54 protein-coding genes (2 of these 54 running past the window's edge) are annotated in these 55,844 nt (G+C 69.0%); 22 read left to right on the forward strand and 32 right to left on the reverse strand.

Annotated features, from left to right (window positions below):
* Both C454_RS08960 and C454_RS08965 read right to left on the reverse strand, forming a co-directional pair.
* Positions 1-268, reverse strand: partial view of an aldo/keto reductase gene (locus C454_RS08960; protein WP_004974736.1) — the 5' portion only. The gene continues 617 nt to the left of window position 1, outside the view; the window shows 268 of its 885 coding nt (coding positions 1-268); it begins with the start codon at positions 266-268; its stop codon lies beyond the left edge, outside the window.
* A 66-nt stretch (positions 269-334) separates the two neighbouring features.
* Positions 335-1,726: an FAD-binding oxidoreductase gene (locus C454_RS08965; RefSeq protein ID WP_004974737.1), complete on the reverse strand. Its 1,392-nt coding sequence runs from the start codon at positions 1,724-1,726 to the stop codon at positions 335-337.
* A 564-nt stretch (positions 1,727-2,290) separates the two neighbouring features.
* Here C454_RS08965 and C454_RS08970 point away from each other — a divergent pair.
* The 3 genes from C454_RS08970 to C454_RS08980 all read left to right on the forward strand — a co-directional run bounded on the left by C454_RS08970 (position 2,291) and on the right by C454_RS08980 (position 5,563).
* Entirely contained in the window at positions 2,291-3,196 is a 906-nt protein-coding gene (locus tag C454_RS08970) for a helix-turn-helix transcriptional regulator (protein WP_004974738.1), read from the forward strand.
* Positions 3,197-3,307: 111 nt separating this feature from the next.
* Entirely contained in the window at positions 3,308-4,297 is a 990-nt protein-coding gene (locus C454_RS08975) for a VOC family protein (RefSeq protein ID WP_004974739.1), read from the forward strand.
* A gap of 153 nt (positions 4,298-4,450) precedes the next feature.
* Entirely contained in the window at positions 4,451-5,563 is a 1,113-nt protein-coding gene (locus tag C454_RS08980; RefSeq protein WP_004974740.1) for a pyridoxal-phosphate-dependent aminotransferase family protein, read from the forward strand.
* A 133-nt stretch (positions 5,564-5,696) separates the two neighbouring features.
* Here C454_RS08980 and C454_RS08985 read toward each other — a convergent pair whose 3' ends face one another.
* The gene (locus C454_RS08985) at positions 5,697-7,586 is read right to left on the reverse strand and encodes a sensor histidine kinase (protein WP_004974741.1); all 1,890 of its coding nucleotides are present in this window, start codon (positions 7,584-7,586) and stop codon (positions 5,697-5,699) included.
* Between the two features lie 124 nt (positions 7,587-7,710).
* Here C454_RS08985 and C454_RS08990 point away from each other — a divergent pair, with 124 nt between their 5' ends.
* Positions 7,711-9,069, forward strand: a complete 1,359-nt coding sequence (locus C454_RS08990) for an NRAMP family divalent metal transporter (RefSeq protein ID WP_004974742.1) — start codon at positions 7,711-7,713, stop codon at positions 9,067-9,069.
* 71 nt (positions 9,070-9,140) lie between these two features.
* A complete protein-coding gene (locus C454_RS08995) occupies positions 9,141-10,787 on the forward strand; it encodes a lipopolysaccharide biosynthesis protein (protein WP_004974743.1) in 1,647 nt (548 codons plus the stop codon).
* A gap of 303 nt (positions 10,788-11,090) precedes the next feature.
* Here the strand turns inward: C454_RS08995 and C454_RS09000 are convergent, their stop codons facing one another.
* Together C454_RS09000 and C454_RS09005 are read right to left on the reverse strand one after the other, a co-directional pair.
* Positions 11,091-11,534, reverse strand: a complete 444-nt coding sequence (locus C454_RS09000; protein ID WP_004974747.1) for a hypothetical protein — start codon at positions 11,532-11,534, stop codon at positions 11,091-11,093.
* Between the two features lie 42 nt (positions 11,535-11,576).
* Positions 11,577-12,962: an NAD(P)/FAD-dependent oxidoreductase gene (locus C454_RS09005; protein WP_004974749.1), complete on the reverse strand. Its 1,386-nt coding sequence runs from the start codon at positions 12,960-12,962 to the stop codon at positions 11,577-11,579.
* Positions 12,963-13,295: 333 nt separating this feature from the next.
* Here C454_RS09005 and C454_RS09010 point away from each other — a divergent pair, with 333 nt between their 5' ends.
* The 3 genes from C454_RS09010 (at position 13,296) to C454_RS09020 (ending at position 14,913) form a co-directional block, all read left to right on the forward strand.
* Entirely contained in the window at positions 13,296-13,523 is a 228-nt protein-coding gene (locus C454_RS09010) for a hypothetical protein (RefSeq protein WP_004974750.1), read from the forward strand.
* A 55-nt stretch (positions 13,524-13,578) separates the two neighbouring features.
* Positions 13,579-14,538, forward strand: a complete 960-nt coding sequence (locus tag C454_RS09015) for a D-2-hydroxyacid dehydrogenase (protein WP_004974753.1) — start codon at positions 13,579-13,581, stop codon at positions 14,536-14,538.
* A gap of 114 nt (positions 14,539-14,652) precedes the next feature.
* Positions 14,653-14,913 (forward strand): hypothetical protein, encoded by a 261-nt coding sequence (locus C454_RS09020; protein WP_004974755.1) that lies wholly within the window; start codon positions 14,653-14,655, stop codon positions 14,911-14,913.
* A 42-nt stretch (positions 14,914-14,955) separates the two neighbouring features.
* Here the strand turns inward: C454_RS09020 and ilvD are convergent, their stop codons facing one another.
* The 3 genes from ilvD to C454_RS09035 all read right to left on the reverse strand — a co-directional run bounded on the left by ilvD (position 14,956) and on the right by C454_RS09035 (position 18,280).
* Positions 14,956-16,710 (reverse strand): dihydroxy-acid dehydratase, encoded by a 1,755-nt coding sequence (ilvD, locus tag C454_RS09025; RefSeq protein WP_004974756.1) that lies wholly within the window; start codon positions 16,708-16,710, stop codon positions 14,956-14,958.
* Between the two features lie 96 nt (positions 16,711-16,806).
* Positions 16,807-17,382 carry a MogA/MoaB family molybdenum cofactor biosynthesis protein gene (locus C454_RS09030; RefSeq protein ID WP_004974757.1) on the reverse strand — a complete coding sequence of 192 codons (576 nt, stop codon included), beginning with the start codon at positions 17,380-17,382 and terminating at the stop codon, positions 16,807-16,809.
* Positions 17,383-17,476: 94 nt separating this feature from the next.
* Entirely contained in the window at positions 17,477-18,280 is an 804-nt protein-coding gene (locus tag C454_RS09035; protein WP_049905059.1) for a helix-turn-helix transcriptional regulator, read from the reverse strand.
* A gap of 234 nt (positions 18,281-18,514) precedes the next feature.
* Here C454_RS09035 and C454_RS09040 point away from each other — a divergent pair, with 234 nt between their 5' ends.
* The 6 genes from C454_RS09040 (at position 18,515) to C454_RS09065 (ending at position 23,693) form a co-directional block, all read left to right on the forward strand.
* Positions 18,515-19,555, forward strand: a complete 1,041-nt coding sequence (locus C454_RS09040; RefSeq protein ID WP_004974761.1) for a zinc-binding dehydrogenase — start codon at positions 18,515-18,517, stop codon at positions 19,553-19,555.
* On the forward strand, positions 19,545-19,865 hold the full coding sequence (locus C454_RS09045) for a hypothetical protein (protein ID WP_004974762.1): 321 nt from the start codon (positions 19,545-19,547) through the stop codon (positions 19,863-19,865). The genes C454_RS09040 and C454_RS09045 overlap by 11 nt, the downstream gene beginning before the upstream one ends.
* Positions 19,866-20,077: 212 nt before the next feature.
* On the forward strand, positions 20,078-20,485 hold the full coding sequence (locus C454_RS09050) for a DUF5802 family protein (RefSeq protein WP_004974763.1): 408 nt from the start codon (positions 20,078-20,080) through the stop codon (positions 20,483-20,485).
* 87 nt (positions 20,486-20,572) lie between these two features.
* Complete coding sequence (locus C454_RS09055) at positions 20,573-21,505, forward strand: Vms1/Ankzf1 family peptidyl-tRNA hydrolase (protein WP_004974766.1); 933 nt, start codon at positions 20,573-20,575, stop codon at positions 21,503-21,505.
* Between the two features lie 124 nt (positions 21,506-21,629).
* Positions 21,630-22,655, forward strand: a complete 1,026-nt coding sequence (locus C454_RS09060; RefSeq protein ID WP_004974769.1) for a DUF1611 domain-containing protein — start codon at positions 21,630-21,632, stop codon at positions 22,653-22,655.
* Positions 22,656-23,693, forward strand: a complete 1,038-nt coding sequence (locus tag C454_RS09065; RefSeq protein WP_004974771.1) for a dipeptide epimerase — start codon at positions 22,656-22,658, stop codon at positions 23,691-23,693.
* Between the two features lie 51 nt (positions 23,694-23,744).
* On the opposite strand, the gene C454_RS09070 is transcribed toward C454_RS09065, so the two are convergent.
* Both C454_RS09070 and C454_RS09075 read right to left on the reverse strand, forming a co-directional pair.
* Complete coding sequence (locus C454_RS09070; RefSeq protein WP_004974774.1) at positions 23,745-24,830, reverse strand: hypothetical protein; 1,086 nt, start codon at positions 24,828-24,830, stop codon at positions 23,745-23,747.
* A 153-nt stretch (positions 24,831-24,983) separates the two neighbouring features.
* Positions 24,984-25,808 carry a PspA/IM30 family protein gene (locus C454_RS09075; RefSeq protein ID WP_004974776.1) on the reverse strand — a complete coding sequence of 275 codons (825 nt, stop codon included), beginning with the start codon at positions 25,806-25,808 and terminating at the stop codon, positions 24,984-24,986.
* Positions 25,809-25,862: 54 nt separating this feature from the next.
* Here C454_RS09075 and C454_RS09080 point away from each other — a divergent pair, with 54 nt between their 5' ends.
* The gene (locus C454_RS09080) at positions 25,863-26,501 is read left to right on the forward strand and encodes a dienelactone hydrolase family protein (protein WP_004974778.1); all 639 of its coding nucleotides are present in this window, start codon (positions 25,863-25,865) and stop codon (positions 26,499-26,501) included.
* 108 nt (positions 26,502-26,609) lie between these two features.
* A complete protein-coding gene (locus C454_RS09085; protein ID WP_004974780.1) occupies positions 26,610-27,695 on the forward strand; it encodes a hypothetical protein in 1,086 nt (361 codons plus the stop codon).
* Between the two features lie 54 nt (positions 27,696-27,749).
* Here the strand turns inward: C454_RS09085 and C454_RS09090 are convergent, their stop codons facing one another.
* The 11 genes from C454_RS09090 to C454_RS09140 all read right to left on the reverse strand — a co-directional run bounded on the left by C454_RS09090 (position 27,750) and on the right by C454_RS09140 (position 37,148).
* Positions 27,750-28,079: a transcription factor S gene (locus C454_RS09090; protein WP_004974782.1), complete on the reverse strand. Its 330-nt coding sequence runs from the start codon at positions 28,077-28,079 to the stop codon at positions 27,750-27,752.
* A gap of 87 nt (positions 28,080-28,166) precedes the next feature.
* Positions 28,167-28,712, reverse strand: coding sequence for a hypothetical protein (locus C454_RS09095; RefSeq protein WP_004974786.1), 546 nt, complete (start codon positions 28,710-28,712; stop codon positions 28,167-28,169).
* Between the two features lie 15 nt (positions 28,713-28,727).
* Positions 28,728-29,642, reverse strand: coding sequence for a hypothetical protein (locus C454_RS09100; RefSeq protein WP_004974788.1), 915 nt, complete (start codon positions 29,640-29,642; stop codon positions 28,728-28,730).
* A gap of 76 nt (positions 29,643-29,718) precedes the next feature.
* The gene (locus C454_RS09105) at positions 29,719-30,555 is read right to left on the reverse strand and encodes an RAD55 family ATPase (RefSeq protein ID WP_004974790.1); all 837 of its coding nucleotides are present in this window, start codon (positions 30,553-30,555) and stop codon (positions 29,719-29,721) included.
* Positions 30,556-30,647: 92 nt separating this feature from the next.
* On the reverse strand, positions 30,648-31,610 hold the full coding sequence (locus tag C454_RS09110) for a beta-ribofuranosylaminobenzene 5'-phosphate synthase family protein (protein WP_004974791.1): 963 nt from the start codon (positions 31,608-31,610) through the stop codon (positions 30,648-30,650).
* Positions 31,611-31,821: 211 nt separating this feature from the next.
* A complete protein-coding gene (locus C454_RS09115; RefSeq protein ID WP_049905060.1) occupies positions 31,822-32,448 on the reverse strand; it encodes a DUF4382 domain-containing protein in 627 nt (208 codons plus the stop codon).
* Between the two features lie 255 nt (positions 32,449-32,703).
* Positions 32,704-33,447, reverse strand: coding sequence for a DUF4397 domain-containing protein (locus C454_RS09120; protein ID WP_004974794.1), 744 nt, complete (start codon positions 33,445-33,447; stop codon positions 32,704-32,706).
* A 124-nt stretch (positions 33,448-33,571) separates the two neighbouring features.
* Complete coding sequence (locus tag C454_RS09125) at positions 33,572-33,892, reverse strand: DUF7126 family protein (protein ID WP_004974796.1); 321 nt, start codon at positions 33,890-33,892, stop codon at positions 33,572-33,574.
* Positions 33,889-34,806 carry a glutamine-hydrolyzing GMP synthase gene (guaA, locus tag C454_RS09130; protein ID WP_004974798.1) on the reverse strand — a complete coding sequence of 306 codons (918 nt, stop codon included), beginning with the start codon at positions 34,804-34,806 and terminating at the stop codon, positions 33,889-33,891. The genes C454_RS09125 and guaA overlap by 4 nt, the downstream gene beginning before the upstream one ends.
* The gene (gene pyrG / locus C454_RS09135) at positions 34,806-36,455 is read right to left on the reverse strand and encodes a glutamine hydrolyzing CTP synthase (protein WP_004974799.1); all 1,650 of its coding nucleotides are present in this window, start codon (positions 36,453-36,455) and stop codon (positions 34,806-34,808) included. The genes guaA and pyrG overlap by 1 nt, the downstream gene beginning before the upstream one ends.
* A 135-nt stretch (positions 36,456-36,590) precedes the next feature.
* On the reverse strand, positions 36,591-37,148 hold the full coding sequence (locus tag C454_RS09140) for a maltose acetyltransferase domain-containing protein (RefSeq protein WP_004974800.1): 558 nt from the start codon (positions 37,146-37,148) through the stop codon (positions 36,591-36,593).
* A gap of 88 nt (positions 37,149-37,236) precedes the next feature.
* Here C454_RS09140 and C454_RS09145 point away from each other — a divergent pair, with 88 nt between their 5' ends.
* Positions 37,237-38,037 carry an aldo/keto reductase gene (locus C454_RS09145; RefSeq protein WP_004974802.1) on the forward strand — a complete coding sequence of 267 codons (801 nt, stop codon included), beginning with the start codon at positions 37,237-37,239 and terminating at the stop codon, positions 38,035-38,037.
* A 171-nt stretch (positions 38,038-38,208) separates the two neighbouring features.
* Positions 38,209-38,376, forward strand: coding sequence for a hypothetical protein (locus tag C454_RS20525; RefSeq protein ID WP_155821702.1), 168 nt, complete (start codon positions 38,209-38,211; stop codon positions 38,374-38,376).
* Between the two features lie 60 nt (positions 38,377-38,436).
* Here C454_RS20525 and ppc read toward each other — a convergent pair whose 3' ends face one another.
* The gene (gene ppc / locus C454_RS09150) at positions 38,437-41,130 is read right to left on the reverse strand and encodes a phosphoenolpyruvate carboxylase (RefSeq protein WP_004974804.1); all 2,694 of its coding nucleotides are present in this window, start codon (positions 41,128-41,130) and stop codon (positions 38,437-38,439) included.
* Positions 41,131-41,355: 225 nt separating this feature from the next.
* Between ppc and C454_RS09155 the strand changes: the two genes are divergently transcribed.
* Positions 41,356-42,201, forward strand: coding sequence for a Rieske (2Fe-2S) protein (locus C454_RS09155; RefSeq protein ID WP_004974806.1), 846 nt, complete (start codon positions 41,356-41,358; stop codon positions 42,199-42,201).
* A gap of 241 nt (positions 42,202-42,442) precedes the next feature.
* Here the strand turns inward: C454_RS09155 and samp1 are convergent, their stop codons facing one another.
* From samp1 to C454_RS09170, 3 genes are read right to left on the reverse strand one after another with little or no spacing between them, the layout of a single operon-like run.
* Positions 42,443-42,706, reverse strand: a complete 264-nt coding sequence (gene samp1, locus C454_RS09160; protein WP_004974807.1) for a ubiquitin-like modifier protein SAMP1 — start codon at positions 42,704-42,706, stop codon at positions 42,443-42,445.
* Between the two features lie 23 nt (positions 42,707-42,729).
* A complete protein-coding gene (locus tag C454_RS09165; protein WP_004974808.1) occupies positions 42,730-44,238 on the reverse strand; it encodes a cation:proton antiporter regulatory subunit in 1,509 nt (502 codons plus the stop codon).
* Complete coding sequence (locus C454_RS09170) at positions 44,238-45,449, reverse strand: potassium channel family protein (RefSeq protein WP_004974810.1); 1,212 nt, start codon at positions 45,447-45,449, stop codon at positions 44,238-44,240. The genes C454_RS09165 and C454_RS09170 overlap by 1 nt, the downstream gene beginning before the upstream one ends.
* A 100-nt stretch (positions 45,450-45,549) precedes the next feature.
* Here C454_RS09170 and C454_RS09175 point away from each other — a divergent pair, with 100 nt between their 5' ends.
* Positions 45,550-46,788: an NAD-binding protein gene (locus tag C454_RS09175; protein WP_004974812.1), complete on the forward strand. Its 1,239-nt coding sequence runs from the start codon at positions 45,550-45,552 to the stop codon at positions 46,786-46,788.
* A gap of 32 nt (positions 46,789-46,820) precedes the next feature.
* Here C454_RS09175 and C454_RS09180 read toward each other — a convergent pair whose 3' ends face one another.
* The 5 genes from C454_RS09180 to C454_RS09200 form a co-directional block, all read right to left on the reverse strand.
* On the reverse strand, positions 46,821-48,245 hold the full coding sequence (locus tag C454_RS09180; protein WP_004974814.1) for a universal stress protein: 1,425 nt from the start codon (positions 48,243-48,245) through the stop codon (positions 46,821-46,823).
* 7 nt (positions 48,246-48,252) lie between these two features.
* Positions 48,253-48,981 carry a nucleoside phosphorylase gene (locus tag C454_RS09185; RefSeq protein WP_004974815.1) on the reverse strand — a complete coding sequence of 243 codons (729 nt, stop codon included), beginning with the start codon at positions 48,979-48,981 and terminating at the stop codon, positions 48,253-48,255.
* A 95-nt stretch (positions 48,982-49,076) separates the two neighbouring features.
* Positions 49,077-49,601: a hypothetical protein gene (locus C454_RS09190; RefSeq protein ID WP_004974816.1), complete on the reverse strand. Its 525-nt coding sequence runs from the start codon at positions 49,599-49,601 to the stop codon at positions 49,077-49,079.
* Between the two features lie 88 nt (positions 49,602-49,689).
* Complete coding sequence (locus tag C454_RS09195; protein ID WP_004974817.1) at positions 49,690-50,604, reverse strand: carbohydrate kinase family protein; 915 nt, start codon at positions 50,602-50,604, stop codon at positions 49,690-49,692.
* A 102-nt stretch (positions 50,605-50,706) separates the two neighbouring features.
* Positions 50,707-51,516 (reverse strand): DUF63 family protein, encoded by an 810-nt coding sequence (locus tag C454_RS09200; protein ID WP_004974818.1) that lies wholly within the window; start codon positions 51,514-51,516, stop codon positions 50,707-50,709.
* A 66-nt stretch (positions 51,517-51,582) separates the two neighbouring features.
* Here C454_RS09200 and deoC point away from each other — a divergent pair, with 66 nt between their 5' ends.
* Both deoC and C454_RS09210 read left to right on the forward strand, forming a co-directional pair.
* Positions 51,583-52,221: a deoxyribose-phosphate aldolase gene (deoC, locus tag C454_RS09205; protein ID WP_004974819.1), complete on the forward strand. Its 639-nt coding sequence runs from the start codon at positions 51,583-51,585 to the stop codon at positions 52,219-52,221.
* A 77-nt stretch (positions 52,222-52,298) separates the two neighbouring features.
* A complete protein-coding gene (locus C454_RS09210) occupies positions 52,299-53,273 on the forward strand; it encodes a sodium:calcium antiporter (RefSeq protein ID WP_004974821.1) in 975 nt (324 codons plus the stop codon).
* A gap of 57 nt (positions 53,274-53,330) precedes the next feature.
* Here the strand turns inward: C454_RS09210 and C454_RS09215 are convergent, their stop codons facing one another.
* The gene (locus tag C454_RS09215) at positions 53,331-54,551 is read right to left on the reverse strand and encodes an outer membrane protein assembly factor BamB family protein (protein WP_004974823.1); all 1,221 of its coding nucleotides are present in this window, start codon (positions 54,549-54,551) and stop codon (positions 53,331-53,333) included.
* Positions 54,548-55,844 carry the 3' portion of a PQQ-like beta-propeller repeat protein gene (locus tag C454_RS09220; RefSeq protein ID WP_004974824.1) on the reverse strand. 59 nt of this gene lie beyond the right edge of the window, so only the last 1,297 of its 1,356 coding nucleotides appear in the window; the start codon falls outside the window, past its right edge; it ends in the stop codon at positions 54,548-54,550. Before C454_RS09220 ends, C454_RS09215 begins: the two co-directional genes overlap by 4 nt.

Genomic DNA, 55,844 nt, shown 5'->3' on the forward strand with positions numbered 1-55,844 from the left:
GGTCGAGCTTCCGCTTTGCGCCCTCGTAGCCCCGCTCTTGGGTCTTGCAGCCGAGGAAGATGTCCTCGCGGTGCTGGCGGAGCTTCGGGCCCAGTTTGAGTTCCGCGTCGCCGTAGGTCGGGGCCACGTCGAAGTGGTTGACGCCCTTCGAGAGGACGTGTTCGACCATCTGGTTCGCGCCCTCCTGTTCGAGCCAGTTGAGCGCGATAGCGCCGAACGTCGCGATACTACTCTCGTGGCCGGTGTCGCCGAGTGCGCGGGTTTGCATACGTCGAACGTCACCGTCGACGGACAAAAACGTGCGTCTCCCCCCGGCCGTTTTCCGTGACGCGGGTCACGGGGAGGCCGACGGCGCGACGTTCTGATTCAGCCGGAACAGGTTCGCCGGGTCGTACTCGTCTTTCAGGTCGACGAGGCGCTCGTAGGCGGGACCGAACGTGGTCTGCATCGTCTCGTCTCCGCCTTCGAGGAACCCGGGGAAGTTCAGGTAGACGGTGCCGTCGGAGAACCGCCGCATATCGTCGATGCAGTCGCGGACCCACGCGACGTTCTCCTCGTCGGCGTCGGGGTCCTCCCAGTTGCCCTCCACGCCGAGGAGATACGGCGCGCGCCGACCGGCGAAGGAGCTCTCGTCCGCGCCGACGTCGGCTATCGCGCCGCCGAGGTGCCAGATATCGACGGTCGAAAGCGGCGACGGCGCGGCGGCCGTCCAGTGGTCGAGCCGTTCGAGAACGTCGTCGGAGAGGCCGTCGAGGTAGAGCGACTTCCAGTAGTAGCGCATGCCGTCGGGGTAATCCTCGTCGAGGAGGCGCTGGAGTTCGACGTAGGGCATCACGCCGCTGAAGTCGGCGATTGGGTCGGCGAACTCGCGCAGGGGTGCGAGCGCCGCGGTCCCCTCCTCGGGCGGCCCGGCGTAGCAGCCGAGGATACCGAGTTTGGGAACCGACGCCGCGTCGCCGAACAGTTCCTCGTCGGGAAGCACGCCCGAGAAGGTGAGCGCGCTCACCTCGTCGGGGGCGGACCGCGCGTACTCGCGGAAGTCCCGCAGGCGGTCCGGGATGTCCGCCGCGGGATAGAACACCAGACACATCGCCACGTCCGGGCCGACGGGGTGGAGTTCGAACTCGAAGCCGGTGACGACGCCGAAGTTGCCGCCGCCGCCGCGGAGTCCCCAAAAGAGGTCGGCGTTCTCGTCTCGGCTCGCGGTCACCACCTCGCCGGCGGCGGTGACGAGTTCCACCGACCGGAGGTTGTCGCAACTGAGGCCGTGCTTCCGGCGGAGGTGTCCGAGGCCGCCGCCGAGCGTGAGCCCCGCGACGCCGGTGTCGGAGACGACGCCGCCCGGCGCGGCCAGCCCGAACAGTTGCGTCTCGTGGTCGACGTCGGCCCACCGCGCGCCCCCTCCGACCCACGCGGTTCGCGCGTCGGGGTCGACCCGAACGCTCGTCATCTCCGAGAGGTCGATGACGATGCCGTCGTCGCAGACGGCCGTCCCCGCGACGTTGTGGCCGCCGCCGCGCACCGCGACGACGAGGTCGTTCTCGCGCGCGTAGTTCACCGACCGAACCACGTCGGCGACGCCCGCACAGCGGACGATGAGCGACGGTCGCCTGTCTATCATCCCGTTCCACACCGCGCGAGCCTCGTCGTACTCGGCGTCCTCCGGTCGGAGGACGGGCCCGCGAAGACTCGCCTCGAAGGAGTCGCGTTGCTGGTCGTTAGCCATACCGTGCTATTCGTTCGCACGCCCGTTAGCCTCAACTCCTGAGCGGTGTGTTCCGGCGTGAGTCGGGTTTCACCCCGTGAGACGGTCGGGTCAAACTGCTCTTGGTCTCTACGGAAGCTATTTTCCAATCCCAGAGTGGTTGTACAGTATGAATTGGTCTCGCATTCTTCAGGGATTCGGTGGTCTCAGTCTCTTTCTCGGCTGTATCTCGGTCTGGTACGCATTCCAGCGTCAGATGTGTTCCGGAGGTGGAGAATGCGCTCCGAATATCGTGTATCTCATTCCGGGGGTTCTTGCTGTTCTTCTTGGGGTCTGTTTAGCTGTATTTGCCCATCGACGTAGTCCGGCGAAGAATGCGATTCAAGTCTGATAGACACACCCTCTGTCTGTGTCACGCGGTCCCTATCAGGCGACGAGGACTGCAAAGTCCTTCAACCGAGACGATGTGCCGAGTCGGTGGAACCCAACCGACGGGGAGATAGGTGTCGAAGGAGCGCGCCGATGACTACCGAGCGCCGAGGGATGGAGTTACTACTCCCGCCGACCAATAAGCTAGTGATTGTCATGCACACTCACGGCGACGGGTCCGGCAGCGGTGACGGTTCGCCGCCGGAGCCGTCGGTTCTGGACGCGATTCTCAAAAACGCGCGGAATCGCCGGTATCTCGGCCAACAGTTGTCGACCGCGGGCGGGCGCGTCGAGACGGACGACCTCGTGGACATCGTCCGGCACGGTCCGCTACTGGAAGCGCTCCTCGACGAACCGCTCGACAGGCGAGGTATCGAAGAGCGCCTCGACGTCTCGAAGGCGACCAGCCACCGCTTTACGCGCTGGCTGGACGAACGGGGGCTGGGCGAGCGAATCGACCACCGATTCCGGTTGACCGGCCTCGGAGAAGTCGTCGCCGAGGAGGTCCTCCGATTCGAGGCGAACGTCCGAACCGCCCGGCGGTTGACGCCGCTCCTCGACGCCATCTGCGACGACCACGACGAGTTCGTCGTCGAGCCGTTCGCGGACGCGACGGTGACCGTCGCGGCACCCGAAGACCCGTATCGGCCGGTCGAGCGGTTCGTCGAGCTCGTCCGCGGGTCGGAGACGTTCCGCGGGTTCAACACGACGCACATGGCGCCGCTCGTCCTCGGCGAGTTCCATCGGCACATCTTCGACGAGACGGAGACGGAGATTATCTACCGCCCCGAAATCGTGGCGCGGCTGTTCGAGACGTACCCGGAACGAGCCCAGAACGCCGTCGAGCGCGGCCACCTGCGGCTTCGAACCCGCGGCGACTTCCCCTACGGACTCGCCATCTACGACGACCGGGTCGGCATCGGCGGCTACGACGGGACGACCGGACTCATGGAGGTCTTCGTCGACACCGACGCGCCAATCGCGCGACAGTGGGCCGAGCGCGTCTACGCGTCGGTCAGGGCGGATTCCGAGTCGCTCGATGCGGAGATGTCGGAGGTATAACGGGTACTCCGTCCGGTCGGTCGGGCTCGCGGTCGGCGCGATGACGCCGCCGCGACCCGGTAACACTCGCGTCAGCGGATACTCAAGTCCTTGCGGCCCGTAGGACCGCCCATGGCAGAACCCACGCCCACACCCGGCATTCACCACGTCACCTGCATCGCGGGCGACCCGCAGCAGAACCTCGACTTCTGGGTCGAGACGCTCGGGCTCCGCCTCGCCAAGCGCTCCATCAACCAGGACGACCCCAGCACGTACCACTTCTTCTTCACGGACGCGGAGGGGACCCCCGGCACGAGCATGACGTTCTTCCCGTGGGAGAACCTCTCGCGGGGGAAGGTCGGCACCGGGCAGGTCTCGCGGACCGCGTTCCGCGTGCCCGAGGGCAGTCTCGACTACTGGGAGGACCGATTCGACGAGTACGGCGTCGACTACGACGACCGAGTCGAGCGGTTCGGCGAGACGGTCCTCCCCTTCAGCGACCCCGACGGCCTCCCGGTCGAACTGGTCGAAGTCGAGATTCCCGACGACGACCCGACGGTCCCGTGGACCGAGTTCGTCCCCGAGGAGGCCGCGATTCGCGGCTTCCACTCCGTGACGCTCTGGCTGGGCGACCCCCAGCCCACCGAAGACCTGCTCGAAACGATGGGCTTCGAGCGCGTCGGGACCGAAGAAGCGCAGGGCGACACCCCCGGCGACGAGCGGACGCGGTTCGCCGCGACCGGGAGCGTCGGGAAGTACGTGGACGTGCTGCCGACCATCGAGAGCAGCCGACAGGGCCACGGCACGGTCCACCACGTCGCCTTCCAGACGCCGACCGACGAGGACCAAGAGGCGATGCGCAAGGCCGTCCAGTCGAAGGGCCTGCGCCCGACCGCACAGATCAACCGCCACTGGTTCCGGTCGGTCTACTTCCGCGAGTTCGGCGGCGTGCTGTTCGAACTCGCCACGAGCGGGCCGGGCTACACCGCCGACGAACCCCTCGACGACCTCGGCGGCCGCCTCGTCCTCCCCGGCGAGTTCGAAGGCCGGCGCGAGCAGATAGAGGCCGGGCTGACCGACGTGACGGTCCCGCGGGCCGAGTCCGCCGAGGCCGACGACTGAGCCTCGGAACGACCTCGCCCCGGAGCCGTTTTCCACCCGTCGACGCCGCCCGTTTTGCCCCGTGTTAGCACCCCGTGAGCCACCGCGACGAGTGTCGCAATCACAAGTACCATCATCGCCCGCGACGCAGTGGTCCGTACTTAGGTGGATGACGTGACGGAAAAACGCGAATACACGGACGACTATCAGGACAAGACGCTGTACATCCCCGGTCCGACCGAGGTGCGCGAGGACGTCATCGAGGAGATGTGCCAGCCGATGTTCGGTCACCGGATGGACCGCATGACCGACCTCTATACGACCATCGTCGAGGACACGAAGGAGTTCCTCGGCACGGACAACGACCTGATGATTCTCACGGGGTCGGGCACCGAAATCTGGGAGTCGTCGACGCTCAACCTCGTCGACGAGAACATCCTCGTGCCGACCTGCGGAAGCTTCAGCGAGCGCCACGCGAACGTCGCGGAGCGCCTCGGCAAGAACGTCGACCGCATCGAGTACGAGTGGGGGCAGGCCATCAAGCCCGAGGACATCCGCGAGGCGCTGGAGTCCAGCGACGAGCACTACGACGTGGTCGCCACCGTGATGAACGAGAGTTCGACCGGCGTCCGCAACCCCATCGAGGAGATCGGCGACGTGGTCGCCGAGTACCCCGACACCTACTTCGTCGTCGACGCGGTGTCCGCCCTCGGCGGCGACTACGTCGACATCGACGAGCACAACATCGACGTCATCTTCGCCTCGTCGCAGAAGGCGTTCGCCATGCCGCCGGGACTGGCCATCTGCACCGTCAGCGACGCGGCCTACGAGCGCGAGCTGTCGAAGGACTCCGCGTCGTGGTACGGCGGCTTCCAGCGCGCCCTCGACTACTACGACCGCAAGGGTCAGACCCACTCCACCCCCGCGATTCCCATCATGCTCGCGTACCGCAAGCAGATGAAGTACATGCTCGAAGAGGGCCACGATGGCCGCGACCAGCGCCACCGCGAGATGGCCGAGTACACCCGCGACTGGGCCTACGAGCACTTCGACATGTTCCCCGAGGAGGGCTACGAGTCCCAGACCGTCGCCTGCATCGAGAACACGCAGGGAATCGACGTCGCCGCCACCATCGAGGAGGTCTCCGAGAAGTACGACATGGCCTTCTCGAACGGCTACGGCTCCGCGCTCGGCGAGAAGACGTTCCGCATCGGCCACATGGGCGAACACGACGTGGAGTCGATCAAGGCGCTGACCGACGCCATCGAAGACGTGGCCGGCCTGTAGGGTTCGTAGCGGACCCCGACGCAGGTGCCGCACCCGCAGTTCGACCTCTCCCTCGTCGTCGCCGAGCGGTTCGGGGTGCCGGGGTCGAACCAAAAAGTCGTCTTCACCGAACGCGAGGGAGTCAGATGACGGGCTACGACCGCGTCGGCGACGACCGGTCGGAGTCGGCCTGACCGGCGTCGGCCACCCGGAGTTCGACCGCGAAGACGGCCCCTCTCGGGTCGTTGTCCTCGACCCACACGTCGCCGCCGTACTTCTCGACCAGCGACCGCACGAGGTACAGTCCGAGGCCGGTCCCCCGGCTGTCCAGTCCCTTTTCGTCCTTCGCGAAGACGGTCTCTTTTCGCTCGTCGGGTATCCCCCGGCCGTCGTCGGCGACGCGGACGACGACGTGGTCGCCCCCTTCGGACTCCGAGACGGAGACCTCGATAGTCGGCTCGTCCCGGTCGGTGTGCTGGACGGCGTTCGTGAGGAGGTTCCGGAAGACGGACCCGAGCATGTCGTCGGCCAGCACCGCGACCGCCGGCACCTCGGTTTCGACCGTCACGCTCGCCTCCGGAGCCATCTCTCGGAGCGACGCGAGTTCGGCTTCGAGGACGGGCCGGAGCGAGACCGGTTCGTTTTCGACGCCCCGACTGCGCATCATCTCGGCCATGTCCCGCGCCGTCTTCGTCAGTTCGACCGCGTGGTTGGCGCGCTTCCGGACGATGTCGACGTACTCCATCGCCTCGTCGTCGTCGACGCGCTCCCCGAGCAGTTCCGCGTAGGCGGTCACCAGTTGGAGGTCGTTGCGAACGTCGTGGCGGACGACCTGATTCAGCACCGCGAGCTCGTCGCGCTGCGTTTCGAGAAGGCGGTTCTGTTCGCGGAGCTCCGCCTCGTACCGCTTCCGCTTCGTGGTGTCGCGGGCGACGCTCAAAACCGCCGTCTCCCCGTGATAGCTCACGAGGCTCGAACTGATTTCGACGGGTATCTCCCGGCCGTCTTTCGCCCGGTGGACCGTCTCGAACACCTGCGTGCCGTCCGACGGCATCTGGGAGATGAGCGCCGATGCCTCGTCGTCGCTGAGGCCGGCGTCGATGTCGTGGACCGTCATCGAGAGGAGTTCGTCCCGCGAGTAGCCGAGCAGTTCCACCGCGGTCTCGTTCACCGCGAGGATGTGGCTGTCGATGTCGATGACCCAGACCGTGTCGTTCATCCTGTCGATGAGCTCTTGGTACTCCTCGCGGGCGCGCTTCAGTTTCCGCTCTCGCTCCCGTCGGTCGGTGATGTCCCTCGATACGGCGATGACGCCGACGATTTCGCCAGCCACCTGAAACGGCGCGAAGCGGTAGCTCAGCGTCCGCGACTCGCCGTCCGGCGTGACGAGTTCGGTCTCGCCTTCGAGCGAGTCGACCTCCTCGTCCAAGAGCCGCTGGTACGGGTCGCCCGAACGTTCCTCGCGGACCGTCTCGACGAGCAGGCTCCGCTCGCCTTCGAGTTCGGCGGGCGTCATCCCGTAGAAGTCGGCCAGATAGGCGCTCGCGAGGAGGAATCGACCCTCGCGGTCGTACAGGCACGCGCCCTCCAGCATCTGTTCGAAGACGCGCTCGTAGACGAGCGAGGAGTCGACCGGCCGCCGGTCGGTCGCCGCGACCGCCCGCTCGACCCGGACGGCCAACTCCTCGTAGTCACCCGCCCCCCGAACACGGACGTAATCGGTGACGCCCGCGTCGAGCGCCTCCGTCGCGGTCAACTCGCACGTCTCGTCGGCGACGACGAGAAACGGGAGCTTCGGCTCTCGGCTGCGAACCGCCGCGAGGAACTCGAGCGCGTCTGTCCCCTCCCCGCCGACCGACGAGACGACGCAGTCGAAGCCGACGCCCGAGCCGGCGTCTCGCAGTCGCTCTCCCGCCGCGGCCGCGGTCCGAACCGTCTCGACTTCAAACCGCGTCTCTCGTCCCCGAACGCCCTCGGTGACCGCCGTGGCGACGTCCGGGTCGGCGACGACGAGAAGCGATACCGAACCGTCACCATCGCTCATCACCTAGGTCACTCTCGACCATCGGGTAAAAGGTCGTGTGGCGCTGCGCGTCGTTTCGAGGCGACCACTCGGTTGTAACACCCAGTAGCAACACTTTTGTGACGACCGCCGAGACCACGACGGCATGAACGAACCCAAACTCGACGTATCGGCGGTGATGAGCGGTGACTGGCGGGGATATCTCTCGGAGATGGGGCCGTCGTGGGTCGCGGGCGCGGTCGCGGCGGGGCCGGCGACGATGGCGACCGTGCTCACGGCCGGCGCGACGTTCGGCTACGCGATGCTGTGGGTCGTGGTGCTCTCGGCGGTCCTCGGCGCGTCGGCGCAGTACCTGTCGATGCGACTCGGCCTGCTCACGGAGGACGGTATCATCGCCGTGGTCGAACGCGAACTGGGCGACGGCTGGGCGTGGGTGCTCGTCGCCGACGGGGTGCTGGCCGCGGGGCTGGCCCAACTGGTCATCATGAAGGGCCTCGCGGACGTGAGCGCGACGATAACCGGCGTCGACGCCCGGGTCTGGGGCGTCGCGTGGGCGGTCGTCCTCGCCGCCGGACTCGCCGGGCGGGGCTACCGCTTCGTCGAACTTCTCGCCAAGGGGCTCGTCGCGGCCGTCGTCGTCGCGTTCCTCGCGTCGCTGTTTTTCGTCCCCGTCGACCCGGCGGCCGCGGCCGCCGGGCTCGTGCCACGCATCCCGGCGGGGGTCGACGGCGCGCTCGTCGCCGCCGGCATCCTCGGGGGCGCGGTCCACATCACGCTCATCACGATGCACTCGTACACGATGCGCGCCCGCGGCTGGACGACCCGCGACTACGGGCTGGCGACGTTCGACGTGGGCGCGTCGATGCTCGTCGCCTTCGGCATCTACAGCCTCGCCATCTTCGTCGTCGCGGCGGGCGTCCTCCACACCCCCGAGGTGGCCGCGAGCGACCTCTCGGCGGTGGCGGCCGCGCAGGCGCTCGGCCCGCTGGCGGGCGCGAACGCCAAGTGGCTGTTCCTCCTCGGCCTCTTGGGGGCGGCCGTCTCCACGCTCGGCGGCAACACCGTCGTCCCGCCGTACCTCGTCGCCGACAAACTGGGCTGGGGGACGGACCTCTCCGACGATCGGTACCGCGCGCTCCTCGCGGGCGTGGCGCTGTTCTCCGGCGTCGGCGCGTTCCTCGGCGGCGCGTTCTTCCCGCTTCTCGTGTTGGTGCTGGCGTTCGGGCTCGTCGGCACGCCCTTCGCCATCGCCGTCGTGCTCGTCCTGCTCAACAGCGACGCGGTCGCGGAGCCGAACTCGACGCTCGCGAACCTCGGCGGCGTCGTGCTGCTGGCCATCACGACCGTCCTCGCCGCGAACTTCGTCCGCTCGCGGGCGCTGTCCGACCTCGGTGACCCGCTTTCGGTGTTCGTCGTCGCCTTCGCCGCGGCGATGGGTGCCGCGACGCTCGGACTCCTCGGCAAGTTCGTCCGCGAGACCGTCGGGCGACCGACCGCGGCCTGACCGGCAGGCGCTCACTCGCGGGGGGATCAGGCGACTTATTTTCGACCCCGACAAGCGACAGGGACGCGACAGTGCCCTCCGAAACAGCCGCGGACGATACCCTCGACGGCGTCGTCCCCGACGACGATGTCCCTGACAGCGACATCTCTGACGACGATGTCTCCGATAGCGACGTCCCCGACGACGAACGCGAGGCGCTCTTGACCATCGGCCACGGCGCGGTCGTCGCCTCCGGCGGACAGTCGCTCCAGCGGGCGCTGACGACGGCGACCGAGTACGCGCTCGCACAGGGGTTCGGCCCGGTCGTCTACGGCGTCTACGCGTTCGCGTGGCGAGTCTCCCAGCTCCTGTTCCGTCTCGTGAACTTCGGGTCGGTCCCGACGCTCCAGCGGTACCTCTCCGCGCACGACGACGACCCCGCGCGGCAGGGACGAGTGGTGGGGCTGGCGTATCTGACGACGCTCGTCGTCGGTCTCGGATTCGCCGGCGGGTTGGTCCTCGCGAGCGGGCGGCTCAACGCCGCGACCGTCTCGCACCCCGACTTCCCGCCGACGATACACCTGTTCGCGGCGCTGGTTATCCTCGTCGGCTTGGTGCAGGTCCACGCGGGAATCCTCAGGGCCGTGCAGTCGGCCCGCGGCGAGGCGCTTTTCAACCGCGTCCTCCGCCCGGCGGTCAGGCTCGTGGGGGCCGTCGGCGCGATGGCGCTCGGGTACTCGCTCGTCGGCGTCGCCGGCGCGTTCGTCGTCGGCATGGCCGTGCTCGTCTTGGTGGGCTTTCCGATGGCCGTCTCGGCGAGCGGTATCCGACCCGGTCTTCGCGGCGTTCGCTCCGAGGCCCGGCGGTTCTACAACCACTCCGCGCCCATCGCGCTGAGCAGCCTCGGGAAGGTGTTCCAGAACCGCGTCGACGTGATGCTCGTGGGGTTCCTCCTGACCGCGAAGGCGGCGGGCGTCTACAACGTCGTGCTCGTGTTGGTGACGCTGGCGTGGATTCCGCTCCTCTCGTTCAACATGCTCCTGCCGCCGGTCGCGTCGGCGCTCTACGCCGACGACGAGATGGAGACGCTCAACGCGGTGTACACGGCTGTGACGCGGCTCATCGTCACCTGCGTCGTTCCGATACTGGTCGTGCTCACGGTGTACGGACGGTCGATTCTCTCCGTGTTCGGCCCGAACTTCACGGCGGGCTACGTCCCCCTCGTGGTCTATCTCGGCGGCGTCTTAGTCGGGAGCGCCGTCGGCGCGACGGGGTGGCTGCTCATGATGACCGACCACCAGTACGCCCGGATGGCGCTCGACTGGCTCTTAGCCGTGCTGAACACGCTCCTCACGCTCGCGTTCGTCCGGGCGTTCGGCTTGTCGGGCGCGGCGCTCGGCACGGCCGTCGCCATCGCCGTCCAGAACTCGATTCAGGTCGTCCTCCTTCGCCGCTTCGAGGGGCTGTGGCCCTTCGACGCGACGTTTCTCAAGCCGCTCGGCGCGGGCGTCGCGGCGGCCGGCGTCATGTTCTTCGTCCGCGAGGCGTTGGGCGGGTCCGGTGCGGTCGTCGTCGCCACCGGCGCGACGCTGGGCGCGGCGACCTACGTGGTCGCGCTCGGCGCGCTCGGCGTCAACGACCGCGACCGACTCGTGGTGACGGCGTTGGCCGCCCGCTACCGCCGGGCGATAGCTGCGGCCCTCGGCGAACGAGGGCTCGGCACGTTCGGGAACCGATAGCGGTCGCTCGCGGGGGTTCGGATTCGCCACACTCGCGAGTCGGGCCGGCGACCGACGAGCGTCGAAGAAGTCTCTCGCCGAGACAGGGTGTCGCCCAGAACACTAACGGCCGGTCTCATCCCGAGGCGGCGTGCCGCGTCGACCGGGAAACCCTCGTGCCGGGCGGTCCGTCTTTCGGGCGCGGACGTTCCGAAGTACGCCGGCGTCTGCCGGCCAGTAGCTGTCGCGTACCCGGGTTCGCCGTGCTGTCATCGCTCCCGAAGCGGGAACACTCGGACGGGGACTTGAGGTACGCAGTCGACCCTAGCGCGCCGGGGGTAAAACGAGTTCCGACCGGCGGGCGTCGTCGCCGGCGAAGAAGACTGCCCGAAGTCGGACGACTTGCCCGTCGACGCGGACGTAGTAGAGACGGTCTTCGGACCGGTCGAACGCCGGGAGCGCGTCGAGGTCCGCGCGGAGGGCGTCGTAGTCGCTCAGGCAGTCGGAGATACTCGACTCGCGGGGGTGGCCCTCGGCGGCCGCTTCGACCACCTTCAGCACCCACGGGCTGTTCGCGACCCGTGGGTCGGCGGCGTCGACGACGGTCGCCCCGTCCGGGGCGTTCCCGACCAGTTCCGCCCGGAGGACGATTTCGGCCGACGTACACCCACGAAGCGACGAGCAGCCGGCGAGGCCGCCGGTCAGCCCGACGCCGACCGCCGCGGCTCCGTGACGGAGTAGCTGACGGCGAGAGGGTCGACCGGCCATCGACTGACAGAAATTCGGAGAAACTGATAAGTCTTCCGTCGACTACAGCGCGTACTCGTCTTCGCGCAGTTGGACGTACTTGCCCTTGCGGTACTTCACCTTCGTCCGCTGGTACTGCGTGGCGAGTTTGGCGGCGCTGAACCCCGCGCTGAGCTTCGAGGCGCCGAACGCCTTGTAGCCCTCGTCCTTTTCGAGGAGCTTCCGGGCCGCCTTGAACGTCTTGTCCCACTGGCCGGGGCCGTAGTCGTGGACGATTTCGGCCATGGCGACGTTCCGGAGGATTTCGTCGCCGATGGCGTCCTTCCAGCGGTCGTTGTAGTCGCTCAGGTCGCCCTCGGCGGCGAGTTCGCCGGCGATGGCTCCCGTCCGGACGGCGACGTGGTCGCCGCCCTCGTGGAAGGCCGAAGTCGCGCCCATCGCCCCGCCGGTGACGGCGATGCCGGCCGCCGCGGGCGAGTCGATAGGTCGCGTCGAGGAGATGGCGTACGTCTCGGTTCCCTTCGTCTTCCCGCGGTCCTCGACGAGAGGGAAGTCCTCGTCGATGTCGTACTCGTCGCCGTACTCCTGTTCGAGAAGGCGGCGGACGTACTCGCGGCCCTGCGGGATTCGCTCGTCGTCCTCGCGGAGGAGCTTGTACGCCTCGCGGTCTTCGACCTCGTCGATGTCGAGGCCGATGGGCATCGTGAGGCCGACCCGGCAGACGTTGTTGTCGTTCGGGAAAATCCACGGATACGCCGTGTGGCCGGGCATGTAGCCCCACCAGAACTTGATTGCGCCGTCGACCTCGTCGAACAGTTCCGGCGGGAACTCGCGGTGTTCCTGATAGGCGATGTGGTTCGCCTCGGTCGACGACAGGCGGTCCGTGATGGGGAACGGAAGCAGGTCGTCGAGCACCTTGTTCGTGACCGTCCGCTGGGGGCCGTCGGCGAGCACGACGAAGTCGGCGCCCACGTCCTCGCCGTTGGCGAGGCGGACGACGTGCCGGGGGTCGTCGCCGGCGGCGTCGAGGTCGGTCTCTACATCGCGGACGGAGGCCTTCACGCGGTACTCCGCGCCGACGTCTTCGGCGCGACTGCGGAGCCAGTCGTCGAACTTCGCCCGGTGGAAGGTGTAGCCGAACTCGTCGTACGAGGAGTCGATGCCGGTGCTCCGAAGGGTCAGCGACTCGTTCGGCCCGATGAACTCCGCGCGGTCGAGGATGTCGAGCACGACGTCGTCGGGGAACTCGTCGGGGTGGATTCCCATGATGTCCACCCAGTAGTCGAGGATACCGGCCGCGTCCGTCGAGTCGGGCCCGAGGCCCGGTCGGTCTGCTCGGGGGACGCCCTTCTCGAGGACCAGGGCGGAGGCCCCGGCCGAGGCCGCGGCGTGTGCCGCCGACGTGCCGGCCGGACCGCCGCCGATGATGGCGACATCTACGCGTTCCATACCGCTACAGCACTTCGCTCAGGTATTAAACCCCCTGAACCGACGCGGCGTCCGACGGTTTCGAGCCGCGCGTCCGCGCGCTGCACCGACCGCGCACCAGCAACGCCGCGTTCGCCGCTCGACGCGCCGCCGCTCGGCCCTCTCGACGGGAACGGCCCCCCAGTAGATTCCGTAGCGTGGCTCACCGCTCTTTCAAAATACTATTACAGATAATCTAAGGGTCCGATGAATTTCACCGACGTATGTCGGTTCTGTCAACAGAACTCAGCCGAATACCGAGGTTGATAACCGAGTGCGGGGGTTTATAGCGGAGAGCGCGGTAGCTCCGAGTCAATGACCGCAGACGAGCCGGACGAACCGAGAGAGCCCGTCGTGTTTCGCGACGAGACGGGCGACCTCGTCTTCGTCGACGGCGGCCCCGCCCCACAGGGGTATGCGCCCGTTGCGTGGAGACTCGGTGAAGACGGCTCGCGGTTCGTCGTCGACCCGACAGTCGATGCCGTCGCGGTCACCCGTACGATTTCGAAACGTCGCCCGCGACGGCGCGAGCCCATCGAGTGAGCGTCCACCCGGCCGAATCGGACAGATTCATCACCGACTTCGAGAATCATCGAGCATGTCCGACCCAGACATCGCGGTGCTTCGGCAGAAGATTCACGGCCTGTCTGCCGAGGCGTACGCCGAAACGCTCCGCGAGCGGCTCCCCGACCGCGAGGTCGCCCTCGCGACTACCCCCGCCGAGGAGCGCGACCTCCTCTCCCGCGCGCGAGTCGCGACCGGCTTCGACGCGGACGAAGCGGACCTCGAAGCCGCCGAGAACCTCGACCTGTTCGCCTGCGTGTTCGCCGGCACGGGCCACCTCCCCATCGAGGCGTTCGAGGCCCGCGACGTGGCCGTCACAAACGCCTCCGGCGTCCACGGTCCGAACATCGCCGAACAGGTCCTCGGCAGCCTCCTCTACTTCGCTCGCCGCTTCCACGTCGCTGAGCGCCAGCAGGACGCCGGCGTCTGGCAGTCGTACCAGACGGTCGAACTGCAGGACTCGACGGTCACCGTCGTCGGTCTCGGCGCGCTCGGCGAGGCGATCGTGGACCGACTCGAACCGTTCGGCGTCGAGACCGTCGGCGTGCGCTACTCGCCGGAGAAGGGCGGCCCGACCGACGAGGTCGTCGGCTTCGACGACGAACAGGGCCTCCACGACGCCTTCGCCCGCGGGGACTACGTCGTCATCGCGTGCCCGCTGACCGACGCCACTCGCGGCCTCGTCGACGCCGACGCGTTCGCGTCGATGGCCCCCGACACCGTCCTCGTCAACGTCGGCCGCGGCCCGGTCGTCGACACCGACGCGCTCGTCTCGCAACTCCGGAGCAACGGCATCCGCGGGGCGGCACTCGACGTGACCGACCCCGAACCGCTGCCCTCTGACCACCCGCTCTGGGACTTCGAAAACGTCCTCATCACCCCCCACAACGCCGGCCACACCCCGAAGTACTGGGAACGCATGGCCGACATCATCGCCGAGAACCTCGACAAACTGGACGCCGGCGACGGCGACCTGCGGAACCGCGTGGCCTAATCCGAGTCGACTCAGCGACTCCGCGATCCGCGACCCTACAACCCCACAGTCGACGGCACCGCGACCGGATTCCGCACCGAAACTGTCAATCCAGTAGCTACTGTCGGTTGTGCCGTGCAGTTCTCAGCGTGGCGGTGGAACCGAATTCTCGCCTTTTTCGGCGGCGCGGGACTCCTCGTTTTCGTCCCGTGGTCCGGGCTCTCGCCCGCCCTCCCGGAGTGGACGATAGACGTGCTGCTGTCCGTCCCGTTCGGCCTGTGCGTCTACGGGTTCACCGAACAGCCGCGAAAAGTGATTGCGCTGATTCCGGTCGGAACCGCGCTCGGAATCGGGGTGCTCGCCCTGTACCGGGCGTCCGGCGTGCACCTGTTTTGACGACTGTGGTCGCGTCGCGGGAGACGCCGCGGCGACTCGTCGTTACTCGTCGCGCGTGAGCGCGGGGTTCGTCACCGCGCCGTTCGCGGCGGAACCGAAGTCGCGGGCGTACTTCGCCAGCACGCCGGAGGTGTACGCCGGCGGCTTGGGTTCCCAGTCCTCTTTCCGCGTTTCGAGTTCTTCGTCGGTGAGGTCCACGGAGAGTTCGCGGTTCGGGATGTCGACGGTCACCTCGTCGCCGTCTTCGAGGAGGCCGATGGGGCCGCCCTCGGTCGCCTCGGGGGCGACGTGGCCGACCATCGGGCCGCGCGTCGCGCCGGAGAACCGGCCGTCGGTGAGAAGCGCCACGTCGTCCTCGTGGCCCTGTCCGACGACGGCCGCGGTGACGCCGAGCATCTCGCGCATGCCGGGGCCGCCGCGCGGACCCTCGTTGCGGATGGCGATGACGTCGCCCTCCTCGATGTGGCCCTCCTGCACGTAGCGCATCGCGTCCTCCTCGTTCTCGAAGACGCGGGCGGGGCCGGTGTGGTGGAAGGCGTCGTCGCCGGTCACCTTCAGGACCGCGCCGTCGGGCGCGAGGTTGCCGGTGAGAATCTTGATGGCTCCCTCCTCCTGATACGGCTCGTCGACCGTGTAGAGGAAGTCCGCTTCGAGGCCCTCGTCGTCCGGGAGGTCGAGGTGGTCGAGTTCCTCGGCGATGGTGCGACCGGTGACGGTCATCGCGTCGCCGTGGAACAGGTCGGCCTCGACGAGACGGCGGATGACGACCGGGATGCCCCCGATTTCGTGGAGGTCGTTCATGACGCGCGTGCCGCCGGGCTGGAGGTTGGCGATTTTCGGCGTGCGCCGGGAGATTTCGTCGAACTCCTCGATGTCGAGGTCGACGCCCGCCTCGGCGGCGAGCGCGAGCAGGTGGAGCACGGCGTTGGTCGACCCGCCGGTAGCGACCTGCAGGGTGATGGCGTTCTCGAAGGACTTCTTCGTGAGGATGTCGGAGGGGCGGCGGTCGTTTTCGACGCAGTCGAGGACGACCTCGCCGGCGCGGCGGGCGTTCTCGTAGCGCTCGTCGGACTCGGCAGGTGCGGAAGCCGACCCGAGCGGGGCCAGTCCGAGTGCCTCGGAGATGGAGGCCATCGTGTTGGCCGTGAACATCCCGCCGCAGGAGCCCGCGCCGGGGCAGGCGTGGCGTTCGAGGTCGTCGAGTTCGTCGGCGCTCATGTCACCTTCGGCGTAGGTGCCGACGCCCTCGAAGACGTTCTGGACGGTGACCTCGCGGCCCTCGTGCTGGCCGGGCATGATGGAACCGCCGTAGAGGAAGACGGAGGGGAGGTCCGTCCGGATGGCGGCCATCATCATGCCGGGGAGGTTCTTGTCGCAGCCGGCGACGGTGACGAGCGCGTCCATGCGCTCGCCGAAGGAGACGAGTTCGACGGAGTCGGCGATGACCTCGCGGGAGATGAGCGAGGCCTTCATGCCCTCGGTCCCCATGGAGATGGCGTCGGAGATGGTGACGGTCCCGAACTCGATGGGCATCCCGCCCGCGGCGTCGATGCCCTCGATGGCCGCGTCGGCAACGTCGTCGAGGTGGACGTTACACGGCGTGATGTCGGCGGCGGGGTTCGGCACGCCGACCATCGGCGACGAGAAGTCCTCGTCGTCGAAGCCCATGGCGCGGAACATCGCACGGTGCGGGGCCTTGTCGGGACCCTCCGTGACCTCCGTGCTGCGGAGGTTCGGGTCCTTACCGCTGGAGAACACGTCGTCCGGGTCCTCCTCGCGTGGGGACTGCTGGCTCATACCTCTTCGGAGCGTGTGCGCGAACTTAAATGGCCGCGACTGGGCAGACGTTGCAGTCGGATTCGCCCGACGACCCTCGATTCTGTGGGCGCTTACCTACTCCTCGTCGCGCCGAGCCAGGCCGGTGAGGTGCGGCGCTTCGGGGACGATTATCTCCGCGGTCCCGAGCCGGGCGGCGTTTTCGCTCCCCGGCAGACAGAACGTCGGCATCCCGTCGACGACGCCCGCGGTCGCGCGGGTGCCGACGACCTTGGTGCCGATTTCGTCGTACGAGAGCCGCCGGAACAGCTCGCCGAAGCCGGGGAGCGTCTTCCCGAACAACTGCGCCGTCGCCTCGACGGTCCGGTCGTCGGGCGTGACGCCCGTCCCGCCGGTCGTGACCGTCACGTCGACGTCGCCGCGGTCGGCCATCCGCGAGACCGCGGTCTGTATCGCGTCGTAGTCGTCGTCGACGACCCGCCGGACCGACACCGAGTGACCCGCCTCGCGGAACAGTTCCGCTATCGCGTCGCCCGCGGGGTCGTCGTCCACGTCGCGGGTTGAGGAAATCGTCAGCACCGCCGCTTCGAGGTCGTCGATGTCGTGGTGGTGATGGTCGTGGCCGTGATCGCCGTGGTCGTGGTCGCCGTGGTCGTGGTCTCCCTCGCCGTGATGATGGTCGTGGTCGCTCACGGCCGCGCCTTCGTCGGCGGGCGATAAAGTTCCCGCGTCGGCCCGGCGGTCATCGGCTCGGGCGGCCGGACAGTTCACCGCCGAGCGGTGCGGCTCACTCGCCGTCCGGAACCTCGTCGAGCAAGTCGGGCGCCAGGCGTTCCGCGTTCTCGCGGAGCGTCTCGAACTGTCCTCTGGCCCACTCGACCGCCTCCTCGGTGTCGTTGCGGGCGACCCCGCCGAGTCCGGTGTCGGTGTAGACGACGATGCCCGCCTCGTCTTCCGTCACCCAGAGGCCGAACCGGAACGGGACCTCGGCCCGGTAGAGCGTCACCGACTCGTGTCGGAGCTGGTCGGCGATGACCGCGCGAGAGTCCGGAGCGGCGACGAGCCGGTCGAACAGCTCGTCGGCGATTATCATCTCGACGACCGTCCCGCCGGCCGTCGCCGTCTCGTAGAACGGGCGGAGCTGACCGACGAGGGCGACCGGGGCGACGCCCGAGACTCGCTCCGCGCTCTCGACGCTCGAAAACAGCTCCTGAATCGCGCTGTCCGGGATGTTCGGACTCGACGTGTGCACCGTCGCGCCCGTCAAGAACGCGGGGTCGAGCGGCGCGTCGACCGGGAGCATCGAAAGGAGGTCTCGGGCCGCGTGGACGCCGCGGAGCGAGTCGAGACACTCGTCGTACGCGTCGAGCGCGCGCCGGCCGACGCACGTCAGTCGGTACTGGCCGTCGCCGCGCTCGGCGAGCCCGGCGTCGAGCAGTTCGCGGACGACGCGGTCGACCGTCGAACGCGACGTACCGAGGTCGTCTGCGAGCCCGCGCTTGTCTCGCGGTCGCTCCGCGAGCGCTCGGACGAACGCCGACCGCCTCACGAGCAGACGCGAGAGCTGTGCTGAAGTCCCGTCTCTGGTCACGTGCGTGCCTCTCTTCGGAGCAGGGTCCGACGACTGTCGGCCCGGCTGTTCAGCCCGCTGATCCCGTCGGCGAGCGCGACTGCCAAACCCGACTGTGTTGGGTACCCTGCGTCGTATATATCTTCGCCCCGATAGGTTTTGACACCTGTGGAAATACGCTGAATGTCGAAATAGAGGAAAGACGATTGGCGTAAACCCACACTTTAGTTCCTGCCCTTCCTCGGTGGTGTCGAGATGAAAGCGGTCCAATTCACGGAACACGGCGACCGAGACGTCCTCGAATACGGCGACTTCCCGGACCCGGAGGTCGGCCCCGACGAGGTCCTCGTCGACGTGAAGGCGGCGTCGCTCAACCACCTCGACATCTGGACGCGACGCGGCCTCCCGGGCGTCGAGTTGGAGATGCCGCACATTCCCGGCAGCGACATGGCCGGCGTCGTCACCGAGGTCGGCGAGCGCGTGACCCGCTTCGAGGCGGGCGACCACGTCGCGCTCATCGCGGGCGTCGCCGGCGGCGGCGACGAGTTCTCCCGGAAGGGCGACCCGACGCTCGCGCCGGACTTCCACATCATCGGCGAGCACGTCCGCGGCGTCCACGCCGAGTTCGCGGCGATTCCCGAGGAGAACCTCGTGCCCGTCCCCGAGGACGTGCCGTGGGAGGTCGCCGGCTCCGCATCGCTCGTCTTCCAGACCGCGTGGCGGATGCTCGTCGACCGCGGCGAACTGCGCCCGGGCGAGAAGGTGCTCGTCCTCGGCGCGTCCGGCGGCGTCGGCCACGCGGCCGTCCAAATCGCCGACTACGCGGGCGCGGAAGTGTACGCCACCGCCTCCACCGACGAGAAACTGGAGTACGCGAAAGAGTGCGGCGCGGACCACGTCATCAACTACGAGGAGGAGGACTTCTCGAAGGAGATTCGGAAGCTCACGGACGGCCGCGGCGTCGACATGGTCGTCGACCACATCGGCGAGGCGACCTACAAGCAGTCGCTCAAGAGCCTCGTCAAGGGCGGCCGCGTCGTCACCTGCGGGGCGACCACCGGCCCCGACCCGGGCGCGGGCCTCAACTACATCTTCTGGAACCAGCTCTCGGTCATCGGCTCGACGATGGCGACGCCCGGCGAGGCCGACGAGGTGCTCGACCTCGTCTGGGACGGCACCTTCGAGCCCCGCATCCGCGAGACGCTCCCCATGAGCGAAATCGACCGCGCGCACGAGCTCATCGAGGAGCGACAGGGCTTTGGCAAGGTGGTCGTAATCCCAGATAGTGAGCTCTGACACCACGGCTCGGGACGACGCGACCACCGAGTCCGACACCTACGTCCACCGGCCGGACGGCGTCGCCGTCGGCGGCGGTAGCTCGGAGCCGGAGGCGACCGGCTTCGGCGACCGCGGCTGGGTGCTCGTCGGCGTCGTCGCGCTCTGTTTCCTCGTCATCCCCGGCGCGGTGTACCTCGTGCCGTCGCTCCCGGCGATGGCCGGCCTGCCGTACCTCGCGGCCATGCTGGCCCTGCCGATGCTCCCGGCGCTCGCGCTCGGCCTCGTCGCCGTCTGGTCGATGACCGCGGCGACCCGCGGCGGCGACTGAATCGACCCGTTCGACCCGTCGAAACCGCTCTTTCGGGTGGTCGAGACGCGACGCCCGTTTTCGTTTTCACCCCCGATTCTCTCGCACCCGAGCCGCGCTCTCGGCTGCCGGTGTCGCACCCGGCCGCCGATTCTCAGCGGTGGAATTGCGTGCCGATATAAATGGTTCCGACAAGGCTTATCCCGTTCCGTGGGTGACATTCACACGCACAGATGTTCGAACGGTTCTCCAGCAGTTACTTCCTCGGCCGCTTGTACGTCGAACCGTACGACGGAGCCGAGGCGGCGATTCACCGAACGGAACACGAGCGACTCAACGAGTGCGTCTACACGGACGGCCGCGGCGTCGAGCGAGTCGACTACCCGCTCGTGATGAAACTCGACACGGCCCACTTCCCCGTCGTCGGCGACGACGGCGTGCCCTCGGGAACGCTCGCGCTTCCCCGAGACGCCGTGGACGCGGACGCGCTTCCGGACGACAGACCGGTGCTTCTCGCCGACGCCCCGCGGGCCGCCGAGTTACTCCGGTACGCCGGCTACGACCTCGACGACCTCGCGCCCGGCGGTCCCGGCGGGACCGAGGGCTCCGGCCCGGACCGACCCGACGACAGGCTGGCCTGAGGCCCCGCAGCCGCCGTGGCGAGCGGGTTCCCGCGCCGTCCGCCTCGCGTCCGAACGCTCAAGTGGTCGGCCCGCACGCGTCCGTGTATGCTGGACGAGTTGTTGGGTCGAGCCGAACTCAAAGAGCGCATCGCCGAGTTGGAAGACGAACGCGACGCGCTAGCCGGGCGTCTAGAGGGCGAGTCCGAGCGCCGAACGGAGGCGGCCCGCGCGCGACAGGAAGCCGAGAAGGAGGTCAACCGCCTCGAAGACCGCATCACCGAACTCGAAGACCGCGTAGAACGCCTCTCGGGCGACGACGACTCTCTCGACTACCGCGGCACCGAGGACCTCCGCGGCGACCGTCTCCGCGAGGTGCTGTCCCGCCTCGACTCGCTTTCGACCGACGCGGAGGGCGCGCTCACCGCCGCCGTCACCGACGACCGCTCGCTCCCCTCGGCCGTCGAGTCCGCCTTCGGCGACCGGGCCTCGCTCGTCCGACGGGCCGCGCCCTGCGTCGCGCTCACCGACGACGCCGGACTGGTGAGCGTCGCGCTCTCGCCCCCGCGCCAACCCGACGGCTTCGACGCGTGGAGCGACGGCTTCGACCTCGACCCGGCGTGGTTCCACCCGACCGAGACCACCGTCGTCGCGCTCGTCCGCGGCGACCTGTTCGCTCTCGGCCGCTACGAGGACGCCGACCTCGAATTCGTCGAGGGCTTCGAGAGCGACGTGAAGTCCGCCCACTCGAAAGGCGGGTTCTCGCAGGCTCGCTTCGAGCGCATCCGCGAGGGCCAAATCGACGACCACCTCGACCGCTGTCACGAGGCGCTCGACGAGTTCCTCGGCGGCGGTTCCGGCGCGGATGCGGGTGCCGCCGGCGGCGACGCCGACCTCGTCGTCCTCGGCGAGCGGACCGTCCTCGGCGAGTTCCGCGACCGGGCCGCGCTGACCGCGACCGTGGACGCCAGCGGCGACCCCGAAGCGGCGCTCGCGGAGGCGTCCAGGGAGTTCTGGACGACGCGGCTCTACCGGCTCTGAGCCGGCGGCGACGCCGCGGTGCGGTCCCTGTCGTCCCGAATAGTCGCAGACGACTCGGCGACGCGACCCGACGGTCGCCGCCGAACCGTCCCACCTTTTAGGGTGGCACGTAGTGTCACCCAGTATGAGCGACCCACAGCGAGTCGTCGTCCTCGCACACGAGAAGTTCCCCGACCGCGCGAAGACCGCCACGGGCGTCCTGAAGTACGCCGACTACGACGTGGTGGCCGTCCTCGACCGCGACAACCCCGGCACCTCCGCCGCCGACCACCGCCGCGACCTCCCCGACGTGCCGGTCGTCTCCTCGATGGCCGACGCGCCCGACGCCGACGCCCTCCTCATCGGCATCTCGCCCATCGGCGGCGCGTTCGACGAGACGTGGCGCGACGACGTTCGCACCGCCCTCGAACGCGGCTGCGACCTCATCTCCGGCCTCCACTACTTCCTCACCGAAGACGAGGAGTTCGTCCGACTCGCCGACGAACACGGCTGCGACATCAACGACGTCCGCAAGCCTCACGACGACCTCGGCGTCGCGCAGGGCAAATCCGCCGATGTCGACGCGGAAGTCGTCCTCACGGTCGGCACGGACTGTTCGGTCGGCAAGATGACCGCGACGCTCGAACTCGTCGAGGCCGCCCGCGAGCGGGGCATCGACGCGGGCTTCATCCCGACCGGCCAGACCGGCATCATGATTGCGGGTTGGGGTAACCCCGTCGACCGCGTCGTGAGCGACTTCACCGCCGGCGCGGTCGAGGAGATGATTCTGGAGAAGGGCGACGAACACGACGTGCTCTTTGTCGAGGGCCAAGGGAGCATCGTCCACCCTGCGTACTCCGCGGTCACCTGCGGCATCCTCCACGGCTCGATGGCCGACAAGCTCGTGCTCTGTCACGAGGCCACCCGCGAGGCGATTCACGGCTACGAGGAGTTCGCCCTGCCCGACCTCTCGGAGTACGTCTCGCTGTACGAGAACCTCGCCGACCCGGTCCACGAGGCCGACGTGGTCGCCGGGATGCTCAACACCTCGCACGTCGACGACGACGTGGAGGCGGCCGAGGCCGTCGACGCCTTCGCCGACGAACTCGGCGTCCCCGCGGTCGACCCCGTCCGGTTCGGCTCGGCCGACCTCGTCGACGAGGTGTTCTAGATGCTCGCGACCGAGTTCGAGCGCGTCTCGATGCCGCTGGCCGAGCCGTTCGGCATCGCCCGCGGCGTCCAGACCGAAGCCGAGAACGTCGTCGTCCGCATCGAGGACGAAGGCGGCATGACGGGCGTCGGCGCGGCCGCCCCGTCGTCGCACTACGGCGAGACCGCCGACACCGTCGAGGCCGTGCTTCCGGACCTGCTCTCGGTGGTCGAGGAGGTCGGCGACGCCCACGCCATCGACCGCATCGAGCGCCGACTGGCCGAGACGGTCCGCCGCAACCCGGCCGCGCGAACCGCCGTGAGCATCGCCCTCCACGACCTCGCGGCCAAGCGCCTCGGCGTCCCCTTGTACCGCCTCTGGGGGCTCGACTCGTCGCGGACGCCAACCTCGTCGTACACCGTCGGCCTCGACGACCTCGACACGATGCGCGAGAAGACCAAAGAGGCCTACGAGGCCGGCTACGACGTGCTCAAGGTCAAACTCGGCACCGACCGCGACAGGGCCATCGTCGAGGCCGTCCGCGACGAGGCCCCCGGCGTGACCATCCGAGTCGACGCCAACGAGGCGTGGACGCCCCGCGAGGCCGTCGAGATGACCGAGTTCCTCGCCGACCACGGCGTCGAGTTCGTCGAACAGCCGGTCCCCGCGGAGGACTACGAGGGGCTGAAGTTCGTCTACGACCACGGCGCGCTCCCCATCGCGGCCGACGAGTCCTGTATCACGGCCGACGACATCCCGCGCATCGCCGACCGGGTCGATATCGCGAACCTCAAACTGATGAAGTGCGGCGGCCTCACGGAGGCGAAACGCGCCATCCACGCCGCCCGGGCCCACGGGCTGGAAGTCATGCTCGGCTGCATGATAGAGACGAACGCCGCCATCGCGGCGGGCTGTCACCTCGCGCCGCTGCTCGACTACGCCGACCTCGACGGCTCGCTCCTCCTCGCGGACGACCCCTACGAGGGCGTCCCGATGCCGAACGGCGAAATCGACCTCGACGCGCTCGACCGCCCGGGAACCGGCGCGCAGCGTCGGTGAGGCGGAGAATCGGCGGCTCGGTGACGCCGCGACGCCGACGCTGAACGCCCCTCAGGACTCCCAGTCGAGGTCGTCTTCGCGGGTCTCCGACCGGAGCACGAACGGCCCGATAGAGAGCGTCCGTTTTGCGACCGTGGAGATTCGGAGAACCGCGGCCGCGAGCACGGCGAAGGGCGCGAGCGAGACGGCAACCACGAACGCGACCGTGAGAAGCAGGTTCGACACGCCGAGCGTCGCGCCGGTAATCGTCGTCGGGTCGTCGAGAAAGAGAATCGCGCCGATGCTCGCCACGAGCGCGGGGACCGCCGCGTAGAACATCGTCCGCGAGAGGTCGACCAGTTCCCACCGGAAGTAGAGCGTCTTGACGTGCTCGCGGGCGGGACCGAACAGTTCGAGCGCGTCGCGAAGCTCCGACAGCGCCGTCTTCGTCTCCGCCGAGAGGTCGGCGTCGTGGACGCGGCGGAGCCGCGCCGCCTGATAGATTTTCCACGAGTAGTTCAGGTCCAGCGCCGCCGACAGCACCTCGAACGTCCCGAACTGCCGGCCCTCCAAGCGCCCTGCGACCGCCTCGGCGTTGGACTCGACCTCCTCGGCGAACTCGCGGACGCGGGTCGTCGGGTCGTCGCTCGCGTCGGCGTCGCCGCTCTCGCCCGCGTCACCGTCCGCACCGAGCGTCTCTTCGACCGCCCGCGCCCGCGACGCGATGCCCTCGGCCAGCGCGCGCAGGAACGCCGAGGGCTCCGGCGGCGCGACCGGCGCGTCCAGCAGGTCCGCCACGTCCTCGCGGAAGGTCATCGACCCCTCCATCCGGTCGCGCTGGTCGCCCAGCGGGCCGAGTTCGCGCGAGAGCACGAGCTGATTGATGGTGACGACGAGCGTGACCCCCGTGATAATCGCGGTGAGAAGCCCCTGTGCCAGCGTCTCGATGGGGTCCGAGGCCTCGACGGCGACCCGGAGCGGGGTCGGGTCCAGTTGGCCGAGAACGACGACGCTACAGAAGACGACGACGAGCGGGGCCGCGGCGACGACGCGACGGTCCGCGTCGAGGAGGGCGCGGAGCTTCGCGCGGCTCGTCGTCCCGCGCTCCCGCATCGTGTCGTCGGGCTCGCCGGCCGACGGGCCGCCGGTGTTCGACATGGACGAAGCTATCGCGGGGGTGGTTGAAGTGCGTACTGGCGATTCGTCGCAGAGACGCGCGAGTCACGGGACGGCGGAGGCGGTAGGGCGGCGGGGCAGTTGAGGCGGTTGAGGCGGTGAGGGACGTTGAGACGGCGGGGTCGGCGGGCGCGCTCAGGAGGAGTCGTCTTCGTTCTTCAGCTCTTCGAGTTCGGCTTCGACCTCCTCGTCGGCCACGTCGGTCTCGACGTCCACGTCGGCGTCGGCCGCGCTCTCGCTTTCGGCGTCCGACGACCCGGACGACTTGCCCATCTCGGCTTTGAGCGTCTCGAGTTCGGTGTCGACCTCGGCGCTGGAGCGGCCGGCTTCGAGTTCGCGCTCGATGGAGTCCTTGTCCGACAGGGCGTCGTCGAACGCGCCGGAGTCCATGAGTTCGTCCATCGCGGCCGAGCGGGCCTCCATCTCGTCGGTGCGCTCCTCGGCGCGTTCGAGCGCGCGCCCCACGTCGGCCATCTCGTCGCCGACGCCGGACATCGCCTCGGAGACGCGGCTCGACGCCTCGGCGGCCTCGTAGCGGGCCTTCATGGTCTCCTTTTTCGTGCGGAACTCCTCGATGCGGCTCTGGAGTTCGTCCTTCTTGTTGACGAGCTGGTCCTGCGTCTCCTGCAGGCTGGCGATTTGGGTCTCCAGCTCCTCGATTTGGCTCATCTTCGCCTGCTTCTTTTCGAGCGCCTTGCGCGCGAGGTCCTCGCGGTCCTGCTGGACGGCCTCGCGGGCCTGGTCGTTGTGCTTTTCGACGTTCTCTTCGAGGCGGCGCTTCTGTATCTCCAGTCGCTTCTTCTGGGTCGTCAGGTCGGCGATGCCCTGTTTGACCTGCTGTAGCTCGTCGCGCATCTTCTCGTAGGAGTAGTCGAGCGTCTCGGTCGGGTCCTCCGCACGGTTGAGGAGGGCGTTTATCTTCGACCGGATGACGTACGACGTGCGAGAGAGAATTCCCATACCCAATTACTACGCGACGTTCGGCTTAAAACCTCACCAGCGCAACCTGTCTCTATGACCGAGACGATTCTCGTTCCCGGGGGGCGCGACGTGCGGGCGACCCTCGACCGCGCCCACGGAGACGGCGCGGACGACACTGGCGACCGGGTGACCCGAAGCGACGCCGTCGTCGTCGCCTGTCCGCCCCATCCACAACACCAAGGCCACCGCGGCGACGGCCGCCTCGTCGCCGTCAGCGACGCGCTCACCGCCCGCGGCGTCGACTGCCTCCGCTTCGATTACGGCCCGTGGGACGAGGGCTACGGCGAGCGCGCCGACACCCTCCGCGCGGTCGAGTGGGCCGCGGAGCGCTACGACCGCGTGGGCCTGTTCGGCTTCTCGTTCGGCGGCGCGATGGCGCTCCTCGCGGCCGCCGAGGGCGCGGCCGTGGACGCCGTCTCCGCGCTCGGACCCGCCGGACGACTCGCCGACGACCTCGACGCCGTCGCGGCCTTCGACCGCATCCCCGTGCCCGTGCAGGTCGTCTACGGCACCCGCGACGACGTCGCCGACTGGGAACCCGTCGTCGAGCGCGCCCGCGAGTACCACCAACCCGTCGTCGAGTTCGCCGCCGACCACTTCTTCGTCGGACAGGAGGCGAAGGTCGCGGCCGCCGTCGCCGACTTCCTCATCCCGAACCTCGGCGTCGAGTGAGAGCGGGGGTGAGCGACGGGGTCACTTTCGACGCCATCGACCCGTGACGAAACGACCTACGACAATTCGACCGAACGACATTTTTGGCTCGGCTCCGAAGCCGGGTGCATGGTCCCTCGCAAGCGACTCGCCGCCGTCGTCGCCCTCCTCCTCGTCGGCGTCGCGCTGAGCCAGTCGTTCGCCGTCGCCACCTCCACTTCGGCCATCGAATCGACGTACCAAGCCGAGGAAGTGACAGCCGACTCGCCGCCCGGTCTCGTCGCCTCCCACGACTCGGACGTGGTCAACCTCGACGAGACGGTGAACGAGACGCCGCAACTCCGAGAGCCGGTCGCGACCGCCGCCCGCACCGGCCGGTACGACGGCGACATCGAACCCGAGGCGTACATGACTCTCTCGGACGTGAACGAAGACGCCGAGTTCGCGGTCTACGACGGTCGGTACTATCGCTTCTCGCTGAACGTCTCAGGCGACCCCGTCCGCGCGACCATCGAACTCGACCCGACCGACTGGGAGACCGTTTCCGCCGCGGCGTCGTCGCCCGCCTCAAACGCCAGCGCCGACGTGCGCGAGGCCATCGACGAGGGAACCGTCACCAACAGCACGTTCGTCGTGCCGGGGCTCTACGAGCGCGGCGGCGCGCACTACCTCGTCTCCCCCGCGAACCCGGGTGAAGTCATCGGGAACTTCCTCACCATCGTCGGCGGGTTCCTGTTCAACCCCATCGGCTGGGCGTACACCGTCGCGGGCCTCGGCCTCCTCGGCGCGTTCCGGATTCACGGCCGCGCCCGCCCGCTGGACCGCCGAACTGCCCTACTGGTCGTCCCCGGCACGCTCGTCGCCATGTGGCTGGCGACGACGCTCACCAACACGGGGTCGCTCGGCATGCGCTACGTCCTCGTCCCCGGCATCGGCGCCGTGACCGCCTTCGGCCTGTTCGCCGGCTTCTGCATCCGCCGCGGGTCGTGGAAGTCGCTCGTCGGCTGGAGCGTCGCGCTCGTCGCGGTCGTCATCGCGGCCGACGCCGTCGCCATCGGCGTCGTCGGGACGATTTTCGGCGCTCTGGGGCTCGTCGTCGGCTGGTTCGGGAGCCTGTTGCTCCTTCCCTACGGCTACGCGCTCGCGGCTGACGCCGAAGACGAAGTCGAGGATGGGCCGGGGGCGGTGACGGCCGCGGAGTTGGGAGAGGGGTGACCCGGCTCTCGGGACTTGGTGCGTGAGCGTGGAGAAAGCGGCGTCGTCAGTCTCTCAGTTGTACTCGCGCCATCGGTAGCCGCACTCTTGGCACTTGAAAAAGCGCGTCGGCGGTTCGTCGGCCGACCCGGTCTGCTTGATGGTGTACCACGCTTTCGTGTGGCCGCAGTCGTCGCAGTGAACGTCCTTCGCGGTCGGCTTGCCCTCGAACTCCGCGCCCTCTTCGGTCTCGATGAGTTCGTCGCCCGACTGCGCCTCGGTGGAGACGAACTCCGCCGCGAGCTCTTCGTCGCGCTCGGCGGTCCCCCCGCAGTCGTCGTTCGTGCAGGTCATCGCGCCGTTCTCGCTCACCATCATCGAACCGCACTCGTCGCAGAACTGCATACCCGACGGTAGCGGACCGAGGGCAAAGAAGCTGTCACTCCGCGGCGTCGTCGGGAGAATCCGAACCGACCCGCCGTCCCGCCGCCGTCAGTCGTCCTTCTCGACCATCGGGCAGTTCCGCACCCGGAAGTGGTCGCTGTCTTCGAGTTCGACGATGGTCGTTCCCTCGTGGTGGCACGCGAGTTCCGGCGGCTCGCCGAAGTGCTCGCAGCGCTGGCAGAACTCGGTCTTGGGGACGACGTGGTCCGAGACGCCGTCGCCGTCGTCGACGGGGGTGGCCTCGGCTCCGACGCCGACGCCCGCCGCGCGCTCCTCGTCCCCGCCTTCGACGAGCGCCGTCCACACGTCCTCGCGGTCGAGTTCGCCGACCTCGACCGACTCGAATAGTTCGTCCGTCTCGTCGCGCTGGTCGGTGACGCGCGAGCGTGCGCGGCGCTCGGCCACGCGTCCTGCGAGGTCCGAAAGCGGGGCCGAGTCGGCGTCGTCGCTTCGCCCGTCGCGGGCTCCGTCCGGGGCGCGGGCGGCCTCGGCGCTGTCGTCTCCCGGGTCGGCGCGTCCGAATGAGTCGTCGCGGTCGCCGGAGACGGATGGCTCGCCCTCCGCCGCGTCGTCTGTTGAATTGTCGTCGGTCATCGTCCTCGTGAGTCTTCAGTCGTCGCCGTGTTCGCTCCCCGGCGCGGCACCCTGCTGAGCCGACTCCCTCTCCTCCTCCCGGGGGGCGTATCGGTCGTCGTCGCCGTCGGTCGCGTCGTCGACCACGCCGGTAACCGCCTCGTCGAGGAGATCGGCGACCTCGTCGGTCGCGCGGGCGTCGTCCGCCGATTCCAGCGCAGGGAGCCGGCCGGTGTGGAGCGTCGCCGACCCGAAGAAACCGGGCGAGGACGACAGCTCGCGGAACGGGGACCGACACGACGGACAGCGGGGCTCCGCGAGCAGGTCCAGGTGGACGGTCTCGTCGCACTCCTCGCATCGCGCTTTCTTCTCGCCGGTGGCATTCGCGGTGCGGAGGAGTTCGGCGAGCGCCTTTCGTTCGAGGTCGGCGGCTTCGAGGTCGGCCGCCCGACCGCGGAGGTCGAGCAGCGTCCGCGCGACCGCCCGGAGGTTCTCGTCGAGCGTCGCGGTCGTCTCGTCGAGGTAGGTGAGAATCTCCTCGAAGTTCTCGAAGCCGGCGTCGACCCGCTCGTCTAAGTCGGTCACGCGGTTTCGAGCCGCGCGCACGTCGTCGGCCAGTCGGTCGAGTTCGGCGTCTAACTCCGGATGGGTGTGGTCGCGCGGTGCCTTCTCGTCCGCCTCGCGCTTGACCTGCACGACGCGCATCCGAACGTCAGATATCTTCTCGTCCAGTTCGCCTTCGAGTTCATCGACGCGCGCTTCGACCCCGCCGAGGCGGTCCGAGACCGCGTCCGCGTCGTCGAGCGATTCGCCCGCGTCGCTCACGGCGAGCCGATAGGTCCCGAGGGCCCGTGCGAGCACCGTCTCCGGGTCGACGCCCTCCTCGTCGGCGCGCGCTTCGACCCACGTGCGGAGGTCGTCTGGGAGCGACACCCCGTCTTCCCCTTCCATCTTCGTTTCCAGTTTGTCTACGCAGCCTTAAGAACTATCCCCGGATTCGCGACTGTTCGGTGGTCCGACAGTCGAATCAGCGAATCTTCCGCACGTCGCTCACGTCGAGGCCGCTCTCGTTGATTTCGGTCTCGAACTGCACGATGTTCTCGCTCTCTAGCCGGGCGAGCACGCCGCGGAACTCCTGGACGACCATGGTCCGCGCGCGCTTCGACCCCCCGGACTCCCACTCGAAAAGCAGCGAGCCGCCGGTCGCGCCCTTGAGGACGCCGAGTTCGGTCTTCGAGAGCGCCTCGGTGCTCACGAGCACGAGGATGAGTCCGCCCCACTGGTAGGAGGCCTTCTCCAGTCCCTTGATGACCATCGCGATGTCAGACCACGTCATCTCGTCGGACTGGCTCGCCACGAGGTCGGTCAGGGAGTCGATGACGACGAGGTTGCCGGGCGCGTGCTGACTCAGGGTGGTCCCCAACGCGCCCAGCACGGATTCGCGGTTGTGTCGGTGGCCGAGGTCCTCCAACTTCGTCGGCTGGCCGAGGTACCACTCGCGCGGAATCGGACTGAGTTGGAAGTACTCCGGCGAGAGGTCGTGGAACTCGATGTGTTCGACCGCGGACTCGACGAGTTCGTCGTCCATCGTGTAACCCATCTCCCGGCGCAGGTACTCCTCGCCGGCGGTAAAGGAGACGTAGTGAATCTCCGGCGGCGGCGTCGCGGTGTCCGCGAGCGAGCCGTAGTGGAGGTCGAACAGCTCCTCGTCGGTGTGCGAGAGGGCGTTCATCGTCGCGCTCGTGTAGAGGAACTCCCGAGCGCCCGCGCCGGACTCTCCCGCGAGGAGCACGACGTTCCCCGGGGGTGCGCCGCCGCCGATGATGCTGTCGAGGCGGGGGACGCCGAAGGGGATTTGAGACATATCGAATCCGACTCGGCCGCGTCGGTTAGGCGTTTCGGGGAGCGCGACGCGAGGTTCCGCCGCCGGCGCTCCCGTCCCGTCGTCCCGCGCGCTCACTCCACGCTCGCGCCGCGGTTCCGCCCGCGGGCGACCGAGACGCTCCCGTCGATGTCGGCGTCGGCCAGCGCTGCTCGCCCCGCCTCGACCGCCTCGTCGACGTGGTCGGCGTCGGTCACGCCGTAGACGGTCGGCCCCCACGACGACTGACCCGCGCCGTAGACGACCGGCGACTCGGACAGCGACGAGACGAGCGCGCCGACCGGCGGGCGGTAGACGCCCCCCTGCTCGTCGGCGTACCACGTCCCGTTGAGCCGGCCGACGGACTCGACGGCCTCGCCGAAGCGCTCGGCGGACCCCTCGGCGAGCGCCGGGAGCAGTCGTCTGGTGACGATGCCGGCGATTCGGTCGCCGGTCTGTGCGTCCGCGCGCTCGACGACGGAGCGCATGCTCGACTCCTCGGACGCGCCGTTGCGGCCGGGGTCCGCGTCGGGGACGACGAGCAGGAACCGCCAGCGGTCGGGTATCTCGTGTCGGGCGGCGACCGCCGGCACCGACCACGAACCGTCTTCCGGTCGGTCGGTGGTGAACCGCGCGGTCGGGTGGCCCGCGTCGAGGACGGCCCCGCCGGCTTCGAAGGTGGCGACGCCGACGCCGGAGCGGCCGCCGCGACCCATCTCGGGGGCGAGTCGGCGCACGTCGGCCTCGCGGCCCGTCGCGGCCCCGACCGCCCGCAACACCGCGAGCGCGAGCTGTGTCCCGCTCCCGAGGCCGGCGTGTCGCGGCAGGGTGCGCTCGACCGAGAGGTCGACGCCGTCGGCTCCGAGGAGGTCGACCGCCTGTTCGGCGTACTCGCGGGCGGCGGGATGCCGACACCGAACGTCGGACGCGGGCTCGGCGGCGACGACCACCCGCGGCTCGTCGAGCGCGACGCCCACGCCGCCGTAGAGGCGGTCGCGGGCGAGGCTCAGATTGAGGAAGCCGAAGTGGATGCGCGCGCCGGTCGAGACCCGAACCATGTCACCGGCTATCGGCGGGGACGCCAAAAGGGGGTTTCGACCATGGCAACGCGGGCCGGGGTTACCCGCCGCTGTCGGTCGGTTTCGACTCTCGGGGCGGTGGTCGAAGGGGGTGGGCCGAGCGTTCGAAAGCGCAGGAAGAACAAAAGCGGGGCGAACTAAAACCGGGGGCGCATCGCCTCAGCGGGGGTGACAGGCGGGAGGAGCCGCGTTACGAGGTCGTCTCGTTCGTCGTCGTTTCGGTGGCGGTCGAATCGGTCGCCGTCCCGTTCGTCTCCGTCTCGTTCGCCGTCGTCTCCGTTGACTCGTACGTCACCGTCACCTCGTCGGCGACGGGCTGGAGGACGTACTTGCCCGCGTTGCCGGCCTTGACGGGCGTGAAGTCGGCCGTGAACGTGGTCGTCTCGTCGGCGCGAATCTCGAAGGACCGCTCGAACTTCAGCGGGGCGGACCCGGGCACCTCGACGGTCGCCGAGGACCCGTCGGTGAGGGTCGCGTCGGTCTCCGACACCTCGACCTGCAGGGACTCGTAGGTGCCACTCTCCAGTTCGAACTCCTCGACGAGCGCCGAGGCGTCGCCCTGTAGTTCGACGAGGTCGAGTTCCGCGTCGCCCGCGTCGAGCGACTCCGCCTCGCCGTCATCGGGCTTGACGCGGACCGTCGAGACCGTCACGACGCAGGACTCGAAGTCGGCGATGTCGCCGGGCTTGTCGCTCACGCGGGCCGAGAGCGTCCCCGTCGTCGCGGACGCGGTGCCCATACAGCCGGCGAGACCGGCGGTGGTTGCGGCGGCGATTCCAGCGGCGGACGTGAGGAAGCGTCGTCTGGTGCGTGTCATTGGTAGGTGTCCGTGTGTCTGCGGGGCGTCGCGGCGCGACCGGGCGGTCCGCGCGATGACTGGTGGGGAACCGCCGTCGCCCCGCGACGTCGCTCGCTCTGCACGCCGCGGTATTGAAGGGTGGAAACCGACGCGCCGGCTTGCGGTCGTTGGCGCGAGATTCGGCTCGAAAGACGCCGAATTTCGCCGAGTTTCGTCGGAAAACGGGGTAGGTCCGCCGCCGACCGCACGAGAGGGCGGCGACCGGCGTTCGACTCAGCGCACGCGGCAGACGTTCCCGTTTGACGGGTTCCCGTTGGACGGTCGCTCGCGCGCGGGCGAGACGGCGTCGACGACTGGGAGGACGCTGAAGCCGGGCGACCCGCCGGTGGCGAACCCGATGGCGAACACCGAGTAGGTCCGGCCGCCTTCGAGCGTCGTTCCGGGGAGGTCGAGCACGACGCTCCCGTCCGACGAGAGGACGACCTGCAGGTCGTACGTCCCGGCGGGCACCGTCTCGTAGTGCGAGACGTCGCCGAACGCAAGTCCGGAAAACAGCGTCGGGCCGTCCTTGACGACGATGTCGACTTCGGGCGCGTCGGGCGAGAAGTGCGCGACGCGGACTCTGGCTTTGCCGTACGGTGCCGGCCGGTTCGTGTCCGTGAGCACGACTGGCGTGATGTCGTCGAGCACGTCGGTCGCCGCGACGGTGTAATCGCGGTTGCGTCGGAGCGTGACCGAGGCGTCGATGACGACCGTCGAGGGGTCACCCGCGGGCGTCACCTCGACCTGATACGTCCCCGCCGGGACGGTGAAGTAGTCGGACAAGACGCCGAACGGGACGCCCTGTAGGCCGGGGAAGGGGTCGCCGTTCACGTACACGTCTACGGGGGGCGCGCCGGGCGAGAAGTGACCGACTCGGAACCGCGCGTCACCCGCGGCGACGCCGCCGGGGCGTGCCGCCGCTGTGGTCGCACCGCCGGCGAGGAGGAGTCCAGTTGCGCCGAGGCTCTTCAGCATCGTTCGTCGGGAGAAAGACGACATTTGCAACCGTCATGAAGGTCCATAAAGAGATTAATATTTCTACAAACCAATTCTTGAAAGAAAATCCTCGCGTCGAGACAGTCAGGCGTTCCTGACCGTCTCAGACGAGTTCTTCTGCGACCACGTCGACCGCGAGCAGGTTCGGGTCGATTGCGAGGTCGGCCTGCGCCGTGGCGAACTCCGGGAGGGAGTCGTAGGCGTAGGTCACGACGCGCACGTCGGGGTTCAGCTCCTTCGCCACCGAGATGGCCGTCGCGTCGTCCATATCGGTGAGCACGAACAGGTCGGCGTCCTCGATGCCGGCCTCGCCGAGCGAGTCGGCGGAGGCGATACCGCTGACGCGGACGACCGTCGCGCCCTCGGTTTCGAGCGCCTCGCCGAGTCCGTCGGGGTCGGTCCCCGCGACGACTGCCGTCGTCATTCGTACTCGATGGTCGCCGGCGGTTTGTGGGTCACGTCGTAGACGACGCGGGCGACGTTCTCGTTCGTCCCGGTGATGCGCGACTGGATGCGCTGGAGGGTGTCCCACGGCAGTTCCTGCGCGCGAGCGGTCATGCCGTCGCGCGACTCTACGGAGCGGACCGAGACGATCCAGCCGTGGACGCGGTTGTCACCCTTGACGCCGGTGCCCTTGCCGATGACGGCGGCGAACGCCTGCCACGGCTCGTGCTTTTCGGTCTCGTCTTCGACGACGTGACACGCGTCGCGGGCGACCTGCACCTTCTCGGGCGTGACTTCGCCGAGGACGCGGACCGCGAGGCCCGGCCCCGGGAACGGCATCCGCTCGGCGATGATGGATTCGAGGCCGAGCGCGCGGGCGACCTCGCGGACCTCGTCCTTGTAGAGGTCGCGGACGGGTTCGACGATGCCCTCGAAGTCCACCACGTCCGGCAGGCCGCCGACGTTGTGGTGGGACTTGATGTTGCCCTCGGACTCGATGCGGTCGGGGTAGATGGTCCCCTGCACGAGGTACTGCGCGTCGGTCTCCTTCGCCTCGCGCTCGAACTCGCGGATGAACTGCTCGCCGATGACCTTGCGCTTTTCCTCGGGGTCGACGACGCCCTCGAGGGCGTCGAAGAATCGGTCTCGGGCGTCGACGACGCGGAGGCTCTCCATGAAGGAGAAGGTGTCCGCGATCTGCTCGGTCTCGCCTTTGCGCATCAGGCCGGTGTCGACGTAGACCGGGGTGAGCTGCTCGCCGACGGCCTCGTAGGCGAGCGTCGCGGCGACCGAGGAGTCCACGCCGCCCGAGAGGGCGATGATGGCGTGCTCGTCGCCGATTTGGTCACGAATCGATGCGGTCGCGTCTTCGATGAATTCGTCTACGTTTACCATTATGCTGTCACCTCTTCGTTGCCGAGTTCGCGCGCGTCGAGTTCGCCGAGGACCGCGCGGAGGAAGCCGAGGAACGGCGGGCTCGCGCGGTCGGGTCGAGAGCGGAACTCGGGGTGGAACTGCGTTCCGAAGAAGAACGGGTGGTTCGTCAGTTCGAGAATCTCCATGCGGTTTTCGGCGCGGCCGGAGAAGCGGAGCCCCTCGGACTCGAGTTCGTCGATGAGTTCGGGGTTCACTTCGTAGCGGTGGCGGTGGCGCTCCGTACAGGAGGTGTCGCCGTACACCGCCTCCGCGAGCGTGCCGGCGTCGATGTCGGTGTCGTGCGCGCCGAGGCGCATCGTGCCGCCCATCTCGTCGACCTCGTACTGCTCGGGCAGGAGGTCGATGACGGGGTACGGCGTGTCGGGGTCGAGTTCGGCCGAGTGGGCGTCCTCGTGGCCGAGGACGTTCCGGGCCTGCTCGACGACGGCCATCTGGAAGCCCAGACAGAGGCCGAGGAACGGGATGTCGTTCTCGCGGGCGTAGCGGATGGCCTCGATTTTGCCGCCGGTTCCGCGGGAGCCGAAGCCGCCGGGGACGACGACGCCGTCGGCGTCCTTGAGTCGCTCTTCGTGCTTGTCGAGCATCTCGTCGGAGTCGACCCAGAGGATGTTCACGTCGACGCCGCACTCGATGCCCGCGTGCTTGAGCGCCTCGTGGATGGACATGTAGGCGTCTTCGAGGGCGTACTTGCCGACGAGCGCGATGTCGACCGAGCCGGTCCGGTCGGCCGTGACGAGCTCGCGCCAGCGGTTGTCGCGGTCTTCCTTCGGCAGCGCCTCGTCGGCGATGCCGAGCCGCTCCATGACGTACTCGTCGAGGCCCTCCTCTTCGACCATCAGCGGGACGTGGTAGATGTCCGGCACGTCGGGGTTGGAGAACACGGCGGCGTCCGGCACGTCGCAGAACTGCGCGATTTTGGTCTTCGTCGCCGGTTCGAGCTTGTCGTCGGCGCGGCCGACGAGGATGTCCGGCTGGAGGCCGATGCTCCGAAGCTCCTTGACCGAGTGCTGGGTGGGTTTCGTCTTCTGCTCGCCGTTCTTCGAGTAGGGGACGAGCGTGACGTGCGTGAACAGCACGTCGCCGTCTTCCTCCTCGGAGGCGAACTGGCGGAGCGATTCGAGGAACGGCATCGACTCGATGTCGCCGACGGTGCCGCCGACCTCGACGATGCACACGTCGGTGTCCTCGGCCGCCTCGCGGATGCGGCGCTTGATGTCCTCCGTGACGTGCGGGATAATCTGGACCGTCTTCCCGAGGTAGTCGCCGTCGCGCTCCTTCTGGATGACGTGCTGGTAGGTCTTGCCCGTCGTGATGTTGTGGTCGGCGGTCATGTCGACGCCGAGGAACCGCTCGTAGTTCCCGAGGTCGAGGTCGACTTCAGCGCCGTCTTTCAGGACGTACACCTCCCCGTGCTCGTAGGGGTTCATCGTCCCGGCGTCGACGTTCAGGTACGGGTCTATCTTGACCGCGGTGACGTCGAACCCGGCGTTCTTCAGGAGTCGGCCGGTGCTCGCGGCCGTGATACCCTTCCCGAGGCCGGACATGACACCCCCGGTTACGAAAATGAACTTGCGCCCCATCTCTGGGTCGTATTCGTCCGTCGGCATACTGACCGTGTGCGAGCGTACTTCAAAACCATTTCGGAGGGAACATCGTGTGCCAGAGCACCGCACGCTCCCGAATCCGCGAGAATCGCGCGACGGCGACGCGATGATGACGCCGACTCGGCGGCGCGTCCCCGGTCAGTCCAGCCTTTTAATGACTCGCGCCGGGTTGCCGCCGACGACCACCGAGTCGGGCACGTCCTTCGTGACGACCGCGCCCGAGGCGACCACCACGTCGTCGCCGATGGTGACGCCGGGGTTGACGACCGCCCGGCCGCCGAGCCACGCGTTGTCGCCGACGGTCACCGGCTTCCCCGACTCGGGGCCCTTGATTCGCTCCGCGGCGTCGAGCGGGTGGGTCGCGGTGTAGATGTGAACGCCCGGCGCGAGCTGGCAGTTGTCGCCGAGCGTGATTGGACACACGTCGAGGAAGACGCAGTCGAAGTTGGCGAAGAAGTTCTCGCCGACGCTGACGTTGTAGCCGTAGTCGCAGCGGAACGTCGGCTCGATTTCGAACGACTCGCCGACCTCCCCGAACAGTTCCCGAATCAGTTCCTCGCGGCGCTCGGTTTGGGTCTCGTCGGTCTCGTTGAACAGGCGCGTGAGCCGCCGCGCGCGCTTTCGTTCCGCGACGAGTTCCGGGTCGCTCGCGTCGTACAGTTCGCCCGCGAGCATCTTCTCCTTCTCGGAGGGCATACCCTCGATGACCGGGGGAGCGGTGGTAAGTGTACGCACGACTTCCGCAACCGCAGGATTTGACTCGCCCGCCCACGACCACCCGTGCATGAAGGACTTCCCGCGACTCGGCTTCGGGACGTACAAGCTCGAAGACCGCGACGAGTGCGTCGAGGCCGTCAAGACCGCCCTCGACGTTGGCTACCACCACGTCGACACGGCCCAGATGTACCACAACGAGGAGTTCGTCGGCGAGGGACTCGCCGAATCCGACGTCGACATCGACGACGTGTTCGTGGCGACGAAGCTCGACACCGACAACCTCGGCTCCGACGACGTGCTGGAGACCGCCCGCGAGTCCGCCGAAAAGCTCGGCGTCGACACCATCGACCTGCTGTACGTTCACTGGCCGCTCGACAGCTACGACGAGGACGAGACGCTCGCGGCCCTCGACGAACTCGTCGAGGAGGGCGTCGTCGCCAACGTCGGCCTGAGCAACTTCCGACCCGACCAGCTCGAATCGGCCATCGAGACGCTCGACGCGCCCGTGTTCGCCCACCAGGTCGAGATGCACCCGATGCTCCAGCAGGCCGAACTCCGCGAGCTCGCCGCGGAACGCGGCCACCGTCTGGTCGCCTACTCGCCCATCGCGCGCAACCAGGTCGCCGACGAGGAGGTCATCGTCGACATCGCCGAGAAGCACGACGCCTCGCCCGCGCAGGTCGCCCTCGCGTGGCTCATCGAGAAGGGCGCGACGCCCATCCCGAAGGCCGCCTCGCCCGACCACATCCGCGACAACTTCGCCGCGCTCGACCTCGACCTCGACGACGAGGACGTGGCCGCCATCGACGACCTCGATTCGACTCACCGCATCGTCGACTTCGAGGAAGCGCCGTGGAACCACGCCTGACCTGAGTCGAGCCGACCCGGCCGATGCCGGGACGCTGAGAACCCTCATTTTCGACGCGAGCGGCTCTCTGTGCGTCGTCTTCGTCGCCGACGAATCCCTGACAGAGCGGGCCGTGGGACCCCGCCACAAACAGGGTGAACATATATGATGGACTCGGCCGTACTGCCGAATATGGCAACGGTGGTGGTGGTGTGCCCGCACTGCGGACAGCAAGTGGAATCGAGATACGAGGGCGACGCCGACTTCGACGGTGTCAGACAGCGGTTAAAAAGCGAGTATCGCGTCGCGCGGCAGACCTGTCCGGTCTGTTCGAACCCGTACGATCTCCGTCGGGCCTAATCGGTTCCGACGGCGCGGCGACGACGGTCTCGGCGGGTGGCCGAGGGCGTCGGCATCGCGTTATCCCGTGTTCTTCATCCCGGCGGCGATTCCTTTGACCGTGAGCCGCAGGGTCTGTTCTTCCTCGTCGGTCCGGTGGGTCTGCGACAGCAGGTGCGTCTGCAGCAGGTTCAGCGGGTCGACGTAGGGGTTGCGGCGGCGGAGGCTCTCTTCGAGCCACTCGCGCTTCAGGAGACTGCTACGCTCGCTGATGTCGAGCATGAGGTCCGCGGCGTCCTCGTACTCCTCGGTGAGGCGGGTGAAGAACTCCTCGCGGAGCTCCTCGTCGGCGAGGTTCGCGTACTCCGTGGCGATTTCGAGGTCGGTGCGCGCCAGCGCCATCGCGGCGTTGTCGAACGTGCTCCGGAAGAACGCCCACTCGTCGTACATCTCGCGGAGGTCGTCCATGTCGCCGCCGTCTTCGAGGAAGGCGTTGACGCCGGCGGCCAGCGAGTACCAGCCGGGGAGGATACACCGCGACTGGGTCCACGAGAACACCCACGGGATGGCGCGGAGGTCCTCGACGCTGCGCTCGTCGGACCGAGAGGCCGGCCGGGAGCCGAGATTGAGTTCCTCGATGACGGTGATGGGCGTCGCCTGCTCGAAGTAGGAGACGAAACCGTCGGATTCGAGGAGGTTCCGGTACTCCTCGCGGGCGGCGGTCGCCATGGTGTCCATGGCGTCGACCCAGCGGTCGGGCACCTCCTCTTCGGGCGTCCGGATCGCCTGCAGGCGGGCGCGAATCTGGGCGTTGAGCATCTGTTCGAGGTTCCGCTCCGCGATTCGCGGGTTGGCGTACTTCTCGGCGATGGCCTCGCCCTGCTCGGTGAACTTAATCTGTCCCGTGACGGTCTCGTTCGGGAGCGCGAGCATGGCTTCGTTCATCGGACCGCCGCCGCGGGAGATGGAGCCGCCGCGGCCGTGGAACAGCCGCATCGTCACGTCGAAGTCGTCGCAGATGTCGGCGAGGCGGCGCTGGTTCTTGTAGAGGTCCCAGTTGGCCGCGAGGAAGCCGTTTTCCTTGTTCGAGTCGGAGTAGCCCAGCATAATCTCCTGGACGTCGTTCCGGGCGGCGAGCGCCGTCCCGTAGGCCTCGTTTTCGAACAGCGTGCCCATGATTCGGCGCGCGCCGTTGAGCGCCGACTCGGTTTCGAGGAGCGGGACCACGTCGATGCCGCAGTGGTCGGGCAGAGAGACCACGCCCGCTTGGTCGGCGAGGAACAGCACTTCGAGGACGTGCGACGGCTCTTCGGTCATCGAGATGCAGTAGGTGTCGATAGCGCCGACGCCGTACTCGCGCTGCCACTCGCCGAGCTTGCGGAACCGGCGGAGGACGCGCTCGGCCGTCTCGGAGATGTCACCGGGGTCTTCGAGGTCGACGACCGGCTCTTCCTGCAAAATCGCGTCGGTGAGGAGTTCGACGCGCTCCTCCTCCGAGCTCCCGTAGTAGTCGAGGCCCTCGTGGGCGAGCGCCTCGTGGACGGCCTCGGTGTGGTTCTCCTGGTGGTCGCGGAGGTCGAGGCTGGCGAGGGTGAAACCGAACGTGTCGGCCTGCCGCATCAGGGGCTCGACGTACACGTCCGCGACCTGCGCCGCGCCGGTCCGCCGGAGGCTGGCGTCGATGACTTCGAGGTCGGCCAAGAGTTCGCTCTCGTCCGCGTAGCCGTTCGGCCGCACGTCCTCGACGCGGCGGAGTCGCTCGCGCATCAGTTTGAGCTTCTGGCGGTACGGCTCGTTGGGGTAGCGCTCGTCGGCCTCCTCGGCGACGACGGGGAGGAGTTCGCGGTCGGCCTTCAGCGAGCGTTCGAGCTCGTGGCCGGGGTCGATTCGCGTCGCGTCCTGACTCAGCACACCGGAGAGACGTTTGAGCGAGTCGCTGTACTTTTCCAGGGCGACGCTGCGCTGGCGTTCGAGCGTATCCTCTGTCACCTCGGGCGTGACGAACGGGTTGCCGTCGCGGTCGGAGCCTGCCCACGACCGGAACTCGAACAGCTTCGGCACGTCGAGGCCGGGGTACTCGGCCCGAAGCTCCTCTTCGAGTTCCTCGTACACCTCGCCGACAACGTCGAAGAGGGTGTTTTCGAGGTACCACTGGACGTTGCGGGCCTCGTCGGTCGGCTCCGGGCGGCGGTCGCGGACCTGCGAGGTCTGCCAGAGGCTCGTCACCTCGGCGACGACGTGCCGCCACTCCTGGTCGTGTTCGAGGTCGGTGAGACGGCGCTCGTCGAGCGTCTCCAGCCGGTTGGCGATGGAGCGGAGCTTCGATTTCACCGTCTTGCGGCGTGCCTCAGTCGGGTGCGCCGTGAACGTCGGTTCGATGAGCACGTCTTCGAGGACCCGTCCCAGAAGCTCCTCGTCGACCTCCTCGTCGTCCAGCGCGTCGAGCGTGTCGAGGATACCGTCTTCGAGCGTCCCCTCCTGGGACGCCTCGCGGATGACGCGAACGCGCTCGCGCTCCTCGGCGAGGTTGATGAGTTCGAAGTAGGTGGTGAACGCGCGGGCGACGACGCTCTCGCGCTCCGGTTCGAGGTCGCCGACCACGTCGTAGAGCCGCTCGCGCGACCCGGACTCGCCCTTCCGGTAGGCGATGGCCGCCTGCCGAAGCTCTTCGACCGTCTCGAACGACGCCGTCGACGTCTGCGCTTCGAGCACGTCCCCGAGCAACGCCCCGAGCTCGCGAACATCTTGCCGCACGTCTCTGGTGTGCAATCGCATCGTACTCGGATACGAGTAGCACATTCTAAAAGGCCACGAGTAACGTCGAAAATTTGCCCGGAAGTCGGTTCTAAACGAACGTTACGCACGTTTTCGTCCAGTTTTCGACGACCGACGAATTCCGCGCGTTCGAGCGGTCGAACCCCCTCGCTGGCGGCCGTTTCGTGGGGCGTACTACCACGGTGGATTCGTCACGCTTTTACTGGCCGCCTCGAAGGTGAGAGTATGAGCGATAGCGACAAGTACCCCGCCGACTCGGGTCGCCGTCGGTTCGTCAAGGGCGTCGTCGGGGGAGCGACGCTCGCGGGCGTGGGAACGACAGGCGCGGCCGCCATCAACAGCGCAACGTCATCCACCGGTACCGGTGGGGGGCCGACGCAGGCGTACGCCATCGAGAACACCGCCGGTCCCGCACCGCGCGGCATGCCGCAGATACCGATCGAGATCGACGACGAGGGCTACATCCGCGGCGTCTGGCCGGAGGTTCAGACCGTCACGCAGAACGGTGTGGAAGTCGACCTCGCCCTCACCGAGGACTACCAGGGGACGGGCGTCACCTACTCGCAGGACTGGTTCCAGTACTGCGGCGTGCAGACCTACGAGGGCCTGAACCCGACCTACGAGTCTGATAACTACTTCCGCTCCGACAGCGGCGGATACGACTGGCAGTCCGAGACGTACAGCTCCGGGGACCGCCTGAACGTCAACGACTTCGACGAGTACGAGACGTGGGGCAACGGCATCGGGCGGGCCGGTATCGGGATGCCCGCGACCGGCACCTGGCGCTCCGAGGGCGCCGAGAACACGATGCCGATTCAGGTGCTCCGCTCGACGCGCATCGAGGAAGCCGCACAGGACAACGAGTGGCTCGCCGCCTCGACGGACCAGGGCGTCATCGCGTGGCTCAACAAGTGTACCCACTTCTGCTGTGTCCCCGGCTACAAGCAGGCGGCCAGTTCCGCCACGTTCGGCGGCGAAAACGGTGTCTACTGCCAGTGCCACCAGTCCGTCTACGACCCCTTCTCCATCGTCCAGACGCTGTTTACGGCGCTGCCGCGCCCGAGCGAGTAACGACCCACGAAGCCGCCCTCCCGTTTCGAGTTCGACCGCGACGCGTTCCCGCCGTTTTCTCTTTTCCGACCCCCCGAACGACCCGTTTCCGCCCCGACGAGTCGCCCGTTTCGAGCCCGTGGTCTCGTCTCCGTCTTCAGCACCATCTCCGTCTCCCGCGCCCGAGTGCCGACGGACCCGTCGCTCGCGGGGTGTGAGTCGAATTCGAGAACGGTTCCGGTTCGCGCGGCGCTCCGACGCGCTAGCCGCCGCTGACCGGCGGGAAGAGCGCGAGTTCGTCGCCGGCGGCGGCCTCCTCGCCGAGCGCGGCGGCTTCACCGTTTCGCAGGACGTTGATGTGGTCGTACAGTTCGCCGTCATCGCCGAACACCCGCGATTCGAGCGCCGGGTGCGCCCCGACGAGGGCGTCGAGCGCGTCGCCGACGGTCGCGTCGCCGTCGACGTCAACCCGAACGGTCCGCGTGCCGGTGACTTCCGCGAGGTCGGCGAACAGCTTCCACTCCATACTCCCGTCTCGTCGCCCGGCGCTCATGAGGATTGCGCCCCCGACGACCGCGGCCCGTCGCCGTCGGAGTCGCCGTTTTCGTCTCCGTCTCCGTCGTCTCCGCCGTCTCCGTCGCCTCCGCCGTCGGTTCGGCTCGTGTCGGTCGTCGCCCGGCGCTCGACCTTCCGGAGAACTTCCGGCCGGCCGACGACGTAGAGCGTGTCGCCGGCGGCCAGTTCGCGACCCCGACCGGGAATCGCGTCCACCGGGCGGTTCGCCGACCGGATGGCGACGACGGTCGTGTCCACGTCCGAAACCGCCAGCCCGTCGAGGTCTGCGCCCGGTGCGACGGTCGTGACCGCCATCGTCTCGTCGGCGTTCCGGAGGAGCGACGCGAACTCGCGGTCGACGTGGGGGTCCGCGGGGAGCGTCACGAGTCGGTACTGCTCGCCGCTCGTCAGGCGGTCGGCGTCCTCCTCGTCGAGGGCGACGGTCGCCACGTCGTCGGCGACGCCGCGGAGTTCGCCGAAGGCGACGCGGGTCGGTGCGGACGGTGCGGCCGGCGCGTCGGTGCCGCCGTCGGACAGCGACCCCGAACCGCCGGGAGGCGTCTCGGCCGTCGGTTCGGCGGACTGGGCCGGTTCAGTCGCGTCGGTCGCTCCCGCGACGGCGTCGCCCGACGGGTCGTTCTCGTCGTCCGTCGCCGGCTTCGGAACCGACCAGACCTGCACGGGGTCGCCGGCGGCCGCGCCGGAACCGGGGTCGCCGCGAATGGCGACCGCGACGGTGCCGGGTGCGAGCGTCGGCCCGAGGCCGGCCGCGCGACTGCCGAGCGCGAGGTACGACACCTCGTTCCCGCCGGCTTCGAACTCCACGTCGACGTGGCCGACGCCGTGGTCGTCCTTGATGCGCGTCGCGAGTCGGTCGCGGAGTTCGGCCTCGCTGAGCCGTCGGGGGAACAGCAGCGTCTTCCCGCTCAGTTGGGTCTTGACGGCCTCGCCGACCGGGTCGTACCCCTCGATGTCGGCGATGTCCTCGGGGAGCGTCACCGACGTGACGCGGCCGACGGTCCGGACCAGCCGGCTCACGTCGGCGTCGAGTTCCTTCGCGCCCGCGACGGCGAACACGTCGGTCGTGAGCCGGTCGCCGGCGACGCGGCCGACCGGCGCGATAAGCGCTCCGCCGAGGAGCGACGCGGTGTTGAAGAGGACGGTGTCGAGTTGGAACACCTCGGTCTCGGTGCCGGTGGTGAACGCGCCGAACAGGCCGATCGTGTTCAGGTAGAGCGCGACGACCGCCCCGCCGAAGAGGACCGAAAGCGCCCGCGGGATTATCTCCCGGGTGTACCACCGGTAGAGCAGCGAGGCGATCGCGGAGACGACGAACGCGCCGACGACGAGTCCGACGAACCGGAGAATCTGCAGGACGAGCGAGTCGTCCACCGGCGGAATCGACACCTGTCCGGCGGTCGCCGACTGTCCGACCGCCGCGAGCAGGTCGGCTGCGGGTGCGGCCGAAGCGGACCCGGCGGCCGAGGCGAGGGCGGCGAACATCACGCGACCGCCCCCTCGAAGGCTGTCAGGTCGCTTCTCGACCCGACCGCGTAGAGCGTGTCGCCGGCGGAAACCTCCTGGTCACCCCGCGGCGCAATCGTCCAGTTCCCGCCGTGGCGGACCGCGAGGACCGCAACGCCGTAGGCGTCGCGGACGCCGGCCTTCCCGAGTGTTACCCCGTCGAGCGGCCCCTCTGCACCGACCGAGAGCCGCGAGAAGCGCTTGCCCGCGCGGCGGAGCAGGGAGACGAGTTCGAACTCCCGGCGGACGCCGCGGGAGGTGACGATGAATCGCTCCGCGTCGCTCCCGAGGAGCGATTCGACCTTGCCTCGGTCGACCGCGAGCGTGACGCGGCCCTCGCCGCCGACGGCCGTCGGCGCGCGCGGCGCGGCCTTCGGGGCGTCCGCGTCGTCCTCGTCCTCGTCGGCGTCGCTCGGGGTCTCGACGACTGATTCGACCCCGGCGACGCTCGCCGAGACGGTGCCGCCGTCGGTGACGACGACCACCTCGTCGCCGCGCGCGAGTCCAGTCGGGACGAGCGCCGTCACCGACACCGCGCGCTTGCCCGTCGGGAGGCGCTTCGAGAGGCCGCCGACCGGGGCCGCGGCGGAGACGGTCGCGCGGGCTCGCTCGTCGAGTCTGACCTCGACGGCGGCGAGGTCGAACTCGTTTTGCAGGCGGTCGGCGTACCGCGATTCGAGTTCCACGAGCGGGATATCGGCGGGGAACGTCCACTCGCCGTTTCGGATACTGGTACGGATGTCGAGCGGGACCGGCGGGTAGCCCTCGATGTCGCCGACCTCGCCGGTGACGCTGACGCTGACCTGTCCGCGGCCGCCGACGAGTTCGACCACGTCGGTCGAGAGCGACCGCTCGGTGAGCTTTCGCAGCGACATCTTCCGCGGGATGTCGTTGGCGAAGGCGTCCCCGCGGTTGTGCGCGTACAGCGCCCCCATCAAGACGACAAGCAGCGCGACCGTCAGCCTGACCTGGCTCTCCGACTGGGTAATCGTCGGGTCGGCCAGCGCCATGAGACCGCCGCTCGCGCCCGCAATGGCGACGCTGAGAACGACGACGGCGAGGCCCGGAACGGTGACGCCGGTGACGTAGCGGAAGCCGAAGCCGAGGAGCCACGCGACGGCGGCCGGAACGAGCCCGGTGAGAACGCCGAAGTACAGTCCGTAAACGACTTCGACGGGGAGTGAAGCCATGGACCGGTACACTCGCCGACGGGATAAAGACGTGACGACGCGCCCGTGACGGGCCGATACCCGACCGTTTTTGGCCTCGGACGCCAGAACTGGGAGAGACATGGCTTCGGTACGCGAGTGGGTCGGTGCCCGCGCGACGATTGGGACGGTGTTCTTCGCCGCCGTTCTGTCGGTCGCCATCGGCATCCTCAACATCAGCTCCCCGGTCACCGGCGGCGTGTTGGCACCGTACATCCCGGAAGCGGTCCGAATCACCGCCGGCTTCACCGGGACGCTGACGGGCTTTCTGCTCCTCGCGAGCGTCTTCGGGCTCCGCCGACGCTACCGCGCCGCGTGGTACTCGACCGCGGTGCTGCTCCCGGTGACCGCCGCGCAGGGGCTCGTCCAGTCGCCGGAACGGGCGGCACCGCTCGTCGGCCTCTCGCTTATCAGCCTCGCGCTCCTGCTTTTCAACCACAGGGCGTTCAACCGCGACCTCGACCTGACGGCGACACAGCTGTCGGCCCTGCTCGCCATCGCGGGCGCACAGACCTACGCGACCGCCGGCGCGTGGGCGCTCAGAGAGCAGTTCAACGGCATCGAGACGCTGTTCGACGCGTTCTACTTCGGCGTCGTCACCGGCAGCACGGTCGGCTACGGCGACATCTACCCGCGGACCGCCATCGCCAGACTGTTCGGGATATCGGCGCTCCTCATCACGGTGGCGACGTTCGCCGTGGCGCTCGGTGTCCTGCTCACGCCCGCAATCGAAGCGCGACTCACCAAAGCACTCGGACGCATGACCGAATCACAACTCGACATCCTGGAGAACCACGTCCTCGTCCTCGGCTACGGCGAGCTGACCGAACCGATTCTCGAAGAGCTCGGCGACCGCGCCCGCGTCGTCATCGTCACGCCCGACGAGAGCCGCGCCAAGCGCCTCACCGACCGCGGCTACGACGTGGTCACCGACGACCCGAGCGACGAGGAGGCGCTCCAGCGGACCCGCGTGGACGCCGCCCGCTCGGTCGTCGTCGCCACCAACAACGACGCCGAAGACGCGCTGGCCATCCTCACGGCGCGACAGCTCAACCCCGACGTGCACATCGTCGCGGCGGCGACCCAGCGCGAAAACGAGCGAAAGCTCCGCCGCGCCGGGGCCAACACCGTCATCAGCCCGGCGGCGCTCGGCGGTCACTTCCTCGCCGAGTCCGCCGTCGGCGGGAGCGGCCTCGAAACCATCGAGGAACGACTGCTCGACGAACAGCCCGCCGACCCGCCCGTAGACGAGACGGCCGAGACGAACGGGGCGGGTGCGGCCGACGACACCGACGACACCGACGACACGAACCGCTCGTAAACGCAAGCGACTCCGACTCTGCGTCTCGCCGCTCAGTGCCCGCGGTCGAACACCGCAACGTCGCAGTCTATCTCGCGGATTCGCTCGAACGTCGGCGGCGAGATGAACCGCGAGGCGGGCGACCGGTCGCCGCTGGACCCGAGCACCACGAGGTCGTAGGTGGCGGCGTTCGAGGCGATGAAACTAGTCACGTCGGACCGGGCGACCCGCGTCTCGATGTTCCCGTCCGCGGTTTCGACCAGATTGGCGAGTTTCGACTCTGCGGGCCGCCGTTCGACCTCCGTGGAGATGCAGGTCGTGACGCTCACGCTCCCGGTCTTCCCGGCGAGGCGGGTCGCGAAGTCTATCATCGCGTGAGCGGCGTCGCCGGGGCGGGAGACGAGGACGAGCACGCGCCGCCAGCGGTAGGTCTCGCCGGTCGAGCGGAACGCCACGGTGTCGTACGACCCACCGAACAGGCCGCGGATGTAGTCCGAAAGCAGACCGCGGTCCTCCTCGTAGGGAGCCACCACGAGGTCCGAATTGGTGTTCGCCGCGGCCTCGGTCGTCGCGGTCAACGGGTCGCCGCGGGCGACCGCGACCTCCACGGGCACGCCCAGTCGGGTCCGCAGTTGGTGCGCGCAGGATTCGAGGCGCTCGACCGACGCGTCGGCGTCGGTGTCGAGTTCGCCGTCGGCTTCCGCGGCCGCGTCCGCGCCGCCCTCGGCGGTCGCCGCCGGCGGGAGCACGTCGAGGAGGACGACCTTGCCGGCGCTGTGGGCGGCGGCGAGTCGGGCGGCGAAGAAGGCCGTCTGGGTCGCCGCCTCCCCGCGCATCGGGACGAGCACGTGGTCGTCGCCGCGGACGGTCCCGTAGAGGTACTCCGCGCGGCGCTCGTAGAACTGCTCGCGCCAGATAGTGAACGCGATGGCGATGACGACGCTGGCGAAGAAGATGCTCACCACGTACTCCTCGGGGTTCACGTCGCCCGTGACGAGCGTCAGGAGCGCCGTCGAAAACGCGGAGGGGGCTTCCACGTCGAGGAGCCACGTCGTGACCCCCGCGAGGAAGATGGCGAGCGCCGCCGCCGACGGGTGGACGATTGCGGTCCCCGTCGGGCCGTAGGTCCACCCGGTGAACCCGACCGCGACGAGGCCGCAGAGCGCGCCGACCGTGAGGGAGACGGTGAACTTCACCGGCGACGAGTACCGCCCCTCCGGGTCGGAAAACAGCGTGTACGACCCCGACGCGAGCGGCGGGAAAAGCAGGAACGAGAGCGTGCTGACCGAGTTGGAGATGAACGTCACCCCGGCGATGAGCACGGGGATGATGAGGAGAATCGAGAGGTGAAGCAGGTTGTTCGTGTTCTCTATCCACCGACCGAACGCCACCATCTCGCGCCGCTCTATCCGGCGGAGCCGGGCGCGGAGCGCGCCGGCGCGTGCGACCGCTCGGGCCGCGAGGTGGCGGAGGTCCACGGCTCGGTTACGCGAGGTCGGTGACGGCGTCGAGCGTGATGGAGATGGCGCGCTCGACGTTGTTCTTCGCCTTCTCGGGGAGTTCCTCGTCCGAGTCGGCTCCCTTCTGGGTGCCGGCGACGAGGTTGCCGTCGACGGTACAGATAGCGCCGGCGCGGAGACCCTTCCGGCGGGCGAGCGAGAACACCGTCGCGGCCTCCATCTCGATGGCGAGCAGGCCGGCGTCGTTCCAGTCGTCGACGTACTCGTCGGACTCGTTGTAGAACGCGTCGTCGGAGACGATGGGGCCGACGTGCACGTCCTCGTCGTTGGCCTCCGCCGAGTCGACGAGCGACGTGAGCACGTCGTAGTCGGGGACGGCCGGGTAGACCTCGGACTCATAGCGCTTCGAGGTTCCCTCCTCCTTGGCCGCGCCCGTGGCGACGATCATGTCGCCGACTTCGATGTCCGCCTGGAGCGCGCCGATGGTGCCGACGCGGATGAACGTCTCCACGCCGACGCGGGAGAGTTCCTCGATGGCGATGGCGGCCGACGGGCAGCCGATACCGGTCGAGGAGATGGTGAGCGGGACGCCCTCGTACTCGGCGTTGACGACCTTGTACTCGCGGTTCTGCGCGACTTCCTCGACGTTGTCACACTGCTTCGCGATGCGGTCGACGCGCCCGGGGTCGCCCGGGATGAGCGCGATGTCGTTCACGTCGCCTTCTTCGACGAGGAGATGGGGCTGTTTCGCCATGTTCCGACCCACTCGGGTCGCGGGCAAAAACGACGCGGTTCGACCGGGGGCGGGTGCGGTCGGCTGGAACGACCAGCCAACCGACCGGGTCGCCGTCACGCGAACCCGGTGAAAAGCGCCGGCGCGAGGACCAGCAGCGTCGCGCCGAAGACGAGCGAAGAGCGGAGCCACTGCCCGCGGACCGCCGTCGCGCGCTCCTCGTAGATGCGCCGGCCGGCGCGCGGGAGGACGAGGCGGGCGAACGCGACGTAGATGAACGCCACGACGACCGCGGTCGCGACGAGGTGCGACGGGAGGTCGACGCCGGCGACCCCGAGGTCCGGCGCGACGGCGTCGGTCGCGAGGTAGACGAACGCGTAGAGGACGCCGGCGAGCGCGCCGGCGGCGTGGTGGACGACGTTGGCGTCGCCGAAGCTCACCTCGTCGGGCGTCGTCCGTCGGACGACCGACGCGGCGACGTAGGCGGGGGTGAAGCCCTCGTCCTGTCGCCACATCGGGATGGCCATCACGACCGCGGCCGCGACCCCGACGACCGCGCCGAGGAGCAGTCGCCCGGCGACCGCACCGAGGCTCGACGCGGCGTCGAGGGCGGCGACGGCGACCGGGAGCTGGTCTAACATCGTCCCGACGAATGACTGGTGGGGATAAAATTTGTCGGGTCGGGGTCGGCCCGGGTTCGGGCGGCGTCGAAACGGTCGCGCGGCCGGTTCAGCCCTCGACGAGGTCGTCCAGCCGTCGCCAACTGAGTTGCGTCCGCGCGCCCGGCTCGGCCGCGGTGAGCGCGCCGCAGGCGTTGGCGACCGCCAGCGCCCGCTCGTAGGCGGCCCCGTCGAGGCGAGCGGCGATGAAGCCCGAGGCGAAGGCGTCGCCCGCGCCGGTCGTGTCCACCGCGTCGACGGGGTAGCCGGGGTGAACGTGTCGGTCGTCGCCGTCTCTGACTTCCGCGCCGCGCGGGCCGTGTTTGAGGACGAGCGTCGTCCGCGCGAGCGCCTCGCCGACCTCGGACGCGGGCTCCGAGCCGGCGCTTCGGCCGCGCTCGACCGCCTCGCCGAGCGCGGTTGCGGCCTCGCGGTCGTTGAGAAAGACGTAGTCAACCTCGCGGAGGGCGTCGGCGTAGCCCCGGTCGCCGACGCGCCGGCCGGGGTCGAAGCTGACCGTCGTATCCACCTCGTGGGCCCGTCTGGCGAGCGTCGCGGCCGTGTCGGGCGACTGGCTCGTCAGGTGGAGGTGGTCGGCCGCCGCGAGCGGGGCGGCCGGGAGGTCGGTCGCCTCGAACGCCTCGTTGACGCCGGGGGAGCCGAGGACGAACACCTCGCCCGCGGCGTCGACGACGATGTACTTGACCGTGGTCGGGCCGCGGTCGACGCTGACGACGTGGCGGCAGTCGACGCCCTTCGAGGCGAGTTCGGCGACGGCGGCGTGGCCGTGTTCGTCGTCGCCGACGCTCCCGAGGAGCGCGGCGGGCACGTCGAGGCCGACGAGGCCGCTGGCGACGTTGGCGGCGCTCCCGCCGCCCGCGCCGACCCGCGACTCGACGGTCGCCTCGCCGTCGGGCTCCGGCAGCGCGTCCACGCGGAGGGTGACGTCCCAGTTCACGTGGCCGGCGCAGATGACACGGGACATGCGTCCGCGTAGGTCGGTTCGCCGGTGGGATAACTCTCCCGGGTCGGGCGACTACGGTGCCGAGAAAATGGAGTGTGGGCGTGTCCGAGCAGAATCGCGGCCTCAGCCGGCGATGGCGAACAACAGGAGGTTGTGGACGCCGGGGCCGAGGCCGACGGCGGCGACGAGACCCAAGAGGAGCGACCCCTCCGTCGGGTCCTCGCGGACGTAGTCGGCGAGCAGGGCGACCACGAAGCCGGCCACGACGAGTTTCACGAGGACGAACAGCCAGCCGACGCCGATGACCTCGGCGGTCGGGAGCGCAGCGGCGGCTTCGAGGATGATGCGCGACAGCGGCGTCCGCTCGCCGAAGCCGAGCACGTCGATGCCGACGGCGGTCGACAGCGCGTCGAGGGCGTGCCCGAAGATGGCGAGCAGGCCGAGCGACCCCGCGGCGGCCGCGTCGGTGTCGATTCGCGTCACGACGCGCCACGTCAGCGGCGTGACCGCGAGCGCGGCGACGAGGGCGACGCCGGGCCAGACGATTGAGAGCGTCCCGGCGGCCAGTCCGATAAAGAGCGCGAAGCCCGCGAGTCCGGCGGCGACGAGCAGTCCGGGAACCGCGAGCGCCGTCGGGGAGGCGAGGTCGGCCGCGTCGAGCGCGAGCCACGTCGCGCCGGCGGCGACGGCCACGGAGAGGTAGACGGAGGGCGTGCCGGCGAGCGGTTCGACCGCGGGCGGGAGCGCGTCGATGACGTAGAGGACGTGCAGCGCCGACCCCGACACCATCCACGGGACGAGTGCGGCGACGTGGGCGGGCGTGACCGTCGGGCGCGTGCGGCTCAGTCCGACGCCGACGCCGACGAGTCCCGCGACGAGGGCGACGAGGTAGGGAAGCGGCGGGAGCGCGAACCCCTCGGGAAGGATGGCCATGCAGGAGGCGCGGCGGGGCGGCGTGAAAGCCTTACGTTCTTTAGCCTCGGGTCGCCTCGACAGGGTATGAACCGAGCCGACCTCGCCGCCCGAATCGACCACACGGTCCTCGGACCCGAGACGACGATGGCCGACGTGGAGGCCGTCCTCGACGACGCCGACGAGTGGGGGATGAACGCCTGCATCCCGCCGTGCTACGTCGGCGAGGCGAGCGAGTACGCTCCGGACGTGTTGCTCGCGACGGTCGTCGGCTTCCCCCACGGCCAGCACACGACGACCGCCAAGCGCGAGGAGGCCGTCGACGCGTGGCAGGCCGGCGCGGACGAACTGGACATGGTCATCAACGTCGGTCGGCTCAAAGCCGACGAGGACGAACTCGTGACCGAGGACATCTCCGAGGTCGTCGCGGCCGTCCCGATTCCGGTGAAGGTCATCATCGAGACGTCGCTCCTCACCGAGGAAGAGAAGCACCGCGCCTGCGAGGCCGCCGTCGAGGCCGACGCCGCCTTCGTCAAGACCGCCACCGGCTTCGCCGACGGCGGTGCGACGGTCGAAGACGTGGCGCTCATGGCCGAGTACCTGCCCGTCAAGGCCTCCGGCGGGGTCGGCTCCTACGACGAGGCGGTCGCCATGTTCGAAGCCGGCGCGGAGCGTATCGGCGCGTCGTCGGGCGTCGACATCGTCGCCGGCGCGCCCGAGGAATAGGTCGGTCGTCGGCCGGTCGGCATCGCGCGGTCGCCGGTGCCCAACATTGATTACTCGACTCCCGAGAACCCAGTACCATGCTCCGAGGCGGGCCGGTCGTTCAAATCGGCGTCATTTTCGTGTCAGTACTGGGGCTCTGGGTCGGCGCGCGGCTGTTGGTCGACGCCGCCGTCCGGTCGGCTCGGAGGTTCGGGCTCTCGGAACTCACCATCGGGCTGACAATCGTCGCGATAGGGACCTCGACGCCGGAGCTCTCGGTCGCGGTCGACGCCGCGTACAAGGGGTTGGGCGACATCGCGGTCGCGAACGTCCTCGGCTCGAACATCTACAATCTGGCGTTCGTGTTGGGCGTCATCTCGCTGCTCCGGGTGATTCCGGTCGCGGAGTCGCTCGTCTATCGGGACGGCCTCGCACTGCTGGCGAGCACGCTCCTCGGCGGACTGGTCCTGTTCGACCTCCGGGTCACGAGGCTCGAAGGCGCGCTCTTGGTCGGGGCGTTCGTCGCCTACACGGCGTACCTGCTCCGGGGGTCCCAGTCAGACGGGGACGGCGCGACAGACCAGTCGCTCGGCGACGGCGGCGTGACCCGCCCGATAACCGAACGAATCGACTTCCCCGGGCGAGACGCCGTGTTCCTCTTGGGCGGGTTGGGGCTGGTGTTGGTGAGCGGCGACTACATGGTACTCGCCGCGTCGGAGTTGGCCCGCGGTGCCGGCGTCTCCGAGTGGGTCATCGGCGGGACAATCGTCGCGGCGGGGACGTCGACGCCGGAGTTCGCCGTCTCGCTGGTCGCGCTCCGACAGCGGAGTCTCGGGGTCTCGGTTGGCAACGTCGTCGGCAGCAACATCCTCAACATCACGGGCATCGTCGGCGTCGCGGCGGTCGCCAGCCCCCTCGCGGTGAGCGGGTCGGCGCTCGGGACGTTCGCGTGGCTCGTCGCGGTCACGCTCCTGATAGTCGGCGCGCTCTGGACGGGGCGGGTCCTGTCGCGCTTGGAGGGCGCTTTCTTCGCGACCTCCGAGGTCACCCGGTGGATACTGGGGCTCATCTGAGGGCCGCGGGGGTCCCCCGATGCGGTTCTCTCGGACGACCGCCCTCGCACGCGTTTGTCACTCGGCTCGCAACGCGACGAGCCGTCGCGACCCGTCGTCGCCGCCGGATTCGAGTACGAACAGCGCGTCGCCCGCCGGCGTCGGGCCGGTCAGCGCGCCGCCCGCGAGTTCGTATCGCCAGCGTTCGGCCCCGATTCGGGTGTCGTCGAGGCCGACGCCGCCTCCGGCGTCGTAGGCGACGACGCCGCCGTCGTCGCTCGTGTCCGAGACGAATATCGTGTCGCCGGCACCGGCGGGCGGGGCGAAGAAGTCGTCGCCGGCCGCCCATGAGGGGGAGCCGGTACGCTTGTCGAAGGCGTCGAGGCCGGTCCCGTCGGTCGAAAAGACGCGCCGGGGGCCGACGACGACCGAACCGTGCGGCGAGGGCTCCTCGCGGTGCCAGTCTACGGCACCGGCGCGGAGGCCGCCTCTGAGCCGCGCGACGCCTGCGCCGAAGAAGCCGGCGAACACGTCGTCCGACTGGGCGACTGCGAGCGACTGCACGCCGCCGGGGTGTTTGGTTCGCCACTCTCCGGTCGGGCCGCGCTCGATGCCCTCGTCACGGAACGAGAACACTTCGCCGCCCTCCGTGCCCGCGACGACGGTGTCGTATCGGGCCGCGAGGGACCGGACCGGGCCGAACACCTCCTCGCGCCACTCGACGGTCCCGTCGCTGGCGCGGACGCGGTAGAGGTTCCCCGCGGTGTCGGAGGCGTAGAGGCGGTCGCGGTCCGGTTCGGGGCGGACGACGGGTGCCCAGACGCTCGACTCGGTCGGCGCGTGCCACGCCTCCTCGCCGTCGTGGGTGTACGCGAGCACGCCGGTTCTGGTCCCGACGTGGCCGACGTAGACGCGCTCCGAATCGACCGTCACCGACGAGCGAAAGCCGCTCTGGGGGTCGCTTTCGACCGACCACAGTTCGGTTCCGTCGCCGACCGAAAACGCCCGGAGGCGCTCGCTGGTCGCGAGGTAGACCGTCTCGCCGAACACGACCGGGCGCGCCAGTTCGATACCGTTGACCTCGACGCCCCACGATTCGCTCGGCTTCGAGGCCGGACCGGTCGCGCGGGGGTTGTAGCCGGTCCCCGCCGGCGAGAAGTACGGGTGCGGCCAGTCGGCGCGACCGTCGCCCGTAGAGCCCTCGTCGCCGCCGACACAGCCCGCGAGACCGGCGACCGCGCCGGTTCCGAGGGCACCGAGGAACGTTCGTCTGGAAAGGTCCGCGCCGGGTCCCGTCACGACCCCGAACCTCCGGCGTCCGCGGCTGTCCCCGCGGTCGCGTTCGTCCCTGCAGCAGCGGTCGTTCCCGCGGTCGACGCGTCGGGGTCGGCGTCGCCGACGACGGTCAGGCTGAACAGGCCGTCGTCGCGGACGACCGGACAGAACACCCGGCGGTCGGTCGCGGCCAGCGAGTGGCCGACGTTGCGGCCGAGCGAAATCGACCAGCGCTCGCGGTCGCCGAAGAGGCCGCCGCCGCCGGTTCGATTCAGGGCGACCAGTTCACCGTGTCCGGTGCCGACGTAGACCGTGTCGCCGACGACGCTCGCGGCGGAGACGGTCTCTCGCGGGTCGTACTTCCACCGTTCTTCGCCGGTCGCGCTGTCGAGCGCCCGGAGCGACCCGCGGGCGGCGTAGAGGCGCTTGCCGTCGAACGCGAGGCGCTTGTGGACGCCGCGGTCGTCCTCCCAGACCACGTCGCCGCTCCGCCGTTCGAGCGCGGCGATTCGGTCCCAGCCCGCGATGTACACCCGCTCGTCGCCGACGACCGGCGCGACGGCCTCGACCGTCTCGGTCGGGGCCTGCCAGTAGGCGCTCCCGTCCGTGCCGAGGCAGTAGAGCCGCTGTCCCTCGGTGACGACGAAGAGCGAATGGAGGTTGACCGCGAGGGGACGCCGGACCGCGCCGAACAGCGACCGCGTCCAGGTGACCTCTCCGGCGTCGATGTCGACCGCGCAGACGCGCTCGTCGTCGAGGCCGAGAAACAGCGTCTCGCGGTCGTTGGAGAACGCCGGCGGCGTCTGCGGACGGCCCGGGAGTTCGATAGTTCGGAACAGCCGACCCGAACGGGCGTGGTAGAGCGCGAGTCGGTTCGGCCCGTGAACCGTCGTTCCGAGCGAGTAGACGACGCCGTCGAGGACGACGGGAGCGGTCCAACTCTCGCCCTGTGCGGCCCACAACTCCTCGCCGGCCGCCGGGTCGATTGCTCGCATCGGGTCGCCGGGCGTGTAGCCCACTCCGTCGGCGACGACGGGCTCGGTGGAGTCCATCCCGAAATCGGGTTCGTACTCGATGGTCGGCTCGGAGATGGGGGTTCCCTCGCGGAGGAACGCGGTGTTGGCGTCGTCGTGGGCGTAGGTCCGCCAGCCGCTTTCGAAGCGGACGCCCTCGGCGGAGTCGTCGTCGGTCTGTTCGTCGCCGCCGAGGCACCCGGCGAGGCCGACGGCCGCACCCGACCCGAGGAGCCGGAGTACGTCGCGGCGGCGTGGAGAACCGACGGAAGACGGACTGTGAGCGGCGGACGAAGCGTCGCTG

Source organism: Haloferax gibbonsii ATCC 33959, from assembly GCF_000336775.1.
Taxonomy (GTDB): Archaea; Halobacteriota; Halobacteria; order Halobacteriales; family Haloferacaceae; genus Haloferax; species Haloferax gibbonsii.

Excerpts from the sequence above, each read along its gene's own strand:
- C454_RS08965 (WP_004974737.1), bottom strand. The coding sequence starts at position 1,726 with ATGGCTAACGACCAGCAACGCGACTCCTTCGAGGCGAGTCTTCGCGGG.
- C454_RS08970 (WP_004974738.1), top strand. The coding sequence starts at position 2,291 with ATGCACACTCACGGCGACGGGTCCGGCAGCGGTGACGGTTCGCCGCCG.
- C454_RS08975 (WP_004974739.1), top strand. The coding sequence starts at position 3,308 with ATGGCAGAACCCACGCCCACACCCGGCATTCACCACGTCACCTGCATC.
- C454_RS08985 (WP_004974741.1), bottom strand. The coding sequence starts at position 7,586 with ATGAGCGATGGTGACGGTTCGGTATCGCTTCTCGTCGTCGCCGACCCG.
- C454_RS08990 (WP_004974742.1), top strand. The coding sequence starts at position 7,711 with ATGAACGAACCCAAACTCGACGTATCGGCGGTGATGAGCGGTGACTGG.
- C454_RS09000 (WP_004974747.1), bottom strand. The coding sequence starts at position 11,534 with ATGGCCGGTCGACCCTCTCGCCGTCAGCTACTCCGTCACGGAGCCGCG.
- C454_RS09005 (WP_004974749.1), bottom strand. The coding sequence starts at position 12,962 with ATGGAACGCGTAGATGTCGCCATCATCGGCGGCGGTCCGGCCGGCACG.
- C454_RS09010 (WP_004974750.1), top strand. The coding sequence starts at position 13,296 with ATGACCGCAGACGAGCCGGACGAACCGAGAGAGCCCGTCGTGTTTCGC.
- C454_RS09015 (WP_004974753.1), top strand. The coding sequence starts at position 13,579 with ATGTCCGACCCAGACATCGCGGTGCTTCGGCAGAAGATTCACGGCCTG.
- ilvD (WP_004974756.1), bottom strand. The coding sequence starts at position 16,710 with ATGAGCCAGCAGTCCCCACGCGAGGAGGACCCGGACGACGTGTTCTCC.
- C454_RS09040 (WP_004974761.1), top strand. The coding sequence starts at position 18,515 with ATGAAAGCGGTCCAATTCACGGAACACGGCGACCGAGACGTCCTCGAA.
- C454_RS09050 (WP_004974763.1), top strand. The coding sequence starts at position 20,078 with ATGTTCGAACGGTTCTCCAGCAGTTACTTCCTCGGCCGCTTGTACGTC.
- C454_RS09055 (WP_004974766.1), top strand. The coding sequence starts at position 20,573 with ATGCTGGACGAGTTGTTGGGTCGAGCCGAACTCAAAGAGCGCATCGCC.
- C454_RS09060 (WP_004974769.1), top strand. The coding sequence starts at position 21,630 with ATGAGCGACCCACAGCGAGTCGTCGTCCTCGCACACGAGAAGTTCCCC.
- C454_RS09065 (WP_004974771.1), top strand. The coding sequence starts at position 22,656 with ATGCTCGCGACCGAGTTCGAGCGCGTCTCGATGCCGCTGGCCGAGCCG.
- C454_RS09070 (WP_004974774.1), bottom strand. The coding sequence starts at position 24,830 with ATGTCGAACACCGGCGGCCCGTCGGCCGGCGAGCCCGACGACACGATG.
- C454_RS09075 (WP_004974776.1), bottom strand. The coding sequence starts at position 25,808 with ATGGGAATTCTCTCTCGCACGTCGTACGTCATCCGGTCGAAGATAAAC.
- C454_RS09080 (WP_004974778.1), top strand. The coding sequence starts at position 25,863 with ATGACCGAGACGATTCTCGTTCCCGGGGGGCGCGACGTGCGGGCGACC.
- C454_RS09085 (WP_004974780.1), top strand. The coding sequence starts at position 26,610 with ATGGTCCCTCGCAAGCGACTCGCCGCCGTCGTCGCCCTCCTCCTCGTC.
- C454_RS09090 (WP_004974782.1), bottom strand. The coding sequence starts at position 28,079 with ATGCAGTTCTGCGACGAGTGCGGTTCGATGATGGTGAGCGAGAACGGC.
- C454_RS09095 (WP_004974786.1), bottom strand. The coding sequence starts at position 28,712 with ATGACCGACGACAATTCAACAGACGACGCGGCGGAGGGCGAGCCATCC.
- C454_RS09100 (WP_004974788.1), bottom strand. The coding sequence starts at position 29,642 with ATGGAAGGGGAAGACGGGGTGTCGCTCCCAGACGACCTCCGCACGTGG.
- C454_RS09105 (WP_004974790.1), bottom strand. The coding sequence starts at position 30,555 with ATGTCTCAAATCCCCTTCGGCGTCCCCCGCCTCGACAGCATCATCGGC.
- C454_RS09110 (WP_004974791.1), bottom strand. The coding sequence starts at position 31,610 with ATGGTTCGGGTCTCGACCGGCGCGCGCATCCACTTCGGCTTCCTCAAT.
- C454_RS09115 (WP_049905060.1), bottom strand. The coding sequence starts at position 32,448 with ATGACACGCACCAGACGACGCTTCCTCACGTCCGCCGCTGGAATCGCC.
- C454_RS09120 (WP_004974794.1), bottom strand. The coding sequence starts at position 33,447 with ATGCTGAAGAGCCTCGGCGCAACTGGACTCCTCCTCGCCGGCGGTGCG.
- C454_RS09125 (WP_004974796.1), bottom strand. The coding sequence starts at position 33,892 with ATGACGACGGCAGTCGTCGCGGGGACCGACCCCGACGGACTCGGCGAG.
- guaA (WP_004974798.1), bottom strand. The coding sequence starts at position 34,806 with ATGGTAAACGTAGACGAATTCATCGAAGACGCGACCGCATCGATTCGT.
- pyrG (WP_004974799.1), bottom strand. The coding sequence starts at position 36,455 with ATGCCGACGGACGAATACGACCCAGAGATGGGGCGCAAGTTCATTTTC.
- C454_RS09140 (WP_004974800.1), bottom strand. The coding sequence starts at position 37,148 with ATGCCCTCCGAGAAGGAGAAGATGCTCGCGGGCGAACTGTACGACGCG.
- C454_RS09145 (WP_004974802.1), top strand. The coding sequence starts at position 37,237 with ATGAAGGACTTCCCGCGACTCGGCTTCGGGACGTACAAGCTCGAAGAC.
- C454_RS20525 (WP_155821702.1), top strand. The coding sequence starts at position 38,209 with ATGGCAACGGTGGTGGTGGTGTGCCCGCACTGCGGACAGCAAGTGGAA.
- ppc (WP_004974804.1), bottom strand. The coding sequence starts at position 41,130 with ATGCGATTGCACACCAGAGACGTGCGGCAAGATGTTCGCGAGCTCGGG.
- C454_RS09155 (WP_004974806.1), top strand. The coding sequence starts at position 41,356 with ATGAGCGATAGCGACAAGTACCCCGCCGACTCGGGTCGCCGTCGGTTC.
- samp1 (WP_004974807.1), bottom strand. The coding sequence starts at position 42,706 with ATGGAGTGGAAGCTGTTCGCCGACCTCGCGGAAGTCACCGGCACGCGG.
- C454_RS09165 (WP_004974808.1), bottom strand. The coding sequence starts at position 44,238 with ATGTTCGCCGCCCTCGCCTCGGCCGCCGGGTCCGCTTCGGCCGCACCC.
- C454_RS09170 (WP_004974810.1), bottom strand. The coding sequence starts at position 45,449 with ATGGCTTCACTCCCCGTCGAAGTCGTTTACGGACTGTACTTCGGCGTT.
- C454_RS09175 (WP_004974812.1), top strand. The coding sequence starts at position 45,550 with ATGGCTTCGGTACGCGAGTGGGTCGGTGCCCGCGCGACGATTGGGACG.
- C454_RS09185 (WP_004974815.1), bottom strand. The coding sequence starts at position 48,981 with ATGGCGAAACAGCCCCATCTCCTCGTCGAAGAAGGCGACGTGAACGAC.
- C454_RS09190 (WP_004974816.1), bottom strand. The coding sequence starts at position 49,601 with ATGTTAGACCAGCTCCCGGTCGCCGTCGCCGCCCTCGACGCCGCGTCG.
- C454_RS09195 (WP_004974817.1), bottom strand. The coding sequence starts at position 50,604 with ATGTCCCGTGTCATCTGCGCCGGCCACGTGAACTGGGACGTCACCCTC.
- C454_RS09200 (WP_004974818.1), bottom strand. The coding sequence starts at position 51,516 with ATGGCCATCCTTCCCGAGGGGTTCGCGCTCCCGCCGCTTCCCTACCTC.
- deoC (WP_004974819.1), top strand. The coding sequence starts at position 51,583 with ATGAACCGAGCCGACCTCGCCGCCCGAATCGACCACACGGTCCTCGGA.
- C454_RS09210 (WP_004974821.1), top strand. The coding sequence starts at position 52,299 with ATGCTCCGAGGCGGGCCGGTCGTTCAAATCGGCGTCATTTTCGTGTCA.